The sequence below is a fragment of the Methylobacterium sp. Leaf361 genome (assembly GCF_001424445.1).
Classification (GTDB): domain Bacteria; phylum Pseudomonadota; class Alphaproteobacteria; order Rhizobiales; family Beijerinckiaceae; genus Methylobacterium.
This window is the reverse complement of the sequence record NZ_LMPY01000003.1, coordinates 163,590-220,431: the sequence shown is the minus strand read 5'-3', so window position 1 is coordinate 220,431 and position 56,842 is coordinate 163,590. Positions and strand designations below refer to the sequence as shown.

Here is a 56,842-nt window from a genome sequence, read left to right as displayed (position 1 = left end):
GATTGCCTGCTACACGTGCCGCTTGTTCCACCCGTGGCTGGACGGTCCGCATGAAGCAATCCTTGATGGCCTCCTTGCGCGGCGCAGGAGGATGGCGGCGGACGGATCTTTGATGGTGGCCATCACTCTCGACGACACAATCATCGCGTGCGCCGAAGTGGTTCGTAAGTGCCATGCCGGAAAGGCTTCCCTGGAGAGTGACCAAGATGGCTGATCCAGTCCCATTCATTCCTAAGGTCGATCTCGCTGCCTCGGCTAATATGAAGGAGTTCGTGCGCTTTAGCCGCGACGAATTGACGGTGTTCGGGTCAGATCTCGACTTTGACGCGCCGACTTGGGATGTCTCAGGGTTGTATCATCTAAGAGGGAAACAGCACCGGATCCTACTGAATTTCGTTCAGCTCGCTCCCAGGAAGGGTATTATTGGCTCGCCAATGCCTGAACCTTTCGCGGAGCAAGTCAAATCCTATATTCGCTATCTGGTTAGCAGGCGTTTAGGTAAGCATCCTCCCATTATCGAGATTAATGCATCCCGGGAGCTACTTGCAGCATTTCTCAACAAAGCGATGTTGCCCGATCTTGGTCTGGTAGACGCCCAAATTCTCGACCACGCCGTTCAATTGGCTGTCGCAAGGAAAAATAACGACTACGGAGCCAGGATCGGCGCATGCTTGCAGCCGATGTCGAAGTTCCTCAGGGAGAAAAACCTCGCTGCGCACGCGCCTATCGACTGGAGGCATGGTCTAGAGTGGCAATTTATGAAGAGACCTGCAATGGAGGAGAGGCGTGCGGCATTGATGCCGTCGGACGAGGCACTTCAGGCGCTTCCCCAAGCCTTCCGGAAAGCCAAAGAACCCCGTGATGTGATACCTACAGCGGTGATGGCGCTCCTGGCGTGTGCGCCAAGCCGCGTCAACGAGGTGTTCGCCCTTCCGTTTGATTGCGAGATCAAGCCTCTGACGGAGGGCGACGACAGCTTCATGCTGCGGTGGGCCGGCTCGAAGGGCCAACACGACTTTGCCAAAGGCATCCCCGCTGTCATGGCCGACGTGGCCAAGGAGGCCATCGAGCGCTTAAGGGAGCATACGACGGAGGCGCGTCGCATCGCGGCTTGGTATGAGAAGTATCCCGACTGTCTCTACCTGCCGGACGACTGCACGCATCTGAGAGGAAAGGACCTTACTGGGGCCGATATCGCCAGGATTATAGGTTTCAATAATCCGGCCATCGGGCGAGAATGGGCGGTCGACCGCAAGATCAAGCCGATTGAAGGAGAACGGATTCCCAAAGGGTGCGGCCCCTTCGCCTTCCGCTTCTCAGACGTCGAAGGCGCCATCTTGTCTTTGTTACCGCGCGGCTTTCCTGTTTTCGACAATGTGACGGGACTTCGTTACAGCGAAGCATTGATGGTAGTGCGCCGACATGAGTTCGCTGGGCGCGGGCGTGGCCGATGGCGGTGCATGATCACACCGGTGAACTATGAGAACATTATGGACAACTTCCATTTCGGTGGCGGGGTCTTTGCGCGGCTGGGTTTGTCGACTCTTGAGCATCCGATCATCCTGAGAACTCACCAGCTGCGCCACTATTTGAACACTTTGGCACAGCGTGGCGGACTTTCGGAGATGGAGATCGCGGCTTGGAGCGGCCGCAAGGACGTCCGGCAGAACGCTGCCTATGACCATCGAACACCGGAGGAGATGCTGCAAAATAAGCGTCGCCGGGATAAAGAACTGGCCGCGATCAAGGGCGCAGCGGTGAAGGTGAACAAGCCGGTGACGCGAGCCGAGGCTGCTGCACGTAGAACCCACGGTCACGCAACGGAGATCGGCTTCTGCGAGCATGATTTTGCCGCTTCACCATGCGCGATGTTCATGGAGTGCCTGCACTGCACTAAGCATGTTTGCATCAAGGGTCACGATCCCCGGCATTTGGAGAGGGTGATACTCGCCGTAGAGAGTGCGCGTCGAAGTCTCGTCGAGGCCGAAGAAGCTCTGACGAAGGAGTATGAGGGGGCCGAGGACTGGGTTCGTGCTCATCGAGAAACGATTCAGCGCCTGGAACAGCTGCGAGCAATCCTGGTCGACCCAACTGTGCCGGACGGATCGTTGATCCGGCTGGCCAAGTCCGGTCGGTACTCCCTCGTCGAGCAGGCCATGCGTGACCATGAGGACGTCACGGGCGCGCTGTCGCTGCGAAATGCCGCCAGCGTTCAGGCGCTTACTGGAGTGGGCAACAATGTCTAAGGGCGGACCGAGGAGGCGGACTGTCCGGGGTCGCCGGGCCCCACCGCTCACACCGGAACGTATCGCGGGCATCGTCGCCCTGGTCAACGGGTGGAAGGGGCGTATGACGTGGGAGGCACTCCGCGAAGCAGTCGCCCGCGAGACCGGCGCGAAATATTCGCGGCAAGCGCTCAACAACTACGTCGAGATCAAGGCTGCCTATAACGCCTACGGTGCGAAGCCGACGCCTGCTCCTGAAAAAAAGGCGCTGAGTAGGACGCAACAGAAGATCCGCGACTTGGAACGGAAGGCCGCCGAGTTGGAGGCCGTACGCGATGTGCTGCTGGAGAAGTTCGCTCGCTGGGCGGTCAACGCTAGCACCCGCAATTTGGATGAAGCCTTCCTGGATCAGCCGCTGCGCCGGATCAATCGTTCGGAGAATCGGTGATGGTGCAGAAATCATTCCTTGAGGTAAGTGAGGAGAACCACACTAATCTGCTGGAGTTCATCGAGCGATTGCGTACGGCGGGCTTGAAGCTGCCGGGACATCTTGGCAAGGTCAACAAGACTGCGGTCGCGAGGGCGTGCGGTTTCGCGCGTGAAGTGTTCCAGCAGAACCCTCGCTTCGCCCGAACCCTAGATGACGCCATCAAAGATCTGGGCATCGATGTGCCCCAGGTTGAGGAGCCCGAGCCACGGCACAGCAGCGATAAAGCCAGGATCATGCGCCTCGAGCAGCAGCTCGCCGCCGCCCGCAGTGAAAGCCACGAGTTGAGAAGGCGCTTGCGCCGCTACGAGTCTATCGTTGACCACATGGCGACGTCCGGCCGCCGGGTGATCCCATGAACACCTCGCCCGATGCGTCTCTGGGAAAGGACTTGCCGCGCGGCCACCACGTAGTCCATTTCCTGTCGGGACGGCCGGAGTTCGTCGGCGTCGGCCCGGCAACGGCCCAGCGGATGTGGGATGCTTTGGGCGAGGATCTCTACGGCATCTTGAGCGAAGGCAAGATCGATCGCTTGGCGGAGGTCTTGCCGCGGACACAAGCCGAGATCGTCTGCGCTGCCTGGAGGAACCAGAAGGCTGTCACCGAGGCGGTTGCGTTCTTCGACAGACACGGCATTGGCAACCGTTCCGCCCGAAAAGCCGTGGATCTGTGGGGCGACGACGCCCTCGCCAAACTGCGAGAAAATCCCTACCGACTGCTGACGCTCTGTTCCTGGACGGAGGTTGATCAGGTCGCGGCACAGCTTGGGATCCGGCCGGATGACCCGCGGCGGCAGGTCGGCGCGGTGGAGGCTGCACTCTACGAGCGGCTCGACGACAAACATACGGTCACAGCCAAGGAGGCGCTCGTCCGTCATGCCCAGAAGCTCCTGGGAGTTACACCTGAGGAGGCAGGACGCGCCCTGACAGCAGCGGTGGAAGACGGAGCGGCCATTCCATGTTCCGGCGGATATCAGCCGGCGGGAGCAGCCTACGCCGAGCACTTCATCGAAAGCCGCATCCGGGCGGCGCTGGATGGCACTGGGAAGTCAGGCGACCTCGTGGTGCAGCTACCCACGCAAGAAGCTTTGTCGGCCTTCTTCGAGCGCTTCAACTCCCGTGCACGACACGCTCTGACAATTGAGCAGGAACGTGCCGTGGCGATGGCGCTGAGCAATCAATTCTCCATCCTGACCGGGGGCGCTGGGGTCGGCAAGACCACGACGCTCAAAGCCATCAATGAAGCCGCAGCCGACTTCGGCGTTCACGTCCATCAGATCGCCCTTGCTGGAAGGGCGGCCCAGCGCATGTCCGTCGCTACCGGACGGCCCGCACAAACGATCGCGTCTTGGCTCTGGAAGTGCCTGCAAAGGCGTTCGGTAACGGGAGCGCACACGCTCGTCGTCGTCGACGAAGCCAGCATGTTGGATCTGCCGACTCTTTATCGGATTTTGTTCCACCTCCATGAGGACGCAAGCCTGCTGTTGGTTGGAGATGTCGCTCAGCTCGCACCGATCGGCTACGGCCTTACGTTGCATCGGTTGGCAACCAGCTGGCGCATTCCTCAAGTCGAGCTGACCCGCATTATGCGAGCCGATGAGGCCACAGGGATTCCGACCGTCTCTCGCGCGGTGCGCAACGGCTGCCCCCCTCGCCTGCCCGTCTATAAGCGTGGACGAGAAGGATGCAGCCTCCTCCCCTGCCGGCAGGACGAGATCGTCGAGGCGATTGAACAAGTTCGCGACGACTCACACGGCGAGGACGTTCAGGTTGTTGGTACGACCTATACCGGTCCTGCCGGGATCGATGCGATCAACACGTACTTCCATAGGTACAACGCTCATGGTCGCGCCCGACTGCGACGCTTCGCAGCCGGGGATCCCATCATCTCGACGAAGAACGATTATGAACGAGGGCTCTGGAATGGAAGCATGGGGCACGTCCTAGCTGTCTATGAGGATAGGATGACCGCTCGGCTCGAGGGGAAAGTCCATGAATTCATGGACAAGGAACTTACGGACCGGATCGACCTCGCCTACGCGATCAGTACTCACAGAGCTCAAGGCTCGCAGTGGGGCACGATCATCATACCACTTTCTCCGAGCCGACTCTTCGATCGCGCCCTCCTCTACACGGCCTTGACCCGTGCAGAGCGTCGTGTCGTCCTGATTGGCGACTTGCAGCTGTTCGAACGAACGGTCAGACAGCCGCCGTCATCGCTTGCACGCGAAGTGGCGCTCTCGTTCTGACCAAAGGGCGTGCATTCACGTGCGGTCCCTCAAGTCAGCACGTTGCTTTGACGAGATGATGCTGCCGGCTGCTCGGACGTCCGCTTATGATATAAACGTGAATGCTTCGAAGTGCATAGCAAGGCAATACAGGCGCTCCACACGTGCTCGCCTGTGTCCAGTCTAAAATAAATCAAAACGACACGCGCAGATTTACAGAAGTGGTAAGATATTTTATTCAGCGATTCGAAATTTTTGGTCCGCTATAGCTCGAATGAAAGTTGTACATGATTTTTTACGGCGGCATCTTCGGCATCTGTATTGAGGCTCGACAAACTCACACCAAGGAGACGAATTGGTTTCGGCAAAGGTAATATTCCCGTCAGTAGTTCATTACTGATTTGGTCTATTAGCTCCCTGCTACCAATCCGTTCCTGTGTAGACCGACTCCGTGTGATTAGCTGGAAGTCTCTATATTTGATCTTCAACGTAACAGTTCGGCCTCGAATTTGAGTTCGCTCGCAATAATTCCATACCTTGTCGATGATTGGCGATAGTGCGGCCCTCAGGTCTTCAATTTCCGAAAGGTCATGTAGAAACGTGTTCTCTGCGCCCACTGATTTTCGGATGCGGTTTGGTTGAACCGGGCGCTCGTCTATTCCCCGGGAAATCCAATAATAATAGAGCCCGGCCTTGCCGAAGTGCTCTTGGAGGAATTCGACCGATTTCGCCCTAAGATCTCGGCCGGTGGCAATTCCGAGCGCATTCATTTTTTCTTCGGTCTTTTTGCCGATGCCATGAAATTTGGCTATGTTGAGTTCGGCGATAAAAGCAGGAGCCATTTCAGGCGTAATTACAAATTGGCCGTTCGGTTTGTTCTGATCGGGTGCAATTTTACTCAGAAATTTGTTGGCGCTGATTCCCGCTGAGGCGGTAAGCTGCGTCTCGTTCCAGATGCGAGACCTGATTTCTTTAGCGACCTGAGTTGCAAATTCTATGCCTTTTAGATTGTTGGTTACATCTAGGTAGGCTTCATCGAGCGAAAGCGGCTCGATCATGTCTGTGTAGTCTGAAAATATTTCCCTAATCTGTAACGAGATTTCGCGATAGACGTCAAAGCGAGGCTTCAAAAAAATCAGTTCGGGACATTGCCGCTTGGCTGTGACCGAAGGCATGGCCGAGCGTACACCGTAGCGCCTAGCCTCGTAGCTCGCCGCAGCCACCACACCGCGTTCTCGAGAGCCGCCGACCGCCACTGGTCTGCCTCGCAGGTCGGGATTGTCTCGCTGCTCTACGCTCGCATAAAAAGCGTCCATATCGACATGGATCACTTTACGTTGGCGGCTCTGCTCGTTTGGTAGAGCTGTCGAATCACCGTCTACTCGAGCAGCAGTTGGCGATTGTGGTGTTTCCTCTACGGATGTCATCTGCATGTCGATGTTAATCTGCCATCGTCGTTCTAAGAACAGAGTCGTTGTTTGAACACCTCGCAATTGATGTGTGCACCCGCTCCAGATTCCCCGACAGAGGCCCGGGTATGCCGCCGTCCTTGTGCATCCCGGCCGATGTCGGCCAGGCGGCTGTCTGCATGTGGCCACAGCGCTCGGCAGAGGTATCCCCAGATCGTCGCCGGCTGCGCGGGCGACGCAAAATTTTAGAACATATCGTGGACATCGGCGACTTGAAGCAGGGCTTGTCCACAAGCCATGAAGGGCGGCGGTGAACGGCAGTTTGCAAACCGTTCGACGTGAGCGACGCACGGCTTTGCGACCGACCTGTTCCGCCCGCACAGGCAGCTTGGAACCGTCAGCGCGCGTTCGACGTCCGCGGCCTTTACCATGAGACCTCGCATGGACGCGTGGGCTCGCATAGGCTGTCCGGATTCTTCTTGCCGACTGGGCTGCGAGCGGCCGGCCGCTTGCGCGGGATTGCCCCTCTTCCTAGCGGGCGCTCCACAGAGCGCCGGCGAGGCCGACATTGGCGACTGCAAGGATCACCAGCATGACGTAGGCTGCCTCGGCGCCGCCATAGGTCAGCGTCAGGGCCCCTAGCGACGGGGCGAGGGCTTGGGCGACCAAACCTGGTCTGGCCAGCTGGCCCACGAGGAGAGGGTAGCGGGCGGGCCCGAACAGAGCCAGGGGTACCGTGCCCCGGGCGATGGAGTAAATACCGTTTCCGGCCCCATAGAGCACCAGAGCGAGACCTACTGCTGGCAGACCGGCCGCGAGCACGCCCAGGCCGAGCGCCACCAATGCCATCGCCGCCGTCAGCGTCCAGAGCGGATGGTGGCGGCCTTTGGTGGCCATCTCCACGATACGGGCCCCGACCTGGGCCGGTCCGATCAGTGCGCCGTATGACACGGCGGCAGCGAGCGCCACGCCGCGCGCTTGGAGCAGCGTGATCAGATGCACCGATACCAACGTCATCACGGTGCCGCCTAAAATCAGTACGCCGGCCATCAGCAGGAATGCGCGCCGTTCTCGCGGCGGCAGCCGCACGTCCGATTGATTCCCTGCGCCTTCATTGGTCGCCGAAGCGGGCACCTTCGGGATCATTGCGAGAACAAGCGGCAGGGTCACGACAATGTGCAGAGTGGCGTAGGTGAGACATGTCCCCCGCCACCCGACCTGCTCGACCAGGAAGGCGGACAGCGGCCAACAAACTGTGCTGGCGAAGCCGCCCCATAGGGTGAGCGTGGTGATGGCTGGGCGAGCCTCGGCGCCGTAGAGCCGCCCCAATGTCGCGAAGGCGGGGTCGTACAGGCCGCAACCCATCCCTACGCCGATCACGAGCCAACCGATCAGGAACACGGGCAGGTTCGGCGCCAGGGCGAGCACCACGTGGCCACACGCCAGCAGGACCGCCGAAAGCGCCAGAATTGCGCGCCCTCCGTTCCGGCCGATGAAGGACCCGACGCGCGGTGAAACCAGGCCGGCCACCAGCAGCCCCGCCGAGAGGCCGCCGATGATCCAAGCGAGTGGCCAGCCGGTCTCGGCCGCGATGGGTTGGCCCAGTACCGATAGGAGGTAGAACGACGATCCCCAGGCCAGGATCTGAACGATCCCGAGAGCGCTGATCACGGCCAGCCGGTGACGATCCCTCATGCCGCCTCGCCGCAGCACGGTGACGGCTTGGGGGAAGCCGGGGCGCAGCCGCACCCGGTATCCGTCTCGTCGCGCGCCTTCTCGTCGCCCGCGCAGCAGGCGTCCGCACTTGCGGTGGGCGGCCCCCCGCAGCAGTCCTGGGCCACCTCGTCGACCTGCAGGGAGCAGACCCCGGTCTCCGGAAGGACGAGGCGGACGTCGTCGGCCGCCGCAAGATCGCCGGCGAGGGCGGCGGCGATGGAGCGAACCTGCTCGTAGCCGGTCAGCATCAGGAAGTTCGGCGCCCGCCCGTACGACTTGATGCCCACGGTATAGAAGCCGGGCTCGGGATGGGCGAGCTCGCGATGTCCATGCGGCCGCACCGAACCACAGCTATGCTCGTTCGGGTCGATGAGCGGCCCAAGCGCCCGCACGCTCTCCAATGCCGGGTCGAGGTCGACGCGGATCTCGCGCGTGAGGCTCGGATCCGGTCTCTGGCCGGTCGCCACGACGACCCGGTCGACCGGGGCCAGTCGGCGGGATCCCTCTGCGTCCCGGCCCTCAAGGACGACCCGGTCACCGTCGCGATGGAGCCCCGTCACGGCGAAGCCTGCGACGAGCTCGACCTGGCCTGCGTCGACCAGGGCCCTGAGGCGGGACCCGAGCGCGCCCCGCGCGGCCAGTTGGTCGGCGGCTCCTCCGCCGAAGACGCGCGCGAGGTTGCCGCTGCGCGTGACCCAGACGATCCGGGTGTCCGCGGCCTCGTCCGCGAGCCGCGCGAGGTCGAGCAGCACCGTCGCCGCCGAATGCCCGGCACCGACGACCGCGGTCGTGCGTCCCCGGAATGCGGTGCGCTCCCGTCCGGCAACGTCCGGGATGCCGCGCGCGACATGGTCGGCGCACTCCGTCTCGCCCTCCGCGGGAAGGCCGTCGGCGCCGAGCGGGTTCTGGGTCGCCCAGGTCCCGGAGGCGTCGATGACGGCCCTGGCGAACTCGCGGCGCCTCTCGCCGCCGTCGCCGACTACCGTCAGGACGAACGGCCGGGTCGCCCGGTCCCGGCTGCCGACCTTATCGATGCCGAGGCGCGCGATGGCGCTCACGCGCGCCCCAGTTTCGATGACGGGAGCCAGTTCCGGCGTCCGAGCGAGAGGTTCGAGGTAATCGGAAGCCAGCTCCGCGCCTGTGGGGAACCCCTCGGCCGCCGGCTCGCGCCAGCCGGTCCGAAGCAGGATCTCGCGTGCCATCGGGTCGATGTTGAACTCCCATGGCGAGAACAGGCGCACGTGCCCCCAATTCCGAACGTGGGCCGCAACCGCACCTGCCTCGTAAACTTTGACCGGCAGGCCGCGCGCCACGAGGTGCGCGGCGGCGGCCAACCCGACGGGGCCGGCGCCGATGACCGCAACGGGGTTATGACCCTCTGTCGACATGCCCGTTCCTCCTTATATTCTAGAAAAATCGAAATATTGGACGTGACGAAGCAATCATGCGGCTTCATCAGCTTGGCCGCATCTTTCCTCCACGCAGCACTCATCCACCAGAAAGCCGACGAGGCTCCGCATCGCCGGGTACACCGCCCGGCAGATCAGGGTCGTGGCTTGGCGTTCTTGGACGACCAAGCCCGTCTGGATAAGCCGATGCAGGTGATGGGAAAGAGTCGACGCCGGGATGCCGACGCGCTCTTGGAGCCCTCGGACCGGCAGCCCGTCATGTCCCGCACGAACGAGGGCACGATATACCTTCAGGCGCGTTGCGCTGCCGAGGGCCTCGAGTTGCCGGGCTGCTATCTCGATATCCATGGAAGCAAGGTGGCGCAACGGCCCCGAAAGGTCAATCCAAAATTCCAGAATTTTGGAAGTATGGGAACGGGTTCGCCATGGGCCCACAGCCCCGGTGGATGGTCGCGCGGTCTTCCGGTGGGCTGTCACGCAACTGTCGCCGAAATTTCATAGGCGCTGCCCGCATCGGGGCTCATCGAGCGGCGCTTTCCGGGCGCGGGCTCCGTCCCGTTCGTCGCTTGCTCCACCGGGAGACCAAACCATGAAATTTCGGACCCTCGCAGCCGCCGCTGGCATCGGGTTGGTGTCGATGACCGCGGCATTCGCTGCGGATATCACGGGAGCTGGCGCGACCTTCCCCTTCCCACTCTATTCGAAGTGGGCCGAGGCCTATAAGGCCGCCACCGGCAACGGGTTGAACTACCAGTCCATCGGTTCGGGTGGCGGCATCCGTCAGATCAAGGCCAACACCGTCGATTTCGGCGCTTCGGATATGCCCCTGAAGGGCGCAGACCTTGAGAAGGACGGCCTCGCCCAGTTCCCGTCCGCCATCGGGGCCGAGGTGCCGGCCATCAGCATTCCAGGCGTCGAGGCGCGCCAGATGAAGCTGACCGGCCCGGTTCTCGCCGACATCTATCTCGGCAAGATCAAGAAGTGGGACGACCCGAAGATCAAGGAGCTCAACCCCGATCTGAAGCTCCCGAGTGCCGGCATCAATGTCGTCTACCGTTCGGATGGCTCCGGGACGACCTTCGTCTGGACCGACTACCTCTCGCGCGTCTCCGAGGAATGGAAGTCCACGGTCGGTGCGAACACCTCGGTGAGCTGGCCGGTCGGCGTGGGCGGCAAGGGCAACGAGGGCGTGACCGCGACCGTCAAGCAGGTCCCGAACTCCATCGGCTACGTCGAGTACGCCTACGCCAAGCAGAACAAGCTCAGCTACGCCCTCGTCCAGAACAAGGACGGCAAGTACCCGGTGCCGGAGATCGAGTCGTTCCAGGCGGCCGCGGCCAACGCCAACTGGAAGGACGCGCCCGGTTTCGGCATCATCCTCAATAACCAGCCCGGCGAGAAGGCATGGCCGATCACCTCGGCGACCTTCATCCTGATGCACAAGAAGAGCGACAAGCCGGAGGGCTCCGCCGCCGCGCTGAAGTTCTTCGATTGGGCCTATTCCAACGGCGACAAGCTCGCCATTGACCTTGAATACGTCCCGCTGCCGGCGAACGTGAAGGACCAGGTCCGCGCCGTGTGGAAGAGCGATATCAAGGATACCAGCGGCAAGTCGCTGTTCTAATCCTCGGCGAGAGCGAAAGTCCGGATGCTTAGCGACGGGAGAGAGGACATGTCCGCAGGAACCGAAGCGGTGACGTACACCGAGAAGGCCACGCGCGGCCGTACGATGTCCCTCTCGACCCGTGACGCTATCTTCCGGGCGCTGTGCCTCTCCTCGGCACTCCTGGTGCTCGCGGTCCTCGCGGGCATCCTCCTGTCGATGCTCGTCGGCGGCTGGCCGGCCTTCCGGGAATTCGGGCTCGGATTTTTCACGGGCTCCGCCTGGGACACCCAGTCGGACCAGTACGGGGCCTGGCCGGCCATCGCCGGCACCCTCACCTCCGCGCTGATCGCCCTCGTGCTCGGCGTGCCCCTGTCGCTCGGCGTCGCGATCTTCCTGACCCAGCTCGCCCCGCGCTGGATCAAGACGCCCGTGGCCACCGCCATCGAGCTCCTCGCGGCCGTGCCGAGCATCATCTACGGCATGTGGGGGCTGTTCATCTTCGTCCCCCTGTTCGCCCGGTACTTCCAGGTTCCGGTCTCCAGCGTGACCGAGGGCCTGCCCGTCGTCGGCACCATCCTCTACGCCCGGTCGCCGACCGGTCTCGGCGTCGCGACCGCGGGCATCATCCTCGCCTTCATGATCGTGCCGTTCATCGCCTCGATCGCGCGCGACATGCTCGCCCAGATCCCCACCGTGCTGCGCGAGAGCGCCTACGGGATCGGCTGCACGACCTGGGAGGTCGTCCGGCACGTGCTCATCCCGCAGGCGGGCGTCTCCATCATCGGCGCCATCATGCTCGGCCTCGGCCGGGCGCTGGGCGAGACCATGGCCGTCACCTTCGTGATCGGCAACGCGAACAGGCTGTCCGCCTCGGTGCTCGACCCGGGCTCAACCATCGCCTCGCGCATCGCGAACGAGTTCAACGAGGCCATCGGCCTCCAGATGAACGCGCTGATCGCCACTGGCTGCATCCTGTTCCTGGTGACCTTCGTCGTGCTCGTCGTGGCACGGCTCCTGGTCGCGCGCATGAAGGCGGTGTGAGACCATGGCCGACGCCAATATCCCAGCCATCCCCATGCCCGAAGACGCGCCGCCGGCCTGGGGCCGGGTCCGAGCCTCGCGACGGGTCGCCGACAAGGCGCTCAAGTTCCTCGCGACCGCATTCACCGCGATCTCGGTGGTGGTGCTGTTCTGGATCCTGGGCATGCTCGTCGTCCAGGGCGGGTCATCCTTGTCGCTCGCGGTGTTCACGCAGCCGACACCGGGTCCCGGATCCGAAGGCGGCGGCCTCGCCAACGCCATCCTCGGGAGCTTCGTCCTGACGTTCCTCGGCATCGCGGTCGCGACGCCCATCGGGCTTCTGGCCGGGACCTACCTCGCCGAATACGGGCGCGGTTCGAAGCTCGCCGCCCTGATCGGATTCCTGAACGACATCCTGCTGTCGGCGCCCTCCATCCTGATCGGCCTCTTCGTCTACACCCTCGTCGTCCAGCCGATGGGCACCTACTCGGGATGGGCCGGCGCCGTCGCCCTCGCCATCATCGCTCTCCCGGTCATCGTCCGCACCACAGACGACATGCTCGGCCTCGTGCCGGGGACGTTGCGCGAGGCCGGCGTCGCGCTCGGCGCCCCCACCTCCATGGTCACCCAGCGGGTCACGTGGCGCGCGGCCAAGGCCGGCATCGTCACGGGCATCCTCCTGGCGCTCGCCCGTATCGCCGGGGAGACGGCGCCGCTGCTGTTCACCGCGCTCAACAACAACTCATGGTTCGGGCCGAAGCTGATCGGCGGCATCCCGAACCTGCCCGTGACGATCTTCCAGTTCGCCTCGGCGCCTTACGAGAACTGGCGCCAGCTGGCCTGGGCGGGCGCCTTGCTCATCACCGTCGCCATCCTCCTCTTCTCCACCGTCGCGCGCTACGCGTTCGGAAGGGACACCGTCCGATGAGTGCCTCCGCCCAGATCGCCACGAAGACCGTCGTCGGCCATTCCGACGCCAACGACCGGGCGCGGGTCCGGCTTGCCGTCAAGAACCTCGACTTCCACTACGGGGCGTTCCACGGCCTGAAGAACATCAACCTCAATTTCTACGACCGCCAGGTCACGGCCCTGATCGGGCCGTCGGGTTGTGGAAAGTCGACCCTGCTGCGCTGCTTCAATCGAATTTACAGCCTCTACCCGGAGCAGAAGGCCACCGGCGAGGTCATGTTCGACGGGCGCAACATCCTGTCCCCGACGCTCGACTTGAACGAGCTACGCTCGCGTATCGGCATGGTGTTCCAGAAGCCGACGCCGTTCCCGATGTCGATCTACGACAACGTCGCGTTCGGGCTGCGCCTGAACGAGCGGCTGCCCAGGTCCGAGCTCGACGACCGGGTTGAGCAGGCCCTGCGCCGGAGCGCCCTCTGGACCGAGGTGAAGGACAAGCTCAAGCAATCCGGCATGGGCCTCTCGGGCGGCCAGCAGCAGCGCCTGTGCATCGCCCGCACCATTGCCCAAAAGCCCGAGATCATCCTGTTCGACGAGCCGACCTCGGCGCTGGACCCGATCTCCACGGGCAAGATCGAGGAGCTGATCGAGCAGCTGCGCAACGAGTTCACCATCGTCATCGTCACGCACAACATGCAGCAGGCGGCGCGCATCTCGCAGTTCACGACGTTCATGTACCTCGGCGAGGTCATCGAGTTCGGTCCGACCAACCGCATCTTCATGAACCCCGAGAAGCGCCAGACCCAGGACTACATCACCGGCCGCTTCGGCTGAGCCCAACTCACCGCCCCGTGTGGCACCGGCCCCGGGGCCCTTCGAGCGAGGACAATGTCATGGGCGAGCACATCGTCAGATCCTTCGATGAGGACCTGGACAATCTGCGTCGGACCATCGCCGAGATGGGCGGCGTCGCCGAGAAGATGACCGTCGAGGCGAGCGACGCCCTGGTCCGGAGGGAGGCCACGCTCGCCCAGGCCGTCATCACCGCCGACAAGCGGCTGGACGCGCTCCAGAGGCAGGTCGAGGAGAACGCGGTTCTGGTCATCGCGCGCCGCCAGCCCATCGCCATCGACCTGCGCGAGACCGTCTCCGTGATCCGCGTTGCGAACGACCTGGAGCGGATAGGCGATCTGGCGAAGAACGTCGCCAAGCGCGTCGTCGCGATCAGCGACGAGGTCCAACCGCAGAAGATCGTGCTCGGCGTCCAGCACATGAGCGACCTGGTGCAGGAACAGCTCAAGGACGTGCTCGACGCCTACACGAGCCGAGACGTGACGGCCGCGCGCGACGTGTGGGAACGCGACGGCGCGGTCGACGCGCTCTACAATTCCCTGTTCCGCGAACTCCTGACCTACATGATGGAGGATCCGCGCAACATCTCGTTCTGCACCCATCTCTTGTTCTGCGCCAAGAACATCGAGCGCATCGGCGACCACACCACCAACATCGCCGAGACCATCTACTACCTGGTCACCGGGGGGCCGCTGGACGGCGACCGGCCGAAGGACGACGCCTCCAACTACGCCACCATCGCCCAGCCCGCCGGGGCCTAAGCCCGTTGAAGCCAGCCGATCCATGAACGCGTACATCTTGATCGTCGAGGACGAGGAGGCGCTCACCACCCTCCTTCGCTACAACCTGGAAGCGGAAGGCTTCACCGTCGACGCCGTGGCACGCGGCGACGAGGCCGAGTTGCGCATCCAAGAGCAGATGCCGGACGTGTTGCTGCTCGACTGGATGCTGCCCGGGATCTCGGGCATCGAGCTGTGCCGACGGCTCCGGGCACGGCCCGAGACGCACGCCCTGCCGGTCATCATGCTGACGGCGCGCGGCGAGGAGGGCGACCGGGTCCGCGGCCTCGCCACGGGCGCTGACGACTACGTCGTGAAGCCGTTCTCGGTGCCGGAGCTCCTGGCCCGCGTGCGGGCGTTGCTGCGTAGGGCCAAGCCCTCACACGTCTCGGACTTCCTCGTGGCCGGAGACCTTGAGCTGGATCGCGTCAGCCACCGGATCAAGCGCAGCGGCATCGAGCTCCACCTCGGACCGACGGAGTTCAAGCTACTTGAATTCCTGATGCTGACGCCGGGTCGGGTCTACTCCCGCGAGCAGTTGCTAGATGGGGTCTGGGGCCGTGACGTCTACATCGACGAGCGCACGGTCGATGTTCACGTTGGACGATTGCGTAAGGCCCTCAACGTGACCTCCGCCTGCGATCCAATCCGAACCGTGCGCGGTTCGGGGTACTCGTTCGATGAGACTTTCTACCAAGCGGTGGGTTGACTTACCTGCACGTTGCGCCGCCCATGTCGTCCATGGAGACTCGTCGTCCACAAGCGACGCGCAGGCTTCGGCAGACCCTCTCGGACGCGCTGGATGAGGCGGATCGCATAGAGCCGGCAGACATCGCCGTTCACCTCGGCAGGATCTCGGCGCTCGCGCATGAGGTGCGCTTTCTCATCTTCGCCCTCCTTGTCCGTCACGAGGGGAGCCTCTCGGCCAAGGCCATCGCGGCGCTGTCCAGGCAACGCACTTCCACGGTGCTCAGGAACCTGCACATGCTTATCGCCGAGCAGCTGATCGAGGTCGAGGACGATGGCAAGGGCGGTCGCTTCTTCGCTGCCAACAGGAATGAGGCTACCAAACTCGCGGCCTTCTTCGCCGGCCGTTCGGACGAGGGCTGCGGGCCTACGGTGCCGTGTCATCCCGACCACTCGGGGCCGCGCGCACCTTAGGCGCCCGGCTCTCTGTCTCGGCCCCGGCCTTCGCTTTGGACGGCTCGACTCTCAACAAAGGTCCGCTTTTCCGGTCTGAACGGCGGATGCCGTCGAGCCGCTTTCGGCCACGCCGAGACGCTCAAGCGCATCGGCGGCAGGAACGTGTCCGATAGCAGCCCGGCCCGCTCAGCGGCTCGGGCCGCGGGCAAGCGGACGTTCAACGCGGCCCAGGTGCAAGCCTCAAATAACCCAAAGTGGGCGCTAAAATAATCCGCTTCCGAGCAGGCAGGTTAGCAGCAGCAGCGGCCGGTGATGGCCGAAGGCCAACTGGCCGCATTCGCATTCTGAAAGCCGAAGGCAAAATCTCTGGCGGACACGTTCGGATAGACGACCCACATCGAAGGCGACCCGCCAAGGTTGCGCCGGAGCCACCTATGCGTGATCCTTGCCCAAGAAGGATATAGCCCGGGGGTGCAGGCATTGAGCTTGATGGACGATCTCGTTGCCGTTCCTCAACGCGAGAAGGGCGGAAGCGTCGCGCTCGAACGGCTCGATTACCAAGCGTCGTGGGCTGTCTCGCTCGTTCTGACGCTGCACGAAAAATCCGACGACTATGCAGTCGCGTTCGAGTTCCACGACGACATTGTCGTGCTTAACGACTCATCTCAGCCCACGCAAGCACGTTTTTACCAAGTCAAAACGAGGGAAACCGGTCATTGGACAGTGAAGCGGCTTACACAGCGTTATAAACGGCGCGGAGGAAGCGACAAAATACCGTCGATTGTGGCCAAGATGTACGACAACAGAACCAAATTCGGCAGTGCCGCTGATGTGTTGGGCTTCGTTACCAATCAGCCCTGTGAATTCATAGAGAAGTCAAAATGTCCCTGTCCTTTTGGTGAGGGAGATAGCGTTAAAACTGACGCGCTCAGGAAAGCTATAGCTGCCGAAGTTCCGACGTTTACTGCAAGCGACATCAACCTGTTCGAGTATCATCTATCGGACCTTCCTCTAAGCAGGCCTGGAACCATGCTTCGGGGTTTGATCCTCCAGTTCCTTGAGCACCAGCTTGGGATTCCAGACTGTCCATCATCCGCATTCGTCGTGGTCATTCTTGAACACGCCCGAGAAAGATCCAAGCATATGAGGAGCGTGACGAGCTTCCAGGATTTGATGCGGGCGAAAGCGCTCACGCGTGATCAGGTCCAGAAGATGTTGGACGAAATAAAACGACGCCATCAGAGTAGGCCAAAGTGGTCTGCCGTCTCGGTCGACCTTACAGGGATATCTCCCGTCCAGAAGCGCAACATCGGCCGCGCTTGGACAGGGTATGAGGTGGACAAGCTCAGCCGAGCTTCCCTTACATTCGAGCGTTTCTGCACAAAGTTGCGTGATCTCGCAAACAGTATCGATGATGACAATCAAACGCTTTCTGAGATTATCACATCGAATCGAGGTCGCGTCCGCGCGCTCGCCCAGCAGTTTGGCATCTCTCAGGACGACGCATACCTGAGCGCCGCATTTTTGTATGAGTTCTCATCATGATCGGCGAACGCAGATTTAGATTGCTGGTTAGAAATTTGCGCAAGAAAACAGATGAAAAACTTACGCTTCAAAAAATTATATCTCATGTCCGACCTGGAACAAGCGGCGTTCCAGACGTCGTTCGATCCGAAGATGACGATCATATTAGGGGGCAACTCGACCGGTAAGTCGTCCCTGATCAAATCCTTGTATTGGGTTCTCGGAGCAGATCCTGCGCGCATCCACGAAAGTTGGCCCAAGCTAAAAATGACTGGCCTCCTTGAGTTTGAAGTCGAAGATAAAACATTCTTTATGTTTCGACACGGGTCGAATTTTGCGCTTTTCGATGAAGAATATGTGCTTAGGGAATCGATGCAAAGAGTGACGAGTCAGCTGGCTCCGTCTCTCGCAAATCTACTTGCGGTTAATCTGGTCCTGGCGGACCGTAAAGGGAGCCCGACAACCCCAACGCCCGCTTTCTTTTTTTTACCCTTCTACGTCGATCAGGATGTAGGTTGGGAGCGTCCGTGGCAGTCGTTCAATGGGCTGAAGCAGTTCGCTGGATACCATCGAAACATTGTCTCATACCATTCGGGAATCGTGCCGGACGAATGGTTCGTTCATCGAGCCGAGCTTCAACAAATGGCCGCCGAAAAAGGTGAGTTGCAGAGCCAAGCAATTGTTGTTGAGCGGTCGGCCTTCGCTCTCCGGGAGTCTGTGACACAGGACGCCTTGTCGATAGATCAAGAGGCATACGAAGCGGCGATCCTGCGTTTGCTCGCGGATTTGAAGAAGCTGCGCGAGGAGCGATCTAAATTCGCTGCTGCATTAAGTGATGCTATCGCGCAAAGAACGGTCCTGAACGACCAATTCGAGGTTGGGCGTCGCGCCCTGAAAGAGCTTGAGAACGATCACCAATGGCTCAACGAGCGCGGCGATGAGCCAATCCCTTGCCCAACGTGCGGAACGATCCACGAGAATAACTTCGCAATGAGGTTCGGTATCATTGAGGATCGCGAGGCATGCGTTGCGGTTTTGAATGAACTCGTCGACCAGATGATCGAGGTCAAAACACAAGTTGAAGCCGCTCACCTCAATCTCAAGACCGTTGACGAGCAGGTTGCGGCTGCCCAGCAGGTGCTCACCATCAAACAGGGGGAGGTTACACTTGCCCAGGTTATCGCCTCAGAGGGACAGCGCCAAGCACTGAGCGTCTTCGACCAGCAGGCCGCTGAGATTGAGACCAAGACGACTGATCTGATCACGAAAATTGAGTCGGTCAAGAAGCAAATTCGCAAACTCGAGAACAAAGAGCGGAGGCATAAAATTGAAGACTTTTTTGCTCAGCAGATTACTGCCAACCTGAAACTACTCGATGTCAAGAATGTCAGCCTTGATAAGGCGCAGAAAATACACTATATCATCAAAGATACGGGATCGGTTCATCCACGTGCGGTCTTGTCCTACGTACTTGCGTTCGTCAGCACGTGCTTCGAGTACACAACAGCAATTACAGCGCCAATTATTCTTGACAGTCCTTTGCAGCAAGATCAGGATCCTGTGAACGCAAAGCGCATCTTCAGCACGATCGAAGCGCAAAGGCCGGCCAACGCCCAGTTCATCGTAGGGTCGGTGTCGCTCAACGGATATGAGATGAGCGGAAAGATTATTAAGTTGACCAACAAGCGCAAACTGCTCCAGCCGAGTTTATACTCTGAAGTGTCGGCTTTCATAGATGGGTTTAGAAGACAAATGGTCTGAGGTAATTCCAACGCATACATCGAGTGGTGTGTTGCAGTTGAACTACGATTGCAGCACTCGGTTGTAGGGCTCGACCGGGCTACCCGCCTTGGGCCATGGTTCGACCCAGTGACTACGACAAAAGTGGAACGGGTATTGCCCTGATCGCCTATTACCGCATTCTGGCAGCGGCCCAATAGCGTCCCTCCACCCGACTTGGACTCACCAAAAGGGTATCAAGCGTCAGCTCTCGACTACTAGCGGCGCCATACGGCCTCGCCGAAGAACAACATGAAGACGGCTGCGCCGAGGGCGCCCAGGAGGCCATGCAGCCAAGCGTACTCGGCGTACGGCGGGCCCAGCCACAGGGCGCCGAGGCCCATGAAGGCACCGACGGTAACCATCACGGCGGCCGTCGCCGTCCGACGTGCCGCGGCGGACCAGGCCGGGGTTTCCGAGGGATCTCGGGCGGACGCCCGGACACCCGGAACGGGCGAGTTCGATCTTCGCATGAAGACGCGGTTGGTTCGATCCCGGAAGGCGGGCCGCGCCATGTCTTCCGTGGCGCGGCCTCGCTCGTCTCAGACCGGCGCGGTGTAGTCCTGGCTCTTGAACGAGTGCCACCGGAGCCCGGCCGGGGCGTCCGCGATCTTCCGGACGTTGCCCCAGGTCTGCTTGTAGTTCGGGATGATGAACTCGTTCACGCCCGCCGACACGGTGTTGCCCTGGACGCCGGCCGGGAACCCGAACAGCATGAAGGTCTGCTTCGGCCTGACGCGGTCGGTCGGGTAGACCATGGCCTGCGTGAATCCGGAGGGCGAGCTAACCTCCACGAGGTCGCCCGCCTTCAGGCCGAGATCGGAGACGTCCTTCGGGTTCATCTCGATGGTGGGCCAGGGGTACCGGTCCATCACGAAGTCGTTCTCCTGGTCGAGGTAGGCGCTCTGCCAGACGTGATTGGCCCGGCCATTGTTGATCAGGAACGGGAAGCGGTCCTTCTCCTCCTGCTTGCCGGCGGCCTGCAGGCCTCGCCACTGCGTCTCGTGGAACGTGGCCTTGCCATCCTTCGAGGTGAACTTCCCGTCAGCGTAGAGGCGCTTCGTGCCGATGATGCGTTCCGTGCCGTTCGCGGACACCGGGACGGCGGCGCTGTTCGCCCCGGATTGTACGGCGGGCTCCTTCCCGCGCGCGGCCTCGATGGCGGGACCCTGGACCACCATCCCGGGTGTCTGGCCGGTCGTGGTCTCGCCCTTCGTACCCTCCGCCCGCGAGGGGCCGCCCTCGAGGCCCGTCGCCGGCTCCTGGAAGCCGTTGGTCCCCATCACGCGCAGGCGGGCGTAGGTCACGAACTCGCCGCCCTTCTCGTGTTGGTGGTAGCCGTCCATGAAGGCGTCTTCCTCGGTCTTCCAGTCGAAGCCCTTGAAGCGGTCGGCGACGTCGGCTTTGCCCATCTCGCGGAAGACGCGCTCCAGGCCGTTGGCGATCCGAGCTGCGATGAGGCAGTCCGGCATCGACTGGCCGGGCGGGTCCATGTAGCGCTCGGTCAGGCGCATCCGGCGCTCGCCGTTCATCGAGGTCAGGTTCATCTCGCCCGAGGTCGCGGCGGGCAGCCAGACGTGTGAGGCCTGCCCGATCTGGGTCGGTACGATGTCGACGTCGACTGAGAACAGGCCGCCCTTGCGGATCGCGCCCATGATGGCCTCGACCATCGCCTTGCGGTCGCCCCAGGGCACGTTGGACATGGCGTCCTTCACCATGTCGGTGCGGCGCTTGTAGGCGTTCTTGAATTGCAGGGCGTTCAGCGTGGTCTTGTAGTGGTCGCACCCCCAGATGTGGTGGACGCCGCCTGCACCGTTAATGAGGAGCTGGTCGATGTACGGGGCCGGGCGCCCGACATGGGCGTCAGAGGGCCGTGCGTAGCCCTCTTGGTGCCCGCCGAGGCGCACGCAGCCGCCGCCCGGCCGGCCGATGTTGCCGGTGGCGAGCGCGAGGTTCACGATGGCGCCGTTGGTCCGGTAGTTGTCGTTGCCCCAGATCAGCCCCTTCTCGTAGGCGGTCATGGTCCGGCGGCGGTGACCGCCCTCCTTGGGCTGCGCGATCCACTCGGCGGCCTTCCGGATCTGGTCGACGCTGAGTCCGGTCAGCGCGGCGGCCTCTTCCAGGCTGGTCCGGTTGGCCGCGCGGGCCTTGTCGAAGTCCTTCGTCGAGGCCCGGATGAAGTCGGCGTCGGTCCAGCCCTTGTCGGCCACGTAGGTCAGGAGCGCGTTCAGGAGGACCAGGTCCGTGCCCGAGTTGATGGGCAGGTGCAGGACGTTGTCGGCGCCCGCCTCGACCTCGCAGGCGTTGACGGTCACGGTCCGGCGCGGGTCGACGATGACGATGCGGCCGGGCGCGTGCGGCTCGTCGGGCAACTGAGCCTTCTTCTTGTCCATGGATGACCCGTTGAGGTTCGGGACCCAATGGTTCAGGAAGTAATTGGTCTGGGTTTCCAGGGAATTCGCGCCGACTACGAAGATCGTATCGGCGAGTTCGGCGTCCTCGTAGCAGTTATTGAGTTCGCCTACGCCCATGTCACGGGTCGCGTGAACCTCGGAATTGTAGGCCGGGCGGTTGTGGATGCGGATGTTCTTCACCTTCATTGCGCCGAAATAGAGCTTGCCGGTGCCCCAGGTGTTCTCGTAGCCGCCGCCGGCGCCGCCATGGTCGTAGGCGGAGACGAACAGGCCGTCCTCGCCCTTCTCGGCGATGACCGCGGCGGTGACGCGCGTGACGAGGTCGAGGGCGTCGTCCCAGCTCGTCGGCTGCATCTGGCCGTAGCGCCAGACCATCGGATCGGTGAGGCGTTGGCGCTCCGTGTTACGCACGGCCGAGTAGGTCATCTCGGCCATGCGCGCCCCGCGCACCGAGCCCAGGCCCGAGTTCACGACGCAGCCCGTGTCCGGCTTGATGACGAGGTGCACGTCGCGGCCGTCCTGCTTGACGACGCTGTACATCGAGGGCGCGTACCAAGCCTCGGCGTTCGGGCCCTGCTGCTTCGTCAGATCCGTCTTGAAGACGTTTCCGGCGGCGTCGGCGTTGCCCTGCTTGTCGATGTCCCAGCTATAGGCATGATAGCCGCACCCGACGATGCAGTAGTGGCAGACGACGTTGTGCCGCTTCGCGTCCGCCGGGATGATGGGCAGGCGGTCGATCTGTCTCTTGTAGGTCATCTCGCTTCTCCCCTCAGAGCACGTTCGACAGGCGGCCGTAGATCAGCTCGTCCACGCCTTCGGCAGTGATGTCGCCCTGCGCATCGACCCTCAGCGCGTATTGGGGGAGGTTCTGAGTGGCGTGGCCCCAGGTCTCCTGGCCGCCGGCCTCGCAATCGAAGACGGAGTAGTGGCCCGGGCAGTTCAGGGTGCGCCGCTCCGCGTTGTAGTGCAGCGGGAAGCCCTTGTGCGGGCAGGCCGTGCTGAACCCGACGATGTCCCCGTCCGGCCCGGCTCCGCCCGGCACCGGCTTGCCGAGCTTGATCAGGACGCCCGGGGCATCCGCGTCCGGGTAGGCGACAGTGAAGGGCTCGTTCGGCTTCAAGTCCTTCAGGTTTGCCAGGCGCGTCCTGGGGTAGGTCACCCGTGCCGTGGGCAGGGCGGCTCTCGCTGGCTGCGGCGCGAGCACGGTCGTGGCTGCGGCACCAGCTGCGGCGACGCCGGCGCCGGATAGGAACCGCCTCCGACCCGCGTCGATCATGAGATCGCATTTTTTCACGATGGCCTCCCCAAGCATTCGAGCTTTGGAAGCCCTGCGCACGTGCCATGCCAGCACTTAGACCCGGTCTAAGTATAAGTAAAATCTAGGGTTTGGGCAGCTTGGCGCGCCGCGGAACGTCAGGATTTCCGAACATCCCCAAGCGGAATGTTCGGATCGCCGAACATGTCGCTTCAACGAGACAGTCGTGCCAAGGCTGCACCTCTTCCGAAGGCCGCGTCGTGGCGCGAACGGGCGTCATCCTAGTGTCACTCCAACCCGTCTAGGGAGCGGCTGGGTTCCCGACGGACACAGCGATGCTTCTGCTCGAAGATCTCACCCGAACATATGGAGCTAGGAACGCGGTCGACCGTGTTCGCCTCAGCATTCCGCAAGGCAGCTTCGTCGGCGTGATCGGACGTTCCGGAGCGGGCAAATCGACCCTGCTGCGCATGTTGAATCGCCTCGCCGAGCCGTCCGCCGGGCGCATCATGTTCGACGGGGTGGATGTCACGGCGCTCAAAGGTGCGGACCTCCGGCGCTGGCGCGCCCGCTGCGCCATGGTGTTTCAGCAGTTCAACCTGGTCGGACGCCTCGATGTTCTGACCAACGTCATGATGGGGCGCCTCTCCCGGGTTCCGAGCCACCGCGCGCTCCTGAAGCTGTGGTCGGCCCAGGATCGCGCGAAGGCGCTGGCGATCCTTGAGGGCTTCGGCATGGCCCAGCTCGCGGGCCAAACGGCCGACCAGCTCTCGGGCGGTCAGCAGCAGCGGGTCGCCATCGCGCGGGCGATGATGCAGGAACCGGACATCATCCTCGCCGACGAGCCGGTGGCCTCCCTCGACCCGCGCAATACCAAGCTGGTGATGGATGCCCTCGCGGACGCCAACCGGCGCCACGGCATCACGGTCCTGTGCAACCTGCACTCGCTCGACCTCGCCCGCGCCTACTGCGACCGCCTCGTCGGCCTCGCCGACGGGCGCGTGGTCTTCGAGGGCGGCGCCTTCGACCTCACCGAGGACGTGGCCCAACGGCTCTACGGCCTTGAGGCCGGGGAGGTCATGGACCGCCAGCCGGCCGCGCCTCGCCCCCTGGTCGAGGCCCGCGCCCTCGTAGCCTGAGCGCCGGCGCAAGGCCGGCGCGATCCGTTATTCGTCACGGAGTCATTCGTCATGCTCGCACGTCGTACCCTTGCCGGCGCCCTCGCGGCGCTCTGGTGCCTCGCCCTTCCGGCCAGCGCGCAGGAGTGGAAGAGCAAGTATCCCGAGCTTTCCCTGGGCGTGATCCCGGCCGAGAACGCTTCCGGCACCGCGGACCGCTACGCACCCCTCGCGGCCTACCTCTCGAAACAGCTCGGCGTGCCGGTCAAGCTGCGGGTCGCCAACGACTACGCCGCCGTGATCGAGGGGCAGCGCGCCGGCAACATCCACATCGGGTTCTACGGGCCCGCCGCGTTTGCCAGGGCGGTGATGACCGGCGTCAAGGCCGAGCCCGTCGTCAACCAGACCCACGGCAACGGTGCGTCGGGCTACTATTCGGTGATCTACGTGCGGGCCGACAGCCCCTACAAGACGGTCGAGGACCTGAAAGGCAAGAACCTGGCCCTCGTCGACCCGAATTCGGCATCGGGCAACCAGGCGCCGCGGTTCTTCCTCAACAAGGCCGGCTACGACGTCGATAAGTTCTTCGGGCGCACCGTCTATGCCGGCAGCCACGAGAACGCCGTCCTGGCGCTCACCCAGGGGACGGCCGACGCCGCGGCCAACCTCTGGAATACCGACACTGACACGATGGTCACCCGCATGGCCGCCAAGGGCATGCTCAAGAAGCCCGACGGCACGCCGATGCAGCAATCGGACTTCCGGGTCGTGTTCAGGTCCGACTTCCTGCCGGAGGGCCCGTTCGCCGTGCTGGCGAGCCTACCGGACGACCTGAAGGCCAAGATCCGCCAGGCCTTCCTCGACCTACCGAAGGACGACAAGGCCGCCTTCGACCGGCTCTCCGACGGCAAGGACACCGGGCTCAATCCCGTCACGCTCAAGGACTTCGAGCCCATGATCGACATGCTGCGGTTCAACGACGCCCAGCGTCGCAAGTCCTGAGCGTGACACTCGACCGCGGCGCGTCGATGAACGAGCGCATCGCCCCCCTGCCCCCCGCCCGCGCCGAGGCGCTGGCGGGGGCCTATGCGCGGGCCGTCGGAGCGACCCAGCGGCGGACCCTCGCGACCGGGGCCATCGTCCTCGCGCTGCTGGTGCTCGCCGGGTACGTGGCCGAGGTGCAGCCGCTGGTGTTCGCCGAGAACATCGGCAACTTCACCGCCTACATCGGTCGCCTGCTGCCGCACCTCACCCTGGGCAATTTCCGAGGCGACGTCGCCGAATGGTATTGGGCCCTGCCGCGGTGGCTGGAGCTGCTCGGCGAGACCCTGCTCATCGCATATCTCGGGACCCTGCTCGGCGGGATCGCAGGCTTCGTGCTGTGCTTCGGGGCGGCCTCGAACCTCGCGCGGAGCCGGGCTGGGTGCTTCCTGGTCAGGCGCTGGCTCGAACTCTGCCGCACGGTGCCCGAGATCGTGTTCGCGCTCCTGTTCGTCATCGCTTTCGGGCTCGGACCGATGGTCGGCGTGCTAGCACTGGCAATCCACACCACGGGGGCGCTGGGCAAGCTGTTCTCCGAGGTGGTCGAGAACATCGACATGAAGCCGGTCGAAAGCCTGAAGGCGGCGGGCGCCACCCACATCGAGACGATCCGGTTCGCCGTGCTGCCACAGGTGCTGTCGAACTTCGCCTCCTACGGGCTCCTGCGATTCGAGGTCAACGTCCGCGGAGCCGGCGTCATGGGCTTCGTCGGGGCCGGCGGCATCGGGCAGGAGTTCCTCTCTGCCATCCGCAACTTCTACTACACGGACGTCAGCGCGATCCTGCTCCTCATCATCCTCACGGTGATGGCCATAGACTTCGCGACCGAGCGTCTCCGCCACCGCCTTCTCGGCCTGGAGACGGCTCGGTGATCCAGCCCCGCTCGCCTTCGGATCCCGCGGCGGATCTCGCGACCATGCGGCAACGCCATCCCGCGGCGTTCCACACGCCTTGGCGCGGCCGCCTCGCCTATGTCGCCGCGACATCGGCCATCGTCGGCCTCGCCGCATTCGCGATGGTTCGACTGGACTTCTCGCCCGGCCGCGTCCTCGGGGGCCTGGGACGTCTCGCCGAGTTTTCGCTCATGATGCTGCCGCCCACGCCAGGCGGACGGTTCTGGGAGTTCCTTCACGCGCTCGGCGAGACCCTGGCGATCGCGTTCCTCGGCACACTGACGGCGGCCGCGATGGCCTTCCCGATGGCGTTCCTCGCCGCCAAGAACGTGGTGCCGAACGTCATCGTGCACTTCACGGTCCGGCGCGGCCTCGACGTGTTCCGCTCGGTCGACGTGCTGATCTGGGCCCTGATATGGATCAACGTCGTCGGTCTGGGCCCGTTCGCGGGGGCACTCGCCATCGCCTGTTCGGATTTCGGCGCCTTCGGAAAGCTGTTCTCGGAAGCTGTCGAGACCGTCGACCGCAAGGCGGCCGAGGGCGTCGCCGCCTCGGGCGGCTCGAACATGCATCGCATCCGCTTCGGCATCGTTCCGGCGGTCCTGCCGGTGCTCGGCAGCCAGATTTTGTACTTCTTCGAGTCGAACACACGCTCGGCAACCATCATCGGCATCGTCGGCGCGGGTGGAATCGGCCAGTACCTCACCGAACTGATCCGCGTGCTAGAACTCCAGCAGGTCGCGTTCCTCGTCCTGATGATCCTGGTTACCGTGGCGGCTATCGACGCCGTCTCCTCCCGCCTTCGGCGGGCCCTGATCGGCGACCAGGCTCGTTAGCGTTGCTTACGGGCCCGGGCTTTGCCGGGTCGCTCGATGCCCGGCGCTCGTGTCTCGGCGGCCTCGTCGCGCGAGGTGGCGCCCCGGGGCCTTGCTAGTGATCGAAACCCGACGCTTAGTACCCATTCGTGGGTTCCGCTCAGGGTGGTTTCAGCCAGTCCGGTTTAGGATGGCGGAATCCAAAGAGCAGACGCCTAGTCCGAGGAAAGCGGCCGGCAGCGTTGCGCCATGAGTGAACTTTCGAGTTCGATCTCACGAAGGCCCGCTCACTGGGCGAGTGCAGACCCATAGTGCACATTGCCCGACGGTCACGACATCCTGATGTTGGAACACATAAGCGACGTCCGCGGAACATCGCGAACCTTTGCGGCCGAACGTGTGCCTCGTCGAGATGAAAGCACAGCCTCACACTGCGGAAGTATAAAGGGCCGCGATGCGCTCTCAGAGGGATCTTCGAGCCGCGGTCGCCGCCGTTCCGTCATATGGGGCCCCGCACCGGCCCCAGGACATTGCGGGTTCGGCGCGGGCGTCAGCACGGTCCAGTCAGCCACGTGCGGGGTCGACAGCCTCGATAAATTCAGGGTCGTTCGCGAAGTCGCCTAGATCGTTGTCGGATGCGTTCCCCGACGAATCGATCAAGCTGCGCATCGTGACGCGTGCCGGACTCTCCGGGTCTGGCGACAAATCGACCGCGCGCGCCAACGACGCCAAAGCCTCTGCCCTAGCATCCGCCTTCTCACTCTCCGCCCCAGAAGTTTCCGAGAGCCAGCGATGCCTCTGACCATGTGCGCAGGCCCGCCATACATGGACCATCGGATCGAGACTGCCCTCCGGGTGCTGCATCAAGCCATCTGCCAGCCGGAGCGCGCGTGTGAAGCCGTCCGGCATCGGGAGATAAAGGGCATGGAACAGCTCCCGACGCCGTATCCGCCATTTGTGCGGGGCCTTGTCGCCCGCCTCGCGCAGGGTCTCGACCGCCCGCCGGATGTCGCCGCGCAAGGCTCGGACCTCCGCTAACCTGCGCAGGATGAGCGAACTGGCCGGATCGAGGGCGTTGGCCTGCACCAACGCCGTCTCGGCCGCCTCGAAGTTGCGCGCGCGCGCCTGTGCAGCGCCCCAGGCCGCGAACTCCTCAGACGTCCGGAGCCGGTCGAAGCTTACTCCGAGAAGCGTGGCATCGGCTGGCAATGGGGGGACGGTGGCGGTCGGAAAGCCGATCCCGGCGGAAAGCGCGGCGATGGCGGCACGTCGGAACTCCTCGTCGACGATCGGGGCCTCGTTGGCGGCGTCGACATCAGCCTTGGGAACGACGACGGCATCCTGGACATCCTCCGTGGCGAAGAACATCAGCGTGATGCGCGTCCTCGTCTGGAGGTAGAAGTAGAGGAAACCAATCAGGAGGCCGCTCACGCCCACGCCCATGACCAGGAGGTCGGAGGCCGGAGCTCCCCGAAGGCCGCTCGTCGAGACGTAGGCTGCCAGGCCACGCGCCGTGGAGACCGCCTCGTTCGCATGGACGAGGCCGAGGCCGACGAGGATCTTGGTGATCCAGTCGGAGATCTCCTCCAGGTTGGAGTTGCCGACCAGGGGCCGGATCCTCGCCCTCGGACTGGCGGCGCCAAGCTCGTTAGAGGGGGAAGCTACCGCCGGGTCTCCTTGCGCGAGGAGCCGGGGGATGCCGAAGAGGAAGCCCGCCAGCGCCCCGGAGACGCAGGACGCGACGAGCACGCACGCCAGTACGGACAGAGCGGTGGCGAAGGCCCGGGCATCCGTCGCCTCTCCCAGGCAGTACGCCACGGCGACCGCGCAGACCGTGAGGAGCACGGCCGCGGCCCACCGGTCGAAACGGGCTAGGTTGCCATCGAGGTGGGATCCGAGGTCGTCGCGCGGCCTGCCGTCCGCCTTTCCGCTCGCGGTGTTCATGCGACGATCCCCAATCCCCTCCTAAACCCCGTGAACGGGGCCCGAGCCTTCCCGCCAATATCGCCCCACCCGGGCATTAGGACGGAGGCGGGTAACGGTCGATCCTCTCGACCCCGTCGCGACCGTTGCCGCGCAACTCGTACACCCGGAGGATCGGGATGCCGTCGCCGCGGGGGTTCGAGCCATCCACGCGGTCGAACTTCTCGATCAGGTGCCGTGCCATCGCATGGCTGGAGGTGGTGACGACGAAATTGGTATGGTTCCGGCCGGAGATCGCCGAGGCTCGGAGGACATCGAGGAGGCCGACCCTATTCACGTCGTCAAGGTGAATCACGGGTTCGTCGAGGAAGAAGGTTCCCCCGAGGCTTCTGGCCCGGGCGATGAATAGTGCCAGCGCGAGGTCCTGCCGCTGGCCTTGGCTGAAGTTCCGCTCGGGATCGAAGCTTCGGCCGCCGATGTCCGAACGCCATCGAAGGAGATCTTCGCCCTCGCCAAACCCGATGCTTTCGTAGATTTTGTTCGCATGCATGCGCGCGAAAAGCGGGTTGACGGTGTCGCGGAGCGCCTCGACCTGCCGTCGGCTCGCCTCTTGGTAGTGGGCCTCGAACGCATGGTACGCCCTATCCGCCGCCGCCTGCTTTTGCGTGACCGACGCGAGCCGGCCCTGGAGCCGCGAGAGGTCGGCTTCGGCCGCTGCCAAGCCCCGTCGACGCCTTTCACGGGCGATAGCGGCGTCGGCGGCCGCGATATGCGCTTCCGCCCGTTCGAGGCGGGACGTCTCGTCCGCGACCTCCGATCGGACGACGGCGAGGTTCGCCTCAGTCCACGGGCGTTGACCGGCTAGGCGCGCCCAACCGGCGACGAGCGCGTCAAGGCGTGCCTGGATGGATGCCCGGCGGTCTCTTGCCTGCTCGACCGCGGTCGCCCGTTCCGCCTTCGCGGTCATGAGTGCCGCCACGGCGGAGCGTGTGCCCTCCAGCGCTTCTCCGAGCCGTCGCCCTTCGAGACCTGCGGCGGCGACGCGCGCTGCGACTTCCCGGTCTAGGTGGAAGCGGGCCGCGGGCAGCGCCACGTGTTCGTCCAAGGCGACCCCGAAGCCGGTTGCCAGCAGGCCGGCAAGTCCGTCGGTTTCCAGGAGCGCCGCGGCGAGGCGTAGGCACGCGGCTTCCTTCCGGAGCCGTCCCTCGAAGGTGTCCGCCGGCTCCGGGTCGATCCCGGCGGAACGGGAGGACCTCTCGAACCGCTCGATGTTCTGACGGAGCTGGGCGAGCTCCGCGGCGAGGCGCCTCTCGCGCTCCGCGGCCTGCTTGGCCGCGGAAAGGTCCTGACGAGCGGACGCCGTGGCCACTGTCGCCCGGTCGACGGAATCCTGCGCGACGGCCACGAAGGCTGGCGTACGGTCCATGAGGGCCTCTACCTCGGCCATCAACTTCCCGTGCGATTGCCAGTCATGGCCGCAGGTCGGGCAATGCGTGGCATCGTGGTCATGCCGTAGGAACGCCTCCCCGGCGGCACGGAGCCGCTGCAGGGGCCCTGCCTCGCGCTCAAGCCGCTCGACCGCCGCCGCCAAGTCGTGCTCGGCCCGCGAGAGCGCATCTACCAGGCCTTGGATCACGTCCGGACCCCGTACGGCGGATCGGGCCTCGACGAGGGCGGCCTCCGCTTCCGCCTGGCGCGCAGACCAAGTCCGGAGGTCAGGGTATCTGCCAAGCAGCCCCTGCACCTCACGTTCGAGCGCAACCCTGCGTGCGGTCGGCAGGCGTGCCTGGGGGACGGCCTCGCGAACGACATGGATGGTCGGCCGTTCGGGCAAACCGACGTCGGGGGCCAGGAAATCGCATTCGGTCGCGAAAGCGGCCAGTTGCCTCGACAGGTTCGCCCCCTGGTCGACCAGCCTGCGTCCGCGAAGTTCGGCATCCCGGAGGGCTGTCTGCGCGTCCCGGACGCGCGTTTCGGCTTGCCGCAACTCGCCTTCCGCGTTCACGGCCGCCGTCCCGGCGCCGCTTGCGGCGGCATCCTCGGCTTCGAGATCGCGCCGTAGCTCCCGTCGGTTCCGCCATTCCTTCATGACGAGTTGCAACGCGTCTGCCTTCCCCGTCAGACCCTGCCTTCGGCGGGCAATCTCGGCCGCGGCCGCCCCGAGCCGGTCGGCCGACGGTGCGAGACCCAACTCCTTCTCAGCGGCCTCCATTTCCCGCTCGCTGGCCGCGCTCCCCGAGTCGTCGCCGGCGCCGGCCTGCGCTTCATCGACCGCCGCGCGGGCCTTGTCGACTTCCCTTGTCAGTTGGGCGGCGGCCGGTCTCAGGGCATCGGCGTATTGCCTGATCCGGTCCTTGGCATCGGCCTGCTCGCGGACTCCGAGGAGGTCCGAGAAGACGCGGCGCCGGCGCTCGACCGTGTCGTCGTCCGTATCCAGGAGGGCGGCGAGGGTCTCGACCGACAGGAACCGCGCCCCGCGCAGCCACTGCCTACGGAGGGTTGTCGCGGTCCGCTGGTGGCGCCCCGGACCGGCCCCGTCCGGGGCCAGGAACGCCAGCAGGTCTGTCGGTCCAACCGGGGCCGGGGCTTCGCCCGCCTCGGCGATGGACGCCCCTTCGAACCTTCGTTCCAAGACCTTGGCCGCGCCGTTGACCATGATGTCAGCATCGACCTTCGGATATGAGTCGGGTGCGAAGCCGGACCGCAGCTCGTCGAGCCCGGCGGCATCCCGCACCGACAGGCGCTCGACCGCTGCGGTAAGGAGCCATTCGGCCGCGTCGCAAAGCGTGGTCTTCCCCGTGCCGTTCGAGGCGTACACGAGGGTGAGGGGCGAGCGTAGGTCGAGTTCGAGCCGCCCGGTGATGCCACGGAACGCCTCGATCCCGAGGCGGTCGATCCTCAGCGAGGTCAAGCGCCGTCCCCCTCTCGGTCCTGGTCGACCGCTTTGCGGAAGCCGAGCCTCTCTATCCGTTCCCACAAGGCCGCGGCCTCCGGGTCGAGCTCGGGGGCGGCCACGACCTGGTCGGGTGCGCCAAGGTCGGGGAAGCCGAGCACGCTGACGGCGGCCAGCCCCCGCCATCCGCAGGGACTTTCCGTGCAGGGCCAGACCACCTGCTTGCGGCAGACGATGGTGGACAGCTCGACGTTACGGACGAAGGAACGCGCCGTCTCGTGTCCCGGCGGGGCCGGCAGGCCGATCACTAGGTAGCCGTCGACCGGGCGGTCGCTGCTCTCGGCCTCGGTCAACACGTCGTCAAGCCAAGCTTCGCCCTCGTTCGCCGCGTCGGCAAGAGCGTCCTCGGCCGCGGGCCAGAACGCCACGCGCGCATAGGCGCCGCTCCAGAACGCCGCTTCGGCCGGCGGTACCACGGGCGTTTGCGGCATATCCGGCATCTCGGGCACGCGGCGGATGTCGACGTCCGCGCACAGCGCGTCGAGGATCTGGTACGGCCAAGCCATGCCCTCAGCCTCCGCCGCCGATTACGTCGCGCAGGAGGTGCGTCAGGAAGCCGGCGATCCTCTCCGCGTCCAGGTCCGCGTCATGGTCGAGGTAAAGCTCCTCCAGGAGCGCAAGGTCGATGCACGTCGCCCGCCGGCTCCCGCGCGGCTGCGTGATGTCCCGGCTCGCCGTGCGCCCGGGACCGAAGCCCCCAGCATCATTCGAGGGGGGTGGGGCCGTCCAGTCGGAGCGCCTGTCGAATTCGACCGGGCCGGCCCGCAGCGGAAGGCCACGGGACGGGGAGCCGACCACGACGAGAGGCGGGTGTCCACCGGCCTGCGCCGTCCAGGCCTGCAGGATGCGGTACATCCGCGTGCCGATCTGCTTGCGAGCCTTCCAGACCAGGATATGGGCGTCGGCGTCGCGGAACCTGAGCTGGCCATCCAGGCCGGTCCGGCCATGCGGCACCAACTCGTCGAACGTGCACAGGACAGCCAGCGCGTGGATCGCGGCCTCCAACTCCGGCATGGAGAGGTACAGGTCGTCGGTGATGTCCTCCGCGGCGGGCTCGGTCCCGCGCAACAGCGAGCGGAGGATGTCGCCGGCGTCCGGCGATGCGCGTCCCTCAAGGTGCGCCCGCAGCACGGCGAGCCCCTGGGCTACGCGCGGACTGTAGGCGTCTTGCCCGGGATGGCGCCGCGTGAGCCGATGGGTCTCGTAGGTCACGGCGCAGGCGTGCGGTGTGAATGCTGCGCCGATGCCGTCCCCGTCCAATGGGAAGCATGTCGCAGCCTGCCAGAGGTGAAGTCCCGTCACAGGGCCAACCCTGGCCACGAGTATCGGGCCGCCGACCACGCAGGGGCCGCAGTCGCGGATGACCAGCCCCTCCGCAGACGCTCCGACCGACACCGGGCGACCGCTCGGGAACGGCGTGGCTCCCCTCGGATAGGCCTGCTTGCTGGCGTAGACTCCGCTCAGCGAGCGCCACTTGTCCTCGTCCTCCATCTCGCGGGGGCGGCCGTAGGCTTGGTTCGCAATCGCCATGACCACGGTTCGGTTCGGTGCGGCGTCGGCGACAACCGACCCGATGGCATGCTGCCAATTCCAATCCCAAGGCCTCGTCTGGAGCAGCGAGCCGGTGACTAGGACCGGCTTGCCGCCGGGGTTCTCCGCGATGGCTCTGGCGACCCGCTGCCGGGGCGACGACCCCGATGCGTCCGGCTCCTGGAGGAGATCCGCGCAGACAAGGGGGAACACGTCCACGTCCGAGAAGGACAGGCGGACGATGTTGCGCCCGCGGTCGAGCCCCCGGTGCGGGGCCTCCGTCCTCTGCTCGGGGAAGTTCTTCAACGCGGCGACGCAGCTGGTCCCCGCCCCAGGGCTGTGTATCCAGCACCACAGGCCGTTGTACACTCTGTCTCCGGCCCGCACCTCCCTGTCGGTGTCCCAGCCCGCGTATCGCCGCGTCGCGCCCTCCGTACCAAGCCACTCGCGCAGCCAAGTCCCGGGCGTCATCCCGAACCCGGCGATGAGCACGAGCGGTCGGTCGGCGGCGCGGACGAGGTCGTCGACGGCGGCCCAGTCGGGTGAGCCGAAGGCGTATTCCGGGGCGAGCAGGACGGTCGCCGTGCCGCCGGTGGCGAGCTCGTCGACGACTGGTTGGGTCCAGGCGTCGTCCCGACCGTGCAAAAGGTCCCGCAGCGCGGCCACCACGTGGGCCCGCGTCGTGTCCCCGGTGATGGCCGCGTCCGCGACGATCATGGACTGCAGGATACATACGGGTATCCCGCCGCCGTCGATCAAGGGGAAGTCGCATGAGAAGCTGATGATGCCCTGCGCACCGGCGATTGCGTCGATGGGTTGAGCGACCACGGTACCCTGGCATCAATCGGGGGCTGGGACGCCCCAGGGGCGGCAGGGATCAGAAATGGAACAAATCGCGCCCTCAAAGCAAGCGTTTCGAACCCTGCGCGGCGGGGGCGGATGAAGATTGCGGCTCACTGGTGCACGTGAGGGGCGTGAAGCATCTCCTTCAGGTCGTAGAGCTGTCTTTGAATCGGCGACGCGCGTGGTCAGCTCTAGGTCATTTTCGTTGTCGAAGTTCGCCCCAGCCTATGTTTGCTTTCGGGTAGCTCTCGCAGCTGTTTGTACGACCGGTTTGGGTCGATTCTGTTTAAGAAACTCGGATTGGGGTCGAAGCAGCGCTGGGAAGGGTGCCGGACGGAGAAGGTCCTACTATCAAACTGCCAAGAGCACCTCGCAGGGATGTGACTGCATCATCGGCGATAGACAGATCTCTTCATGCCAGCTGCCTTGAATGACGCTTGAGATGCTGTCTCCGAGTTTTCCAACGAAATCGGTCGAAAGGAGCCCCTTGCTGAGGGTACCAAGCGTCAGATGTCGACCACTAGGTAGGGGACTCATTCAGGTCCATGCGATGACAGAGGAAACTAGCGCGACGGCTGCGAGATAGTTGCAGGCTAGGCGATCGTAGCGGGTCGCGACGCGCCGCCAATTTTTGAGGTGGCCGAACAGCCGCTCGATCCGATTGCGCCGCCGGTAGGCGACCCGGCTGTGCTTATAGGGTACCGTCCGGGTGGCCGTGGATGGGATGGTGGCGATCACCCGGTGGCTCTTCAGCCAATCTCTCAAGCTCTGTGCGTCGTAGGCCTTGTCGGCGATCAGACGCTTGGGCGGCACCACAGCGCACAGCAGGGGCAGCGCCATGGTGATGTCGGCCACGTTGCCGGGCGTCAGGGCGAACGCGACCGGTCGGCCACGATCATCGGCCAAGCAATGGATTTTGCTCGTGAACCCGCCTCGCGAGCGGCCGATCGCCTGGCTCCAGGCCCCCCTTTTCCGCCGGCAGCCGAGCGGTGGGCCTTCACGTGGGACGCGTCGAGCATCAACTCATCTGGCACGGGGCCTGTGGCCGCGAACTTGGCGAACAGCCGCTGCCAGATTCCGCGCTGAGACCATCTGTTGTAGCGGTTGTAGACCGTCGTGTGCGGACCGTAAGCGGAGGGCGTGTCCTGCCAGCGGCAGCCGACCTTCAGCACATGCAGAATGCCGCTGATCACTCGCCTGTCGTCGACCCGGGGCTTGCCCGGTTGGCCGTGCGGCAGGTGCGGCTCGATCCGCCCCCAGGCTTCATCGGAGAGCCAGAACAACCGTGCCATCGCGAACCTCCTGCGCTGGAAACCCCAATCTCAGGACGAAAACACGAGCAACAGCAGTTGGTTGTATGAGTTCCCTACCTAGGCCTCGTCGCCCTTCGACGCGATGCGGTGACGCCTCATCTTCTCCCACATTGTCGTCCGCGAGATCCCGAGGGCCGCCGCCGCCGCGATGACCCCGCCGGCATCCGCGAGGGCACGCCTGATCTCCCGGCTTTCCGCCTCGTCGCGTGCGGCTTCCAGGGACAGGGGACGCTCTTGAGGAGCGCTGGCCGCCGGTGCCCGGTCCGGGAAAAGGTCGCCCGTCAGCAGGTGCCGACCCTGCGCGAGCGCCACGGCCCGCTCCATGCGGTTGCGAAGCTCGCGTACGTTGCCCGGCCAGGCATGGTTGCGAAGGTCGTGCATGGCGTGCGCACCGATGCCGGAAATCTCGGCTCCGAGTTCCGCGACCATCGTGTCGAGGAAGCGGTTGGCGAGCCATTCCACGTCGTCGGGGCGCGCTCGAAGCGGGGGCACCGGCACCGTCAACACGTTGATGCGGTAGTACAGGTCCTCCCGGAACGTGCCAGCCTCGACTCGTTTGGGCAGGTCGGCGTTCGTGGCGCAGACCAGCCTGGCCGTGAGCGGGATCGCGGTTTCGCCGCCCAGTCGGTGGAAGGCCCGCTCCTCGATCACGCGCAGGAGCTTGGCCTGCAGCTTCAGGTCGAGCTCGCCGATCTCGTCGAGAAACAGGACGCCGTTGCGGGCCCGCTCCGCATAGCCGAGGTGCCGGGCTGTCGCCCCGGTGAAGGCCCCCCTCTCATGCCCGAAAAGCTCGCTCTCCATCAGGTCCTTCGGGATGGCGGCGCAGTTCACGGCGACGAAGGGCCCGGGGTCGGGCCGGCGAAGCTCGTGGAGGTACCGGGCGCAGACGTCCTTCCCGACGCCGGTCTCACCGGTCAGGAGGACGGTCGAGGAGATGCGCCCGACCCTCCGAAGCAGGCGCTCGACATCGAGCATGGCCGGCGAGATCCCGAGGACCGCGGTGCCCGGCCGCTCCAGGGGCTTCACCAACTGCTCGACGCGTCCGAGGAAGACGGACATCTCGAACGGCTTGGTGAGGTAGTCGCCTGCTCCGGCGCGCATCAGCCTCACCGCCTGGTCGATGTCGGCGTGCGCCGTCACGAACAGGAAGGGCGGCACGTCGGCCATCGCCGAGGCGGCGGCGAACACGTCCTCGCCCGTCCCGTCCGGGAGGCGGATGTCCGAGATGACGAGGTCCGCCGCATGCAGCCCGAGGTCTCTGACTGCGTCCGCGCGCCCCCTCGACCACCGCACCCTGGCGCCTTCCAAGGTTAGGCGGTCGACGAGGGACTCCCCCATGATGGGGTCGTCCTCGATCAAGGCGATCGAGCGGCCCTCAAGCGACATCGGCGAGCTCCCGAGTGACAGCCGGCGGGACCTCGACCGTGATCAACGTCCCGGCCGGTTCGCGGCGCGCGAACGCGAGGGTCCCCCCGACTTCCCCGACGAGGCGCCGGACCATCCACAACCCCAGGCCGTTCCCGCGCCCGGATCCCGTAGCGCCGGCCTCCCGCTCCCCGCTGAGCACGTTCCGGCCGGCCGCATCCAGGCCGGAGCCCGTGTCCTGCACGACGAGGTGCAGCATCCCGGACTCGGCCAGCTTGGCCGAGAAGCCAACCTCGCCATCCGGCGGCGTCGCCTGGCAGGCGTTCAGGAGCAGGTTCAGGGCGATCTGCCTGATGGCGCCAGCCGGGACAGCGACGGCGCGATCCACCGTGTTGTCCCAGGTGAGGACTTGGCCGCGCCGCTGGATCTCCGGCCCGAGCAGCAGCCGTAGGTCGTCGAGGTCGGACGGTTCGAGATCCCGCACGTGCTGGTCGGCCCGGTGCGTGACCAAGGTCGCGCGCACGACGTCACGGATTCCTTTCAACCCGCGCTCGACCAACTCGATGCTGCGCCGGCGGACATCGGGGCGCTCGCCATGGGCCTTCAGGGTATCGATGGCGTTGAAGAGGCCGCCCAGGGGATTGTTGATCTCGTGCGCCATCCCCGAGGCGAGGCGTCCGAGGCTGGCCAGGCGCTCCTCCTCGGCGAGGCGCAGGGCCAGCGCCTCACGCTCCCGGACGGCTTCCACCATTCGGTTGAAGGTCCCGTACAACTGGCGGAACTCGGCGCCGGCCCGACACGCCTCCTCGGCGGGGACCGGCGTGACGGTCTCGCCGCTGGCCTGGAGATGGCGGGTCAGAACCCGGACCGGTCGCATCATGCGGCGCACCGTGAGCCACGCCAACGCCGCCAGGACAAGCGTGACCCCGACGTTGGTGGCGATGAGGGTCCACTGAACGGTCCGGCGCTCCGCCAACATGGGAGCGGTGTCGAAGCTCGCGTATAGCCGTCCGATCTCGCGCCCGCCGGAAGACAGGTCCCGCCGGGCGAGGGCCCGGATCCCATCGGCGCGAACGGACAGCGCCGAGGCTGGGGCGGCCTCGCGGGTGAACGCCTGCGGCAGGGCGGACCATGAGGGGAAGGCCCGCGGATCCGAGGCGGCGAGCACGAGGCCCTCCGGAGTGGCCACGACCGTGTCTGTCGGCCTCAGCCCGGCGTGGTCCTGTCGGGCCCGGTCGAGCGCGTCGTAGGCTTCCCAGACGTCCTCGCGGATGACCGGATCTGTCACCGCGGCGGCGAGGCCGTCGAGGTTGGCGGCCGCGACCTCCCGCAACCGGCGGGTCTGGGCCTCGTCGAGGCGCGTGAGGACTTGCCAGGAGACGATGCCCGCCACAGCGGCCAGGAAGACCACGACCACGAGCGGCAGCCGCACCGCCATCGGGAGCGTGCGGCGGCTCATCCGGGCAGGCCTCGGACGAGCGCGATTTTGCGCGCGATCGGATCGTAGAGGCCGGCATCCTCCTGGCGGAAACCGTCGAGGCGCAGCATCGCGAGGACCGCGCGACCCTCGGCATCCCCGGTCATGGCCGACAACGCGTCCCGGAACCGCGCCGCCTTGTCGGACGCGGCGGCGCCGGCGGCGATCGCCAGCGGCGGGAACGGCAGCCACTCGGAGGCGCGCACGATGCGCGTGCGCGCAACGAGGGCGGGGTCGGTCTCGCGCATAACCTCGTAGACGTAGCCGTCCACGCTGCCGCTGTCGGCGAGCCCGGAGGCGACCGCGCGCACGACATTGCGGTGGCCCCAGGTGAAGAAGGTGCGGCGGAAGAAGCGGTCCGGGGAGCTGCCCCCGGTCGCGAGCTCGGCTGCCGTGACGAGCCAGCCACTGTTGCTGTCCGGGTCAGAGAACGCGTGGATGTCGCCCTGCAGGTCCGGAAGCCGCTCGGCGTTTCGCCCGCTCGACGTAATCAGGTACGACCGATAGAGCGGCCGGCCCCGCCAGACAGGCACCGCGGCCAGGGCGAGCCGCGGTTGGTAGGCGACGAACGGGAAGCCGCAGATCCAGGCCGCGTCGAGCTCACCCGAGATCAGGAGTGCCGTGATCTCCTGGTAGGTGCGCCTGGTGACGAGCCTGACGGGCCGGTTCAGCGCGCGTTCGAGGTACCCCTGCAGGCGTGCCAGGAGTTCGAGGTCGGAGGTCAGGCAGACGGGGGTGAGGCCGAACCTGAACGCGTCCGGGCCGAGCGTCGAGGCACGCGCGTGGAGCGGTACGGTCGCGAGAGCCGCCGCTGCCGGCAGGAACGCCCTGCGGGATGGCGTCTGCGGCCTCATCCCGAACCCCTCCCGAGAAGCCGGCCCGGAGCCCGCTTCCAGGGCATGTTAGGCGTCCGGCGCCCGGACCGGCAAGGGCCGACTCGGCGGCCGACGGTCATCGCGCACCGAGGACGGGAAGCCAGAGGGCGAGCGCCGCCAGCGTGACGAGAAGGACCGGCGGCGTGATGGTCAGGCCGACCTTCATGTACTGGCCCCAGGTGATCCGCTGGCCCTTGCTGGCGAGGACGTGCAGCCACAGCAGGGTCGCCAGGCTTCCGATGGGTGTGAACTTCGGGCCGAGGTCGCATCCGATGACGTTGGCGTAGACCATGAGTTCGCGGGTCAGAGGCGACAGGTCCGGCGCCTGCTGGATCGACAGCGCGCCCACCAAGACGCTCGGCATGTTGTTCATCACCGAGGACAGGATGGCGGCCGCGAAGCCGGTGCCGATGGTGGCGACCCACGGCCCGTGCCCGGCGAGCCAGGTCAGACCCTGCGCGAGGTAATCGGTGAGCCCGGCGTTCCGCAGCCCGTAGACCACGAGGTACATACCGAGGCTGAACAGGACGATCTGCCAAGGAGCGCCGGTCAGGACCTTCCGGATCGGGATCACGCCGGTCCGGCCGGCGAGCGCCAGCAGCGCGGCGGCCCCGGCGCAGGTGACGACGGAGACCGGCACCCCGAACGGCGCGGTGACGAAGTAGGCGATGAGCAGGAGGCCGAGCAGCGGGAAGGCCGCGCGGAACACGAGCGGGTCCCTGATGGCGGCGCGGGGCGGCTCCAGCTCGGCGACGGGATACGCATCCGGGACGTCCCGCCGGTAGTAGGCCCAGAGCACGACGAGGGTTGCGGCCAGCGATACCAGGTCGACCGGCACCATGACGGCGGCGTACCGGCCGAAGCCGATGTCGAAGTAGTTGGCGCTGACGATGTTCACGAGGTTCGAGATGACCAGCGGCAGGCTGGTCGAATCCGCCACGAAGCCGCAGGCGACGATGAAGGCCAGGGCCGCGGACGGCCTGAAGTCGAGCCGCAGCAGGATGGCCAGGACGATGGGCGTCAGGAGCAGGGCCGCGCCGTCGTTGGCGAACACAGCCGCGATGGCGGCGCCGAGCAAGACCACGAGCGGGAACAGCAGTCGGCCTCGACCGCCGCCCCAGCGGGCGATGTGCAACGCCGCCCAGTGGAAGAACCCGGCCTCGTCCAGCAGCAGCGAGATGATGATCAGGGCGACGAAGGTGAAGGTTGCGTCCCAGACGATGTGCCAGACGGTCGGGATGTCCTCAGCGTGAATAACGCCCGTAGCCAGGGCGACGGCGGCGCCGATCAGGGCGCTCCACCCGATCCCGAACCCCTTGGGTTGCCAGATGACGAACACGAGGGTGACGGCGAAGATGATGAACGCGAGCATCGCGGCCTGTTCTGCCTGAAGTTGGGGTCGGGTTCGGGCCGCGCGGGAGCGCGGGCGGTCCGGGGAGCGGACCGCCCTGCGGCAGCACGTCAGATGATGGGTGGAGGGGTCCTAGGCGCTGGCGACGCGGCGGCCGTGCTCGTCGACGACGCGCTCGCCATCCTCCTTGGAGAACTCGCCCTGCTGCGTCGGCAGGAGATCGAGGACCTCCTCCGAGGGCCTGCACAGGCGCACGCCCTTCGGGCTCACCACCAGGGGGCGGTTCATCAGGATCGGGTGCTCGCCGATGGCGTCGAGGAGTTGCTCGTCGGTCAGGGCGGGGTCGGACAGCCCGAGCTCCGCGAAAGGCGTGCCCTTCTCGCGCAGGAGCTCCCGGACGGTGATGCCCGCCCGCCGGGCGAGGTCGCGCACCATGGTGCGGCTCGGCGGCGTCTTAAGGTATTCGATCACGTGCGGCTCGACGCCGGCGTTGCGGATGAGGGCCAGGGTGTTGCGCGAGGTCCCGCAATCCGGGTTGTGGTAGATCACCACGTCCATCACGCGACCTCCGGCCGGGGCGAGGTGGCGCCGGCGAGCTGCCCGATCTCGCGGACCCTGGAGGATAGTGCGACCTGGTCGAGGCTGGTGATCGGCAGCGCGACGAAGGCCGAGATCCGGTTCTTGAGGTAGCGCTGCGCGGTGATGAAGGCGGTCTTCTTCTCGATGTCCGTCCCCTCGACGGCTGCGGGATCCTCGATTCCCCAGTGCGCGGTCACCGGTTGACCCGGCCAGTAAGGGCAAGTCTCCCCAGCGGCGTTGTCACAGACCGTGAACACGAAATCCATCACCGGCGCATCGGGGCCGGCAAACTCGTCCCAGGACTTCGAGCGCAGGCCCTCGGTCGGGTAATCGCTCTCGCGGAGCACCTGAACGGCCATCGGGTTCACGTCCGCCTTAGGCTGGCTGCCAGCGGAGAACGCGCGGAAGACCCCCTTGCCCTCTTTGTTGAGCATGGACTCGGCCAGGATAGAGCGGGCCGAATTGCCCGTGCAGAGGAATAGGACGTTGTAGACGCGGTCAGGCATGGGCGATGTCTCCCTTGGGGCTGCAGCAGGCGGCCAGCGCCTCGACCGCCGGGGCGCAGACCTCCGGGCGTCCTTGGCAGCAGTCGCTCATCAGAAAGGCGATCAGACCGGACAGCGCCGGAAACGCGGCGCTGTAGATGATCGACCGACCCTCGCGGCGGGACTGGACCAGCCCCGCGTGTTCCAGTTCCTTGAGGTGGAACGACACGGTGGACGCCGAGACGCCGACTTCCACGGCCAAGGCGCCCGAGGCCGACCCTTCGGGACCAGCGGTCACGAGCGAGCGCACGAGCCGCAGGCGGTGTTCCTGGCCGAGGGCAACGAAGGCGGCGAGGGCTTGCCGTTCGTCCATTTTCGTTCCAACCTTACGACGATCGCTTGAACGTATGAGAAAGCTTCGTCTTGGACAAGCCCCTTCAGCCTTTCACCGACGGCCTGCCGAACCTGAGCGAAGCCCATTTCGCTCTGCCGACGCCCGCGCAGCTCCAGGTTCCGAAGCCCTTCACACACGCGCCTCGGTTCCTGGTCCTCTACGGCTCGCTGCGGGAGCGCTCGTTCAGCCGCTTCCTCGCCCATGAGGCCGCCCGGCTCCTGGAGGCCATGGGCGGCGAGGTCCGGATCTACGACGCGCACAGCTTGCCGCTGCCCGACGACACGGCGGCCGACCACCCGAAGGTGCAGGAGCTGCGCAACCTCTCGATCTGGTCGGAAGGCCAGATCTGGGTGTCGCCGGAGCGGCACGGCAACCTGACCGGCGTGATGAAGAGCCAGATCGACTGGCTGCCGCTTAGCGAGGGTTCGGTCCGCCCGACCCAGGGGCGGACCCTGGCCGTGATGCAGGTCTCGGGCGGGTCGCAGAGCTTCAACGCGGTCAATTCCCTGCGCGTGCTCGGACGCTGGATGCGGATGATCACCATACCGAACCAGTCGTCCGTGCCGATGGCCTACAAGGAATTCGACGAGGCCGGACGCATGAAGCCGGGACCGCTCTACGACCGCGTGGTGGACGTGTGCGAGGAGCTGATGAAATTCACGCTCCTGACCCGGGAGCGCGCCGACTACCTCGTGGACCGCTACAGCGAGCGCAAGGAGAGAGAACCAGAGCGGCTCAAGGCCGTCGCCGCCGACATCGGCTTCACCAAGGGGGTGCCATGACCCAGCGCGACCACTTCCGGCTGATTACGGCGGGGTTCTTGCTGATCTACCTCGCCACGATGGGAGCACTCGTAGCGCTCGGCATGCCGTTCCTCGAGGGTGCTCGCAACGAGATCTTGATGTTCGTCATTCTGCCGATCGGCACGATCGGCTTGATCTTGACCATAGTCGCGCACCGGGTGAGCACGGATCCTTCAGCCGAAAATTGGACGGACTCGATCTGAGCTCGGCCGCAACGTTGAGATCTTCTCACGCGCATCTGCGGCTGAGATCCTGCCGTATCGGGCGAGCACATCCGCAACCGCATCGAGCGCTGGCCGGTCGGCCGAGAGCAGACCGACCGCGCGATCGAGACACGTCCGTAGGAGCGCGTCCACGCGCCTTCGCAGTCCCGGCTCCTGCTGCAGCCACGAAAAGAGGTCGAGCCAACCGGCAGGGGCCGCGAACACAAGGCCGTTTCCGAGCCCATGAGACAACTCCATTTCGGCCAGTAGCCTTGTCGCCAAAGCGAGGTCGGAGTCGCTTCTTCCGCCGGCGCCGAGCCCCACGTCGCCGAGCGCGACACGTTCGCCGGCGACACCGGCGAGAAGGATTACAGCCTCCGCCAAGCTAGAAGAGCGGGTCCTGTCGAATCCCGGATCGCGCTTGAACAGGGTGTGCCCGGCCTCGACGCCGACCACCTCTCGATTGACGACCGCTTCGACAGGCGTCGAGCCGGTCTCTGGCTCGAGAAGCAGGGCTGTGATCAGGTGTGCCGCCTCATGGATGCAGGACCTTTTGAAGGCAGCACCCGAGAGGTGCACGGTTGCTGGAAGGCTTGCTTCGAGATCGGTGACCGCAAGGAAGCGATCGGCAACTCGGGCGAGACGCCGTCCGCTTCTAACGACCTGTTCGAGCGCGGCCCCCGAAGCGCCTTCCAGCCGCTTCGCGATGGGGACCAGGTCGTGCCCGGCGAGATCGCCGGCGAGGTGATATTGCAGGATCCCGATCCTGGCCTCCAAGTCGGGCAACGGGATCACGATGTGCCGATCGAGGCGTCCGGGTCGCCTGAGGCCGGCGTCGACGACCTCGGGATAGTTGGTCGCCCCGACCACGACTACGCCTTCCCGGTCATCGACGCCGTCGAGGCATTCCAGCAGGGCGTTGATGACTTCGCGGTTGTAGGTTGCGTTGTGGCCGCTGAGCTTGGCGCGATCGCCAAAGCTATCGATCTCATCGATGAACAGCACCGACGGCGCCGTGGCCTTCGCCAACGCGAAGGCTTCGCGCATGGCCTTCAGAACGTCGTTCAGATGCCCCCGGGTCTGCCATTCTGCCAGCGAATGGACGTGGACCGGCACTCCACAAGTGCGGCCAAGTGCTTGCGCGAAGGTGGTTTTTCCACATCCAAAGGGCCCTGATAGAAGCGCTCCCCGGTCGACGTCGCGCCATCGAATGCGCCCCGCGCGATAGTCCTGCAGGTCTCGCGCGAGGGTCTTTCCCCATTCTGCCGCTTCGCCCAATCCATGCAGATCCGTGATGGCTGGACCCGCCTTCGAACGCCGCACCACGCCGGGCTGCCAAGCCATGCGATTTTCAGCGAGGCGGCGCAATCGCTCGATCGCTCGGCTGCAACCGGCTCCAGGCCGGATCGCCGATCCGTAGGCGGAGAGAGGGATGACGGCGAGCATCTCTTTTGGCAGCGGCGTCGCCGGGATCTGTCCCATCACGGCTCTGAAGGCGGCTTTCACGATGATCCAATCAGGCCTGTCCAGCTTTGCGCAGCCGTCGATCATCGCAGCGGAGTCCGAAGACAAGCTTGTTCTGCTGCCGACGATGAAGACGGTCGTGATATCCTCACGGCCTTCCTGCTGCAGGAGGTCGATGCCTAAGGATGCAGGTGTCTGCGACTTGTGCGAGACGAGATCGACCACGTGCCAGCCGGACCGCTCGTTTCGCGCGCCGTCACCCAACAGAGTGCACGCTGCCCAATCGACGAACTTTGCGTCGCTCGGATCGTCGATGGCGAGCGTCGCGACACCTGCGCCCCCCTTCAGGATGCGCTGAAGTCCGACCCGCCGGAAAGCTCGGACGATCAGGGCGCGGCAGATGAACTCAGCGCCCGTCGCAGGATGCGGGGGGATCCCGCTGCCCGACCGGGTAGATGCCTTGGGGGGCTGCTTCGACGGCGACGTTCGAAACTTCACTGGGCGCCTCCTGGCGCCGGACGCGGCAGCAGGCGGTAGAATCTCGACCACGTCCGGGCGTAGCCGGTCGTTGGGTCGAACGTGAAGAGTTGGCTTGTGTGGCAGGTGTGTCCGTCTGGAATGTAGGGGTGGCCGAGCACGATCCCTGTTAGGTGCGGGACGGGAGCGAGGCACACCTTCCATTCCATGAGAAGAGGTGCCTCCTGCAGGTCGCTCGATCCCGGATGTTCGCCGCGAGCGATGCGATCGAGATCGTCGGATAGTCGGCGAAGCTGATCTGCAACTCGAGCGAGATCCGGGAAGGGACCGAGGCCGCGATGTAGGACAGGCACGGGCATGACTCCTCGTTCCGGCACGCTCTCGCGACCGATTGATTGCAGGGACGTTCAGGAAATCAGGAACTGCTTGCGGCGACGGCGCGGGTGACCAGACTGTCTAGACACCCACGGGTATCCGGATCACCGAGCCAATGGGTCAATAGTTTTGTGGTAAGCGTTAGATCGCGTGCTGCCGAAAACAAATTTATTCACTCGAACGCTGATAAAACACGTAGTCATGCTTTCGAATGAAGATAATAGATTGCTTCCGAGGCCTTCATATTGGTATATGAGGATCTTCTAAAGGTGTTCACCGAGTACTAAATGAATGGAACCCCATATTTTTGGCATAAACAATTTAGATCGACCCACTAATTAAAAATCTAAAACCTGAAGTTTGCCAAGGCGGTGTACTTTTTTCGCCCCAAAATCTTCGACGCTAGTGATTTCTGACTGTGCAAGGCGATAGAACCCTTGCGTGGTTCGCACCCATCCCGAAGCTAAATTGAGACTCCAAATTAGAGAGGTATTTTCGTTTAGCCTCTCGCCGCTCTCAAGTGTTCCTTCCAATCTCCTCGACCGCGACCGAAGTAATTTCCAGTTTCTGATCAATGGTGCACGCTCAAGGTCTCCCTTGGTGGGCCTATCTTCGAACAGAATATCAACGTGATCCTCCGCCAAAGTGCGAAGCGCAAGCGGATTTGCGGCAAGGTGCTGAAAATAAGTTAGCATTGCATGTGCCTACGATAAAGGCGGCCAGACGGAGCGAAACTCACCCGGCAGCTCTTGACGAACGTGATATCGAAGGAACGGTATGCGGCTCCACTCGGGATCTCGTCCCCTCCTTTCCGCCTTAGCGGAAAGGAATGATCCCTTCAAGCGAAGGTTGACGTTTCTTTGGCCGCTACCCCTTCAGAAACCGAGCCGACGGAACTGCCGGTTTCCGGCGTTGAGGCGGGGTACGCCGATCGAATACGCAGTGTCCTGAATGGTGAAGCGCCGTACGTGTTCGCTCGGCGGGCCGGCATTGGCAAATCATATATGTACGAGGTTCTAGGAGGCACCAAAGCGCCATCGCTTGCATTTTTTTCCTCTATAGCGGAAACTGCCGGAGTGAGGTCGGATTGGCTGATTTCTGGCAGAGGAATGCCAAACGAGGGCTGGAACGGAAGGACGGCGTTGATCCCCCGCCTGGAGATCGGCACGAATGCTTCGCTGATCGACGGCGGCGACCAAGTGCTCGTCGAGATCGACCGTCTGGCTGGAATTTCTCCCGCGAAAGCGGCTGCCATCAGCGCTCCCGACAGCGGAATGGCGCCAATGATCGAGATTGGCGACGATCTGATTGTTGAGCTGGAGCCTTCCGGTATTGTGGACGGGCAGGTGTACTTAATTCGAAGTTCTGCGAGTTACATACTAAGAAAGCTGAAGACAATAGACGACAATAATATAATCATGATTTCGGGGTCAAATAGCCCGGCAAGCGTTTCGATCGAGACGTATTCGGCTGGAACTAACGAGATACATGCTCGAGTCGCGGCGATCTGGAAAAAGCTGCGCTAAGGTTCGTCTGGGTTCTGATCGGCTAAGACCGTGCATTGATCTGCAGGCTCGCGAGGACGGAAGGCATATTGCCCGCTGAAGTGAGCGGGTGATCATCTGTCGTATCAAAAACCAACGTTTTTGCGACGGTTGGTAAAGGTGGGCGTGTCACGTGGCAATTTGCCTGTCCTCTGTCTCAAAATTGGTCTTGAAACTAACGTCTCATAATCTCATGCTGGTGATGAGAAATGAGACCGTCAGATGCGCATTGGCTACGCTCGCGTATCAACTCTTGACCAGAATCCCGGCCTTCAGCTTGAGCGTCTGCGAGAGGCCGGATGCGAGCGCATCATCACCGAGAAGGCGTCCGGTGCTCGCACTGACCGGCCGGAGTTGATGCACTTGATGGGTGATATCCTGCGGAAAGGGGACACTCTGGTCGTCTGGAAGCTTGATCGGTTGGCTCGCTCCCTCAAGCAGCTCATCGACACAGCTGAGGATCTGAAGGGGCGCGGAATTGGCCTCGTATCCGTGACTGATTCCATCGACACCTCATCACCTGGCGGGATGCTCGTCTTTCACATGCTAGGAGCCATCGCCGAGTTCGAGCGGGAGCTGATCCGCGAGCGCACCACGGCAGGACTGGCAGAGGCACGCCGTAAGGGACGCGTAGGCGGCCGACCGAAGCTGATGGAACCGAAGGATGTAGGGGCCGCTCGTGCGTTGCTGGCGGATGGCTCTCTCACCTCGAAAGAAGTGGCAGCTCGCTTCAACGTCTCGAAGGCTACCCTCTACCGGCACCTCGCTGCTGGTGGTCGATAGCGTGCGCCGTGCGCCTCAGCTTTGCTTTGCGGCGGCTATTCAGCAGGACGAGCAGCGAGCCTTCGAAGCGGGCGATGCGTGCTGGGATCGTACCCCGCCGCTATGCGAACCATTTAAAGGCTTCTGACAACCTGCGCGGCATCGCCTGCGCAGAGGTGGGGGCTTGCCCCCATGGCAACCAACCGCCGGACGGTTGGGCTGGGGTCAAGGCCAGGGAGCGAAGCGTGCCTTGAGGCCAGCCCAGCCGTCTGGCTATCGGAACGCGCTCAAGTTCGATCTCGTTCTCATGCGGTCATTCGCCGCAGTTTGAAGCCCACGATGGCCGTTTGCGGCACGAGCAGGGAACGACCGTAAGCGGTAGGGCGACCACCGTGACCGTTGCGCTGAGGCAAATTGTTTACAATTTGCCTCAGCGCAACGCGGAAAGCCGTTCTATTTCAATGCTCTCTCTCTCAGTTGACGCTGGCAGGTGCGCATAACAATTTCTCGCCAAGGTGGCGTCCGACCACCGCAAGCCCGACGCCCTGTTCGTCATCACCCCCGCCATGGGGCCGGACTTCGTGGCGGCGCTGCCGATCGGCCGGTTCCACGGGGTCGGCCCGGTCACCGAGGCGAAGATGAAGCGGCTCGGGATCGAGACCGGGGCGGATCTCCGCGCCTGGACGCCGGAGCGCCTGCGCGAGACCTTCGGCTCCGCGGGCGCCTACTACCACGCGGTCGCCCGCGGGATCGACGCGCGGCCGGTCCGCGCCCACCGGGTGCGCAAGTCGATCGGGGCCGAGACCACCTTCTCGGACGACACCGCCGCCTTCGAGGTCCTGGCCGCCCGGCTGGCGCCGCTGTTCGACAAGGTCTGGGCGGGCGCCGACGCCAAGGGCATGCGCGCCCGGACCGTGACCCTGAAGCTCAAGTTCTCGGATTTCGCGCAGGTCACCCGAGCGAAGTCCCTCGCCGTGCCGGTGGCCGACCGGGCCGCCCTGGAGCGGATCGGCCTCGACCTGCTCGCCGGCCTGTTCCCCCTGCGCCGCAGCGCGCGGCTGATCGGGGTGTCGCTGTCGGGCTTCGCGCAGGACGCGCCGGAGGCGCCGCTCCAGCTCGGGCTGGCGCTCTGACACGGCCTCCGGGGCAGGCCCACGCTCCGTCATCACGGGCGCAGCGAAGTGGCCCCGGGCAGCAGGACATCGGTCAGCGTGGCGCTGGCCCTGGATCGCTTCGCTCCACTCGCAACGACGACGGTGGGGAAGCGATCAACCGGAAAGCGATGGAGCCGCCGCCGTCATGCACGACACGGCGCCTGTGCGGTTCCGCACGTCGGGAAGGCCGGGTCGATCGCAGAGCGGAGCGATCCGGTACGGATCAGGGTTTCTCGAGCCCGCGCGAACACAAGGACCCTGTCGATGCCGAAGCACGCCCGCCTGGCCCTGGCCGCCGCGCTTCTATCGGCCCTCGCGGCGGGCGCCGCCCGCGCGGACGGCACATCCGCTTTCGGGGCCGCCAACGCGGCCCAGCTCCGGGGCTACACCGCGAGCCCGGCCCAGGTCTACGTTCCGGCAGGCGGCCCGAGCGCCAAGCCCGCAGCCCCCGCACCGCAGCGGCCGAAGGCGCCGGCGCGCAGTCGCTGAGATCGACCCGGGCCGCACCGGCCCGGGCATCCGGTCACGCGTTCTCGGTCACGCGTTCTTGCGCGGCCGGTGGTCGGGGTCGACGCCGCCATCGAGCTTCGTCTCGTTGTCGACGTCGCCCTCGAAGGTCGAATCCGCCTGCAGATCCGCGGGGTCGGCGCCGCTCATCCCCTTCGAGGTGCCGATCCCGGGATTGCCCTTGAGGTCGGCGTCCGTGGGCGTGTCGGTCTTCGGGTGCTTGGATGACATGCAGGCTCCTGTCGGATGCTGATGTCGGGCCAACGCGTCGGCGCGGGGCCGGTCTCCCGCGCGGCGTGCGGCGGTTCGCCTCCCGGTCCCCGCACGCCCTCAAGCGATCTCCGCCGCGGCGATCCGGCGGACGCCCGCCGCCTCCATCCGCGCCCAGGCCCGCGCGAGCGACCCGTCCACGTCGATCCCGCGCACCGCGTCCGCCACCACGAGGACGTCGAACCCCGCGTCGCGCGCGTCGAGCGCGCTCCAGGCAACGCAGAAATCGGTGGCGAGGCCGCACACGGCGACGCGGGTGATGCCGCGCTCCCGGAGCGCCCCGGCGAGGCCGGTGCGCGTGGCCCGGTCGGCTTCCAGGAAGGCCGAGTAGCTGTCGACCCGCGGATCCAGCCCCTTGCGCACCACCAGGCTCGCCCGGTCGGTGGCGAGGTCCGGCGCGAAGGCGGCCCCGGGGCTGCCCTGGACGCAGTGGCGCGGCCACAGCACCTGCGGCCCGTAGGGCAGCGTCACGGTCTTGAACGGGGCCCGCCCCGGATGGGTCTCGGCGAAGGAGACGTGATCGGCCGGATGCCAGTCCTGCATCAGCACCACGTGCCGGAAGCGGTGCTGGAGGTCGTTGATCGGGCCGATCACCGCGTCGCCCCCCGGGACGGGGAGCGCCCCGCCCGGCAGGAAGTCGACCTGCACGTCGACGACGAGGAGCAGGTCGGCGTTGCCGGGCGTCACGGTCGGTCCCTACGGCAGCATCACGATCGAGCCGGTGGTCTCCCGGCCCGCGAGGTCGCGGTGTACCTGCTGCGCCTCGGCCAGCGGGTAGGTGGCGTTGACCGCGATCTTCACCGCGCCGTCGCGGACCACCTTGAACAGGCGAGCGGCCGCCTCCTCCAGGGTGGCGCGGCTCGACGAGAAGGTCGCGAGCGTCGGGCGCGTCACGTAGAGCGAGCCGCGCGGGGCCAGCAGGCCGAGGTCGAGCCCGGTGATCGCCCCGGAGGCCGAGCCGAAGCTCGCCAGCAGGCCGAGCGGCGCGAGGCTGTCCAGGGAGCCCATCAGGGTCGCCTGCCCGACGCCGTCGTAGACCACCGGCACGCCCTTGCCGCCGGTGATCTCGCGCACGCGCTTGGCCACGTCCTCCTCGCGGTAGAGGATGACGTGGTCGCAGCCGTTCTGCTTGGCGAGCTCCGCCTTCTCGGGGCTGCCGGCGGTGCCGATCACGGTGGCGCCGAGGTGCTTGGCCCACTGGCACGCGATCAGGCCGACGCCGCCGGCGGCGGCCTGCCACAGGATCGTGTCGCCGGGCTTCACCGCGTAGGTCCGGTGCAGCAGGTACTCGACGGTCAGGCCCTTGAGCATCATGGCGGCGGCGGTCTTCTCGTCGACCCCGTCGGGGATCGGCACGGCCGCCGAGGCCGGGATCACCGGCTCCTCGGCGTAGCAGCCGTCCGCCACCGAGCCGTAGGCGACCCGGTCGCCGGCCTTGAACTGGGTCACGCCCTCGCCCACCGCCGTGACGGTGCCGGCGCCCTCCTTGCCGGGGGTGTAGGGCATGTGCGGGGACTTGTAGGCGCCGGTGCGGAAGTAGATGTCGATGAAGTTGACGCCGATGGCGGCCTGCCTGACCCGGATCTGCCCGGGGCCCGGCTCGGCCAGGGGCACGTCCTCGAAGCGCATCACCTCGGGACCGCCGTACTCGTAGACCCGGATCGCCTTCGGCATCGTTGGACTCCCGCTCGCCGCCCCGTCCGGGGCGTTGCAGCCCGAGATAACGGACCGCCCGCCGGAGGCAATTCGTTTTTGGCCTCTCGCGCCCCGGTTGTAACCCGCCCGGCCGCGGCCCCGTTCTGGATCCGCCGGACCCGGACGCCTATCTAGGCCCTGCCATTCCCTGAGCCGAGGTCCGACATCCATGTCCGGCACCACCCGCACGAGCGCCGACCTCGATCCGCGCCGCCGCCGCCTCCTCTACCGCGCCTGGCACCGGGGCATCCGCGAGATGGACCTGATCATGGGCCGCTTCGCCGATGCCGAGATCGGCGACCTCTCGGAAGCGGAGCTCGACCAGTTCGAGGCGCTGATCGAGGTGCCGGACCGCGACCTGTTCAAGTGGCTGACCGGCGAGGTCGAGACGCCCACGAACTACGACACGTCGGTCTGGCGGCGGGTGCGGGCGTTCCACCGGCACGACGCGCCGATCCACTCCTGAGAGCGACCGGTCGAGAGAGCCCGCGATGGACGAACCGAAGCCCAACTACGACCACCCGGCCCGGTCGATCGCCACCGAGCTGGTGGTGCGCATCATGCTGGAGATGATGGAGCGCTCCGATCCGGCGCTCCGCGCCGAGATCCTGTGGCAGGCGACGGCGCGCGCCGCCGCGATGACCGACCACATGCCCAACGCGGACTTCTTCCGCGGCCGGGTCGAGGCGGCGCTGGCGGAGATCGTCGGGCCGGACGCCTGAGGGGCGTAAGCCGCGGGCTTCCGTCGCATCCGATCGGAGTTCTCGGCCGATGCCGCGCGCTCCGTCATCACGAGCGCAGCGACGTGACCCAGGGCAGCGCGACGTCCGAAGGTGCGGCGGCGCTGGATCGCTTCACTGCGCTCGCAAAGACGATGGGGCCGTCTCTTCCCCCCTGGGAGAGGCGATCCGCAAGGTGCTCTGGGCCCGGCCATGCGTGTCCCCGAAGCGCGGCCGAACAGCCGTTCCATGCCGCGGCAGAACCGCCATATAGGATGCGTTCAGCCGTGACCGCGGGGACGCTTTATCGCGGCGGCCCGATCGGCTAACGCCACCCGACCTCCTCCCCTGACGCGCCCGGCGGGATTTCCCGCGAAAGACCCGATGGCCAAGCCTCAGCCGAAGCCCCCCGCCGCCAAGCCGCAGGTCGCGCGCTTCGCGCTGCCGAAATCCTCCGCGCTCGCCCGGGCGATCGACGCCCTCAAGCGCGGCGACAGCCCGGTCCTGGCGAACGCCCCGGAGGGCTTCGACGCGCTGGCGCTCGCCGACCTCACCCGCGCCCTGGCGCCCACCGTCGACACGCCGGCGGTGCTGGTCCACGTGGCGCGCGATTCCGGGCGCTCGGCGGCCTTCCAGGCGGCCCTCGGCTTCGTCGCGCCCGAGATGGACGTGATGAGCCTGCCGGCCTGGGACTGCCAGCCCTACGACCGGGTCTCGCCGACGACGGCGGTCGCCGCCGCCCGGATGACGGCGCTCGCTCGCCTCGCCCGCACCCGCTCGGCCGAGGACCGCCCGCGCATCCTCTGCACCACGGTCAACGCCCTGGTGCAGCGGGTGCCGCCCCGCGCCCACATCGCCAAGGAGGCGTTCTCGGCGGCGATCGGCAACGTCGTGTCGATGGACGACGTGGTGGCCTGGGTCGAGGCCAACGGCTTCCTGCGCACCGGGACGGTGCGCGACACCGGCGAGTACGCGGTTCGCGGCGGCATCCTCGACCTGTCGCCCCCCGGCCTGCCGGCCCCGATCCGCCTCGACTTCTTCGGCGACACGCTGGAATCGATCCGCGCCTTCGACCCGGAGACGCAGCGCACCACCGGGCAGCTCCGCTCGCTCGACCTGATGCCGATGAGCGAGGTCCAGCTCACCACGGAGACCATCCGCCGCTTCCGCCAGAACTACATCCAGAGCTTCGGGGCGGCGACCCGGGACGACCGGCTCTACGAGACGGTGAGCGAGGGGCGGCGCTACGCCGGCCTCGAACACTGGATGCCGCTGTTCTACGACCACCTCGACACGCTGTTCGACTACCTCGGCGGCGTCCCGCTGGTCTTCGACCCGCAGGTGGAGGACGCTGCCGCCGAGCGGATCGCGCTCGTCCAGGACTATTACCAGGCCCGCGAGGGTGCGATGAAGACGCCGCAGCCCGGCGTCGCCCCCTACAAGCCGCTGCCGCCCCGCGCCCTCTACCTGACGCCGAACGAGCTGAAGGAGCGGATCGGCACCGCCACCGTGGCGCGGCTCACGCCCTTCGCGCAGCCCGAATCGTCCGAGCGCGCCGTCATCGATTGCGGCGCCAAGGCCGGACGGAGCTTCGCCCCCGAGCGGGCCGACGAGAATGCCAGCGTGTTCGACGCCGCGGTGGCGCATATCCGCGATCTCCAGGGATCCGGTCATCACGTGATCCTGGGAGCCTGGTCCGACGGGTCCCGCGACCGGCTCTGCGGCGTGCTCACCGACCACGGCCTGAGGAAGCCCGTGGCGATCACCCGGCTCACCGACGTCTACGCGCTCAAGCGCGGAACCGACGCGGCCGTGGCCGTCTGGGGCCTGGAGGCGGGCTTCACCGCGGGCGAACTCGCCGTCGTCTCCGAGGGCGATATCCTGGGCGACAGGCTGGTCCGCCAGAAGCGCAAGGCCAAGCGGCCCCAGGACGTGATCCTGGAGGTGCAGGCGCTCCAGCCCGGCGACCTCGTGGTCCACGCCGACCACGGCATCGGCCGGTTCGTGGGCCTCAAGACGATCCACGCCGCCGGCGCCCCGCACGACTGCCTGGAGCTGCAATACACCGGCGGCCTGCTGCTCCTGCCGGTGGAGAATATCGAGCTCCTGACCCGCTACGGCTCGGAGGATTCCGAGGTCGCCCTCGACCGGCTCGGCGGCGGCGCGTGGCAGGCCCGCAAGGCCAAGATGAAGCGCCGCATCCTCGAGATGGCGGGCGAGCTGATCAAGGTCGCGGCCCAGCGCTTCGTCCGGAAGGCCCCGTCCCTGCAGGCGCCCGAGGGGCTCTACGGCGAGTTCGCCGCCCGCTTCCCGTTCGAGGAGACCGAGGATCAGGCCAACGCCATCGACGCGGTGCTGGACGACCTCAATGCCGGCCGCCCGATGGACCGGCTGGTCTGCGGCGATGTCGGCTTCGGCAAGACCGAGGTGGCGCTCCGCGCCGCCTTCGCGGCGGCGATCTCCGGCAAGCAGGTGGCGGTGATCGTTCCGACCACGCTGCTGGCCCGCCAGCACTACCGGACCTTCGCCGAGCGCTTCAAAGGGCTGCCGGTCCAGGTGGCGCAGCTCTCCCGCTTCGTCTCGGCGGGGGAGATGAAGCAGACCCGCGCCGGGCTCATCGCCGGCACGGTCGACATCGTGGTCGGCACCCACGCCCTCTTGGCGAAGAACATCGCCTTCAAGGATCTCGGCCTGATCATCGTGGACGAGGAGCAGCATTTCGGCGTCGCCCACAAGGAGCGGCTGAAGGCGCTCCAGGCGGACGTCCACGTGCTGACGCTCTCGGCGACGCCGATCCCGCGCACGCTCCAGCTCGCCATGACGGGGGTTCGCGAGCTCTCGATCATCGCCACCCCGCCGGTCGACCGGCTGGTGGTGCGCACCTTCGTGACGCCGTTCGACCCGCTGACCATCCGCGAGGCCCTGCTGCGCGAGCGCTACCGCGGCGGCCAGTCCTTCTACGTCGTGCCGCGGATCGAGGATCTGGCCGAGGTCAAGAAATTCCTCGACGCCGAGATGCCCGAGATCAAGGTCGCGGTCGCCCACGGCCAGATGGCGGCCGGCCAGCTCGAGGACGTGATGACGGCCTTCTACGAGGGCAAGTTCGACGTCCTGCTCTCGACCACGATCGTGGAATCCGGCCTCGACATCCCCACCGCCAACACGCTGATCGTCCACCGGGCCGACATGTTCGGCCTCGCGCAGCTCTACCAGCTGCGCGGCCGGGTCGGGCGCTCGAAGGCGCGCGCCTACGCGCTGTTCACGACCCCGGCGAACCGCCAGCTCACCGCCCAGGCCGAGCAGCGCCTCAAGGTGCTCCAGAGCCTCGACACGTTGGGCGCGGGCTTCCAGCTCGCCTCCCACGACCTCGACATCCGCGGCGCCGGCAACCTGCTCGGCGACGCGCAGTCGGGCCACATCAAGGAGGTCGGCTACGAGCTCTACCAGCAGATGCTGGAGGACGCGGTGACGGCGCTCAAGGCCGGCATCGAGGACGTGCCCGAGGAGGCGTGGTCGCCGACCATCGCGCTCGGCGCGCCGGTCACGATCCCGGAGGATTACGTCGAGGATCTGGGCGTCCGGCTGGCGCTCTACCGGCGGCTCGCCACCCTCCAGGACGATTCCGAGATGGAGAGTTTCGGCGCCGAGATGATCGACCGGTTCGGGCCGCTGCCCCCGGAGGTGGAGCAGCTCCTCAAGATCGGCACGATCAAGATCCTGTGCCTCAAGGCGAACGTCGAGAAGGTCGAGGCCGGGCCGAAGGGTGTGGTGGTCCATTTCCGCGACCGCTCCTACGCCAACCCGCAGGGGCTCGTGGCCTTCGTCGCCGAGCAGGCGTCGTTCGCGAAGGTGCGGCCCGACATGAGCGTGGTGTTCGTGCGCGAGCTGAACACGGTCCCGGCCCGGCTCAAGACCGCCACCGAGGTGCTGCGCAGTCTCGTGAAGATCGCCGAGCGGGGGAAGAAGGCGGCGTGAGGGGCGGGGGCGTCGCGCCCCGGCGAGACCCCTCATCCTGCGGGGCGGCTTGAGGAGACGCGTGGATGGCAGACCCGGCGCCGATCACCGGCGCGCCCGAGCCGGTGAAGGCCGCGCCGGGCGCCTTCCTCACGCCCCTGTTCACCGACCGGCGCGTCGCCGCGGTGCTGGGGCTCGGCTTCGCGCAGGGTATCCCGTTCCTGCTCGTCTACGCGACGCAGTCGGCGTGGCTCGTCCAGGCGAAGGTGCCGCTCGCCACGATCGGGCTGATGAGCGAGCTCACCATCGCCTACAAGCTCAAGTTCCTCTGGGCCCCCTTCCTCGACCGCCACGACGCGCCGCTCATCGGCCGCTGGCTCGGGCGGCGCCGCGGCTGGATCGTCGCCACGCAGATCCTCGTCGCCCTGGCGCTGGCGGGCGTCGCCTTCGGCGACCCGGCCCACTGGCTCGCCTGGACGGTGGCGTTCTCCCTGGCGCTCGGCGTCGCGGGCGCCACCCAGGACGTGGTGATCGACGGCTGGCGCATCACCGCCGCGCCGCCCGAGCAGCAGGCGCTGATGTCGTCCTGGGCCGAGATCGGCTTCCGGATCGGCAACCTCGCGGCCGGCGCCGGCGCGCTCTATCTGTCCGACGCGTATGGCTGGCGCGTGGCCTACCTGTGCATGGCCGCGCTCATGGCGCCCGGCACGGTCGCGGCCCTTCTGGCGCCCGAACCCCCCGTCCCCGAGACCCCCGCTACCGGCGGCTTCGTCGAGACCGTCTGGGCGCCGATCCGCGACCTCCTCGCCCGGCTCGGGCCGCTCGCCCTGCCGGTGCTGGCGCTGGTCGCGGGCTTCCGGATGCCCGGCTACGTCTCGAACGCCATGGCGATCCCGCTGTTCAAGACGCTCGGCTACACCAACACCGACATCGCGACGGTGACGAAGTTGTTCGGCTTCTGGATCGCGCTCGGGGGCACCTTCCTGGCGAGCGCCATCATCCCGCGGATCGGCATGATGGCGAGCCTGCTCATCGGCACCGTGACGGCCTCGGCCTCGCACCTCGCGCTGGCCTACCTCGCCTGGCACGGCGGCCACGGCGGCGCGGCGTTCTGGACCTTCGCGCTGACCGTCGGGATCGACGGCTTCGCCTACGCCTTCGCGTCGATCGTGCTGATCACCTACATGTCGCGGCTCTCGGCCACCG

The 56,842-nt window shown here is 65.7% G+C and carries 52 protein-coding genes (2 of these 52 only partly in view); 28 read left to right on the top strand and 24 right to left on the bottom strand.

Translation table 11 applies throughout. The annotated features are described in order from the left end of the window. The 5 genes from ASG32_RS33690 to ASG32_RS04665 all read left to right on the top strand — a co-directional run. Positions 1-214: the 3' end of a hypothetical protein gene (locus ASG32_RS33690; RefSeq protein WP_157861902.1), read on the top strand. 1,343 nt of this gene lie to the left of the window's left edge; the window shows 214 of its 1,557 coding nt (coding positions 1,344-1,557); its start codon lies off the left edge, out of view; it ends in the stop codon at positions 212-214. Beyond that, entirely contained in the window at positions 207-2,246 is a 2,040-nt protein-coding gene (locus ASG32_RS04680; protein ID WP_157861901.1) for a hypothetical protein, read from the top strand. The genes ASG32_RS33690 and ASG32_RS04680 overlap by 8 nt, the downstream gene beginning before the upstream one ends. Positions 2,247-2,349: 103 nt before the next feature. Beyond that, the gene (locus ASG32_RS04675; protein ID WP_056523094.1) at positions 2,350-2,673 is read left to right on the top strand and encodes a hypothetical protein; all 324 of its coding nucleotides are present in this window, start codon (positions 2,350-2,352) and stop codon (positions 2,671-2,673) included. After that, the gene (locus tag ASG32_RS04670; protein WP_056523092.1) at positions 2,673-3,071 is read left to right on the top strand and encodes a hypothetical protein; all 399 of its coding nucleotides are present in this window, start codon (positions 2,673-2,675) and stop codon (positions 3,069-3,071) included. Before ASG32_RS04675 ends, ASG32_RS04670 begins: the two co-directional genes overlap by 1 nt. Beyond that, on the top strand, positions 3,068-4,960 hold the full coding sequence (locus ASG32_RS04665) for an ATP-dependent RecD-like DNA helicase (protein ID WP_056523090.1): 1,893 nt from the start codon (positions 3,068-3,070) through the stop codon (positions 4,958-4,960). The genes ASG32_RS04670 and ASG32_RS04665 overlap by 4 nt, the downstream gene beginning before the upstream one ends. A 242-nt stretch (positions 4,961-5,202) precedes the next feature. Here the strand turns inward: ASG32_RS04665 and dinB are convergent, their stop codons facing one another. The 4 genes from dinB to ASG32_RS04650 form a co-directional block, all read right to left on the bottom strand. Continuing rightward, complete coding sequence (gene dinB, locus ASG32_RS32165; RefSeq protein WP_280141550.1) at positions 5,203-6,372, bottom strand: DNA polymerase IV; 1,170 nt, start codon at positions 6,370-6,372, stop codon at positions 5,203-5,205. 507 nt (positions 6,373-6,879) lie between these two features. Further along, positions 6,880-8,043, bottom strand: a complete 1,164-nt coding sequence (locus tag ASG32_RS04660; RefSeq protein WP_056523221.1) for an MFS transporter — start codon at positions 8,041-8,043, stop codon at positions 6,880-6,882. Continuing rightward, a complete protein-coding gene (locus tag ASG32_RS04655; protein ID WP_056523089.1) occupies positions 8,040-9,452 on the bottom strand; it encodes an FAD-dependent oxidoreductase in 1,413 nt (470 codons plus the stop codon). The genes ASG32_RS04660 and ASG32_RS04655 overlap by 4 nt, the downstream gene beginning before the upstream one ends. A gap of 54 nt (positions 9,453-9,506) precedes the next feature. Continuing rightward, entirely contained in the window at positions 9,507-9,821 is a 315-nt protein-coding gene (locus ASG32_RS04650; RefSeq protein ID WP_056523087.1) for a metalloregulator ArsR/SmtB family transcription factor, read from the bottom strand. Positions 9,822-10,062: 241 nt separating this feature from the next. Between ASG32_RS04650 and pstS the strand changes: the two genes are divergently transcribed. The 9 genes from pstS to ASG32_RS33685 all read left to right on the top strand — a co-directional run bounded on the left by pstS (position 10,063) and on the right by ASG32_RS33685 (position 19,067). Next, the gene (pstS, locus tag ASG32_RS04645; protein ID WP_056523085.1) at positions 10,063-11,097 is read left to right on the top strand and encodes a phosphate ABC transporter substrate-binding protein PstS; all 1,035 of its coding nucleotides are present in this window, start codon (positions 10,063-10,065) and stop codon (positions 11,095-11,097) included. A 48-nt stretch (positions 11,098-11,145) separates the two neighbouring features. Then, complete coding sequence (pstC, locus tag ASG32_RS04640; RefSeq protein ID WP_056523084.1) at positions 11,146-12,120, top strand: phosphate ABC transporter permease subunit PstC; 975 nt, start codon at positions 11,146-11,148, stop codon at positions 12,118-12,120. A gap of 4 nt (positions 12,121-12,124) precedes the next feature. Next, positions 12,125-13,027, top strand: coding sequence for a phosphate ABC transporter permease PstA (gene pstA, locus ASG32_RS04635; protein ID WP_082557743.1), 903 nt, complete (start codon positions 12,125-12,127; stop codon positions 13,025-13,027). Then, complete coding sequence (pstB, locus tag ASG32_RS04630; protein WP_056523082.1) at positions 13,024-13,842, top strand: phosphate ABC transporter ATP-binding protein PstB; 819 nt, start codon at positions 13,024-13,026, stop codon at positions 13,840-13,842. Before pstA ends, pstB begins: the two co-directional genes overlap by 4 nt. Before the next feature lie 59 nt (positions 13,843-13,901). Continuing rightward, on the top strand, positions 13,902-14,621 hold the full coding sequence (gene phoU / locus ASG32_RS04625) for a phosphate signaling complex protein PhoU (RefSeq protein ID WP_056523080.1): 720 nt from the start codon (positions 13,902-13,904) through the stop codon (positions 14,619-14,621). Positions 14,622-14,643: 22 nt separating this feature from the next. Then, positions 14,644-15,348 carry a phosphate regulon transcriptional regulator PhoB gene (gene phoB, locus ASG32_RS04620; protein WP_056523078.1) on the top strand — a complete coding sequence of 235 codons (705 nt, stop codon included), beginning with the start codon at positions 14,644-14,646 and terminating at the stop codon, positions 15,346-15,348. Further along, positions 15,345-15,800 (top strand): winged helix-turn-helix domain-containing protein, encoded by a 456-nt coding sequence (locus tag ASG32_RS04615; protein WP_056523076.1) that lies wholly within the window; start codon positions 15,345-15,347, stop codon positions 15,798-15,800. Before phoB ends, ASG32_RS04615 begins: the two co-directional genes overlap by 4 nt. Before the next feature lie 420 nt (positions 15,801-16,220). Next, a complete protein-coding gene (locus ASG32_RS32160) occupies positions 16,221-17,327 on the top strand; it encodes a dsDNA nuclease domain-containing protein (protein WP_157861900.1) in 1,107 nt (368 codons plus the stop codon). Between the two features lie 51 nt (positions 17,328-17,378). Further along, positions 17,379-19,067, top strand: a complete 1,689-nt coding sequence (locus ASG32_RS33685) for a hypothetical protein (RefSeq protein ID WP_157861899.1) — start codon at positions 17,379-17,381, stop codon at positions 19,065-19,067. 236 nt (positions 19,068-19,303) lie between these two features. Here ASG32_RS33685 and ASG32_RS33680 read toward each other — a convergent pair whose 3' ends face one another. The 3 genes from ASG32_RS33680 to ASG32_RS04600 form a co-directional block, all read right to left on the bottom strand. After that, entirely contained in the window at positions 19,304-19,450 is a 147-nt protein-coding gene (locus ASG32_RS33680) for a hypothetical protein (RefSeq protein WP_157861898.1), read from the bottom strand. Positions 19,451-19,627: 177 nt separating this feature from the next. After that, entirely contained in the window at positions 19,628-22,255 is a 2,628-nt protein-coding gene (locus ASG32_RS04605) for an arsenate reductase (azurin) large subunit (RefSeq protein ID WP_056523072.1), read from the bottom strand. Between the two features lie 13 nt (positions 22,256-22,268). Further along, entirely contained in the window at positions 22,269-22,793 is a 525-nt protein-coding gene (locus ASG32_RS04600) for an arsenate reductase (azurin) small subunit (protein WP_056523070.1), read from the bottom strand. Positions 22,794-23,089: 296 nt separating this feature from the next. On the opposite strand from ASG32_RS04600, the gene phnC reads away from it, so the two are divergent. The 4 genes from phnC to phnE (ASG32_RS04580) are packed head-to-tail and all read left to right on the top strand — an operon-like array spanning position 23,090 to position 26,642. After that, positions 23,090-23,893 carry a phosphonate ABC transporter ATP-binding protein gene (phnC, locus tag ASG32_RS04595; RefSeq protein WP_056523068.1) on the top strand — a complete coding sequence of 268 codons (804 nt, stop codon included), beginning with the start codon at positions 23,090-23,092 and terminating at the stop codon, positions 23,891-23,893. A gap of 51 nt (positions 23,894-23,944) precedes the next feature. Next, positions 23,945-24,874 carry a phosphonate ABC transporter substrate-binding protein gene (gene phnD / locus ASG32_RS04590; protein WP_056523065.1) on the top strand — a complete coding sequence of 310 codons (930 nt, stop codon included), beginning with the start codon at positions 23,945-23,947 and terminating at the stop codon, positions 24,872-24,874. A gap of 26 nt (positions 24,875-24,900) precedes the next feature. Further along, a complete protein-coding gene (gene phnE, locus ASG32_RS04585) occupies positions 24,901-25,785 on the top strand; it encodes a phosphonate ABC transporter, permease protein PhnE (protein ID WP_056523216.1) in 885 nt (294 codons plus the stop codon). A gap of 44 nt (positions 25,786-25,829) precedes the next feature. Next, complete coding sequence (phnE, locus tag ASG32_RS04580) at positions 25,830-26,642, top strand: phosphonate ABC transporter, permease protein PhnE (protein WP_056523215.1); 813 nt, start codon at positions 25,830-25,832, stop codon at positions 26,640-26,642. Positions 26,643-27,185: 543 nt separating this feature from the next. Here phnE (ASG32_RS04580) and ASG32_RS04575 read toward each other — a convergent pair. From ASG32_RS04575 to ASG32_RS04520, 12 genes are all read right to left on the bottom strand, one after another. Beyond that, a complete protein-coding gene (locus tag ASG32_RS04575; protein ID WP_056523063.1) occupies positions 27,186-28,565 on the bottom strand; it encodes a hypothetical protein in 1,380 nt (459 codons plus the stop codon). A gap of 76 nt (positions 28,566-28,641) precedes the next feature. After that, positions 28,642-31,455 (bottom strand): AAA family ATPase, encoded by a 2,814-nt coding sequence (locus tag ASG32_RS04570; RefSeq protein WP_056523061.1) that lies wholly within the window; start codon positions 31,453-31,455, stop codon positions 28,642-28,644. Continuing rightward, a complete protein-coding gene (locus ASG32_RS34350) occupies positions 31,452-32,003 on the bottom strand; it encodes a hypothetical protein (RefSeq protein ID WP_056523059.1) in 552 nt (183 codons plus the stop codon). Before ASG32_RS34350 ends, ASG32_RS04570 begins: the two co-directional genes overlap by 4 nt. A 4-nt stretch (positions 32,004-32,007) precedes the next feature. After that, complete coding sequence (locus tag ASG32_RS04560; RefSeq protein WP_056523057.1) at positions 32,008-33,855, bottom strand: ABC-three component system protein; 1,848 nt, start codon at positions 33,853-33,855, stop codon at positions 32,008-32,010. A 552-nt stretch (positions 33,856-34,407) separates the two neighbouring features. After that, positions 34,408-35,162, bottom strand: a protein-coding gene (locus tag ASG32_RS32155; protein ID WP_107351920.1) for an IS5 family transposase whose coding sequence is annotated in 2 segments (ribosomal slippage) — positions 34,408-34,832 and positions 34,832-35,162 — 756 coding nt in all. Because the reading frame shifts where the segments join, the coding sequence is not laid out codon by codon here. 78 nt (positions 35,163-35,240) lie between these two features. After that, positions 35,241-36,569: a sigma-54 dependent transcriptional regulator gene (locus tag ASG32_RS04550; RefSeq protein WP_056523054.1), complete on the bottom strand. Its 1,329-nt coding sequence runs from the start codon at positions 36,567-36,569 to the stop codon at positions 35,241-35,243. After that, positions 36,559-38,007: a HAMP domain-containing sensor histidine kinase gene (locus tag ASG32_RS04545; protein ID WP_244491804.1), complete on the bottom strand. Its 1,449-nt coding sequence runs from the start codon at positions 38,005-38,007 to the stop codon at positions 36,559-36,561. The genes ASG32_RS04550 and ASG32_RS04545 overlap by 11 nt, the downstream gene beginning before the upstream one ends. Beyond that, positions 38,004-38,879 carry a PhnD/SsuA/transferrin family substrate-binding protein gene (locus ASG32_RS04540; RefSeq protein WP_056523052.1) on the bottom strand — a complete coding sequence of 292 codons (876 nt, stop codon included), beginning with the start codon at positions 38,877-38,879 and terminating at the stop codon, positions 38,004-38,006. Before ASG32_RS04540 ends, ASG32_RS04545 begins: the two co-directional genes overlap by 4 nt. 97 nt (positions 38,880-38,976) lie before the next feature. Continuing rightward, complete coding sequence (locus ASG32_RS04535; protein ID WP_056523050.1) at positions 38,977-40,272, bottom strand: arsenic transporter; 1,296 nt, start codon at positions 40,270-40,272, stop codon at positions 38,977-38,979. A 111-nt stretch (positions 40,273-40,383) separates the two neighbouring features. Continuing rightward, positions 40,384-40,809, bottom strand: coding sequence for an arsenate reductase (glutaredoxin) (gene arsC / locus ASG32_RS04530; RefSeq protein WP_056523048.1), 426 nt, complete (start codon positions 40,807-40,809; stop codon positions 40,384-40,386). After that, positions 40,809-41,336 carry an arsenate reductase ArsC gene (locus tag ASG32_RS04525; RefSeq protein WP_056523046.1) on the bottom strand — a complete coding sequence of 176 codons (528 nt, stop codon included), beginning with the start codon at positions 41,334-41,336 and terminating at the stop codon, positions 40,809-40,811. Before ASG32_RS04525 ends, arsC begins: the two co-directional genes overlap by 1 nt. Then, positions 41,329-41,688, bottom strand: a complete 360-nt coding sequence (locus ASG32_RS04520; RefSeq protein ID WP_056523043.1) for a metalloregulator ArsR/SmtB family transcription factor — start codon at positions 41,686-41,688, stop codon at positions 41,329-41,331. Before ASG32_RS04520 ends, ASG32_RS04525 begins: the two co-directional genes overlap by 8 nt. Before the next feature lie 50 nt (positions 41,689-41,738). On the opposite strand from ASG32_RS04520, the gene arsH reads away from it, so the two are divergent. Then, on the top strand, positions 41,739-42,491 hold the full coding sequence (gene arsH, locus ASG32_RS04515) for an arsenical resistance protein ArsH (RefSeq protein ID WP_056523041.1): 753 nt from the start codon (positions 41,739-41,741) through the stop codon (positions 42,489-42,491). Further along, positions 42,488-42,715 carry a hypothetical protein gene (locus ASG32_RS04510; protein WP_056523039.1) on the top strand — a complete coding sequence of 76 codons (228 nt, stop codon included), beginning with the start codon at positions 42,488-42,490 and terminating at the stop codon, positions 42,713-42,715. The genes arsH and ASG32_RS04510 overlap by 4 nt, the downstream gene beginning before the upstream one ends. Here the strand turns inward: ASG32_RS04510 and ASG32_RS32150 are convergent. Together ASG32_RS32150 and ASG32_RS35760 are read right to left on the bottom strand one after the other, a co-directional pair. Next, the gene (locus tag ASG32_RS32150) at positions 42,686-44,677 is read right to left on the bottom strand and encodes an ATP-binding protein (protein WP_082557740.1); all 1,992 of its coding nucleotides are present in this window, start codon (positions 44,675-44,677) and stop codon (positions 42,686-42,688) included. The two genes, ASG32_RS04510 and ASG32_RS32150, sit on opposite strands and share 30 nt — an antisense overlap. Next, positions 44,674-45,015, bottom strand: a complete 342-nt coding sequence (locus tag ASG32_RS35760; protein WP_348271883.1) for a DUF6634 family protein — start codon at positions 45,013-45,015, stop codon at positions 44,674-44,676. The genes ASG32_RS32150 and ASG32_RS35760 overlap by 4 nt, the downstream gene beginning before the upstream one ends. Before the next feature lie 876 nt (positions 45,016-45,891). On the opposite strand from ASG32_RS35760, the gene ASG32_RS33675 reads away from it, so the two are divergent. The 4 genes from ASG32_RS33675 (at position 45,892) to ASG32_RS04485 (ending at position 48,980) form a co-directional block, all read left to right on the top strand. Then, positions 45,892-46,557, top strand: a complete 666-nt coding sequence (locus ASG32_RS33675) for a hypothetical protein (protein ID WP_157861897.1) — start codon at positions 45,892-45,894, stop codon at positions 46,555-46,557. 240 nt (positions 46,558-46,797) lie between these two features. Continuing rightward, positions 46,798-47,358, top strand: a complete 561-nt coding sequence (locus ASG32_RS04495; protein ID WP_056523033.1) for a recombinase family protein — start codon at positions 46,798-46,800, stop codon at positions 47,356-47,358. Positions 47,359-47,852: 494 nt separating this feature from the next. After that, positions 47,853-48,470 (top strand): hypothetical protein, encoded by a 618-nt coding sequence (locus ASG32_RS04490; protein WP_244491803.1) that lies wholly within the window; start codon positions 47,853-47,855, stop codon positions 48,468-48,470. A 285-nt stretch (positions 48,471-48,755) separates the two neighbouring features. Further along, on the top strand, positions 48,756-48,980 hold the full coding sequence (locus ASG32_RS04485; protein ID WP_056523030.1) for a hypothetical protein: 225 nt from the start codon (positions 48,756-48,758) through the stop codon (positions 48,978-48,980). 48 nt (positions 48,981-49,028) lie between these two features. Here ASG32_RS04485 and ASG32_RS04480 read toward each other — a convergent pair whose 3' ends face one another. The 3 genes from ASG32_RS04480 to ASG32_RS04470 all read right to left on the bottom strand — a co-directional run bounded on the left by ASG32_RS04480 (position 49,029) and on the right by ASG32_RS04470 (position 50,942). After that, entirely contained in the window at positions 49,029-49,229 is a 201-nt protein-coding gene (locus ASG32_RS04480; protein WP_056523028.1) for a hypothetical protein, read from the bottom strand. 99 nt (positions 49,230-49,328) lie between these two features. Further along, the gene (gene pncA / locus ASG32_RS04475) at positions 49,329-49,955 is read right to left on the bottom strand and encodes a bifunctional nicotinamidase/pyrazinamidase (protein WP_056523026.1); all 627 of its coding nucleotides are present in this window, start codon (positions 49,953-49,955) and stop codon (positions 49,329-49,331) included. A 9-nt stretch (positions 49,956-49,964) separates the two neighbouring features. Continuing rightward, a complete protein-coding gene (locus ASG32_RS04470) occupies positions 49,965-50,942 on the bottom strand; it encodes a quinone oxidoreductase (protein WP_056523022.1) in 978 nt (325 codons plus the stop codon). Positions 50,943-51,132: 190 nt separating this feature from the next. Here ASG32_RS04470 and ASG32_RS04465 point away from each other — a divergent pair, with 190 nt between their 5' ends. From ASG32_RS04465 to ASG32_RS04450, 4 genes are all read left to right on the top strand, one after another. Further along, positions 51,133-51,429, top strand: a complete 297-nt coding sequence (locus tag ASG32_RS04465; protein ID WP_020093288.1) for a succinate dehydrogenase assembly factor 2 — start codon at positions 51,133-51,135, stop codon at positions 51,427-51,429. Between the two features lie 25 nt (positions 51,430-51,454). Continuing rightward, a complete protein-coding gene (locus ASG32_RS04460; RefSeq protein ID WP_056523020.1) occupies positions 51,455-51,685 on the top strand; it encodes a hypothetical protein in 231 nt (76 codons plus the stop codon). A 381-nt stretch (positions 51,686-52,066) separates the two neighbouring features. Continuing rightward, positions 52,067-55,657 (top strand): transcription-repair coupling factor, encoded by a 3,591-nt coding sequence (mfd, locus tag ASG32_RS04455; RefSeq protein WP_056523017.1) that lies wholly within the window; start codon positions 52,067-52,069, stop codon positions 55,655-55,657. Between the two features lie 65 nt (positions 55,658-55,722). Continuing rightward, positions 55,723-56,842: the 5' portion of an MFS transporter gene (locus tag ASG32_RS04450; RefSeq protein WP_020093285.1), read on the top strand. Its footprint extends 233 nt past the window's final position; the window shows 1,120 of its 1,353 coding nt (coding positions 1-1,120); its start codon is at positions 55,723-55,725; the stop codon falls past the right edge of the window.

Excerpts from the sequence above, each read along its gene's own strand:
- ASG32_RS04680 (WP_157861901.1), top strand. The coding sequence starts at position 207 with ATGGCTGATCCAGTCCCATTCATTCCTAAGGTCGATCTCGCTGCCTCG.
- ASG32_RS04675 (WP_056523094.1), top strand. The coding sequence starts at position 2,350 with ATGACGTGGGAGGCACTCCGCGAAGCAGTCGCCCGCGAGACCGGCGCG.
- ASG32_RS04670 (WP_056523092.1), top strand. The coding sequence starts at position 2,673 with ATGGTGCAGAAATCATTCCTTGAGGTAAGTGAGGAGAACCACACTAAT.
- ASG32_RS04665 (WP_056523090.1), top strand. The coding sequence starts at position 3,068 with ATGAACACCTCGCCCGATGCGTCTCTGGGAAAGGACTTGCCGCGCGGC.
- dinB (WP_280141550.1), bottom strand. The coding sequence starts at position 6,372 with ATGCAGATGACATCCGTAGAGGAAACACCACAATCGCCAACTGCTGCT.
- ASG32_RS04660 (WP_056523221.1), bottom strand. The coding sequence starts at position 8,043 with ATGAGGGATCGTCACCGGCTGGCCGTGATCAGCGCTCTCGGGATCGTT.
- ASG32_RS04655 (WP_056523089.1), bottom strand. The coding sequence starts at position 9,452 with ATGTCGACAGAGGGTCATAACCCCGTTGCGGTCATCGGCGCCGGCCCC.
- ASG32_RS04650 (WP_056523087.1), bottom strand. The coding sequence starts at position 9,821 with ATGGATATCGAGATAGCAGCCCGGCAACTCGAGGCCCTCGGCAGCGCA.
- pstS (WP_056523085.1), top strand. The coding sequence starts at position 10,063 with ATGAAATTTCGGACCCTCGCAGCCGCCGCTGGCATCGGGTTGGTGTCG.
- pstC (WP_056523084.1), top strand. The coding sequence starts at position 11,146 with ATGTCCGCAGGAACCGAAGCGGTGACGTACACCGAGAAGGCCACGCGC.
- pstA (WP_082557743.1), top strand. The coding sequence starts at position 12,125 with ATGGCCGACGCCAATATCCCAGCCATCCCCATGCCCGAAGACGCGCCG.
- pstB (WP_056523082.1), top strand. The coding sequence starts at position 13,024 with ATGAGTGCCTCCGCCCAGATCGCCACGAAGACCGTCGTCGGCCATTCC.
- phoU (WP_056523080.1), top strand. The coding sequence starts at position 13,902 with ATGGGCGAGCACATCGTCAGATCCTTCGATGAGGACCTGGACAATCTG.
- phoB (WP_056523078.1), top strand. The coding sequence starts at position 14,644 with ATGAACGCGTACATCTTGATCGTCGAGGACGAGGAGGCGCTCACCACC.
- ASG32_RS33685 (WP_157861899.1), top strand. The coding sequence starts at position 17,379 with ATGAAAAACTTACGCTTCAAAAAATTATATCTCATGTCCGACCTGGAA.
- ASG32_RS33680 (WP_157861898.1), bottom strand. The coding sequence starts at position 19,450 with ATGGTTACCGTCGGTGCCTTCATGGGCCTCGGCGCCCTGTGGCTGGGC.
- ASG32_RS04605 (WP_056523072.1), bottom strand. The coding sequence starts at position 22,255 with ATGACCTACAAGAGACAGATCGACCGCCTGCCCATCATCCCGGCGGAC.
- phnC (WP_056523068.1), top strand. The coding sequence starts at position 23,090 with ATGCTTCTGCTCGAAGATCTCACCCGAACATATGGAGCTAGGAACGCG.
- phnD (WP_056523065.1), top strand. The coding sequence starts at position 23,945 with ATGCTCGCACGTCGTACCCTTGCCGGCGCCCTCGCGGCGCTCTGGTGC.
- phnE (WP_056523216.1), top strand. The coding sequence starts at position 24,901 with ATGAACGAGCGCATCGCCCCCCTGCCCCCCGCCCGCGCCGAGGCGCTG.
- phnE (WP_056523215.1), top strand. The coding sequence starts at position 25,830 with ATGCGGCAACGCCATCCCGCGGCGTTCCACACGCCTTGGCGCGGCCGC.
- ASG32_RS04575 (WP_056523063.1), bottom strand. The coding sequence starts at position 28,565 with ATGAACACCGCGAGCGGAAAGGCGGACGGCAGGCCGCGCGACGACCTC.
- ASG32_RS34350 (WP_056523059.1), bottom strand. The coding sequence starts at position 32,003 with ATGGCTTGGCCGTACCAGATCCTCGACGCGCTGTGCGCGGACGTCGAC.
- ASG32_RS04550 (WP_056523054.1), bottom strand. The coding sequence starts at position 36,569 with ATGTCGCTTGAGGGCCGCTCGATCGCCTTGATCGAGGACGACCCCATC.
- ASG32_RS04545 (WP_244491804.1), bottom strand. The coding sequence starts at position 38,007 with ATGAGCCGCCGCACGCTCCCGATGGCGGTGCGGCTGCCGCTCGTGGTC.
- ASG32_RS04540 (WP_056523052.1), bottom strand. The coding sequence starts at position 38,879 with ATGAGGCCGCAGACGCCATCCCGCAGGGCGTTCCTGCCGGCAGCGGCG.
- ASG32_RS04535 (WP_056523050.1), bottom strand. The coding sequence starts at position 40,272 with ATGCTCGCGTTCATCATCTTCGCCGTCACCCTCGTGTTCGTCATCTGG.
- arsC (WP_056523048.1), bottom strand. The coding sequence starts at position 40,809 with ATGGACGTGGTGATCTACCACAACCCGGATTGCGGGACCTCGCGCAAC.
- ASG32_RS04525 (WP_056523046.1), bottom strand. The coding sequence starts at position 41,336 with ATGCCTGACCGCGTCTACAACGTCCTATTCCTCTGCACGGGCAATTCG.
- ASG32_RS04520 (WP_056523043.1), bottom strand. The coding sequence starts at position 41,688 with ATGGACGAACGGCAAGCCCTCGCCGCCTTCGTTGCCCTCGGCCAGGAA.
- ASG32_RS04510 (WP_056523039.1), top strand. The coding sequence starts at position 42,488 with ATGACCCAGCGCGACCACTTCCGGCTGATTACGGCGGGGTTCTTGCTG.
- ASG32_RS35760 (WP_348271883.1), bottom strand. The coding sequence starts at position 45,015 with ATGCCCGTGCCTGTCCTACATCGCGGCCTCGGTCCCTTCCCGGATCTC.
- ASG32_RS04495 (WP_056523033.1), top strand. The coding sequence starts at position 46,798 with ATGCGCATTGGCTACGCTCGCGTATCAACTCTTGACCAGAATCCCGGC.
- ASG32_RS04485 (WP_056523030.1), top strand. The coding sequence starts at position 48,756 with ATGCCGAAGCACGCCCGCCTGGCCCTGGCCGCCGCGCTTCTATCGGCC.
- ASG32_RS04480 (WP_056523028.1), bottom strand. The coding sequence starts at position 49,229 with ATGTCATCCAAGCACCCGAAGACCGACACGCCCACGGACGCCGACCTC.
- ASG32_RS04470 (WP_056523022.1), bottom strand. The coding sequence starts at position 50,942 with ATGCCGAAGGCGATCCGGGTCTACGAGTACGGCGGTCCCGAGGTGATG.
- ASG32_RS04465 (WP_020093288.1), top strand. The coding sequence starts at position 51,133 with ATGTCCGGCACCACCCGCACGAGCGCCGACCTCGATCCGCGCCGCCGC.
- ASG32_RS04460 (WP_056523020.1), top strand. The coding sequence starts at position 51,455 with ATGGACGAACCGAAGCCCAACTACGACCACCCGGCCCGGTCGATCGCC.
- mfd (WP_056523017.1), top strand. The coding sequence starts at position 52,067 with ATGGCCAAGCCTCAGCCGAAGCCCCCCGCCGCCAAGCCGCAGGTCGCG.